The organism is Dysgonomonas sp. GY75, from assembly GCF_015234155.1.
GTDB classification, from domain to species: domain Bacteria; phylum Bacteroidota; class Bacteroidia; order Bacteroidales; family Dysgonomonadaceae; genus Dysgonomonas; species Dysgonomonas gadei.
On the sequence record NZ_JADCLQ010000032.1, the window covers coordinates 1 to 57,671 of the forward strand.

46 protein-coding genes (1 of these 46 running past the window's edge) are annotated in these 57,671 nt (G+C 38.5%); 34 read left to right on the forward strand and 12 right to left on the reverse strand.

Annotation, left to right across the window (positions count from 1 at the left end; all coding sequences use genetic code 11):
• Window positions 1–472: 472 nt before the first annotated feature.
• The 6 genes from IR083_RS11660 to IR083_RS11685 all read left to right on the forward strand — a co-directional run bounded on the left by IR083_RS11660 (window position 473) and on the right by IR083_RS11685 (window position 11,569).
• Window positions 473–2,500, forward strand: coding sequence for a TonB-dependent receptor (locus IR083_RS11660; protein ID WP_194224454.1), 2,028 nt, complete (start codon window positions 473–475; stop codon window positions 2,498–2,500).
• A gap of 25 nt (window positions 2,501–2,525) precedes the next feature.
• Window positions 2,526–3,707: a DUF5074 domain-containing protein gene (locus IR083_RS11665; RefSeq protein WP_194224455.1), complete on the forward strand. Its 1,182-nt coding sequence runs from the start codon at window positions 2,526–2,528 to the stop codon at window positions 3,705–3,707.
• Window positions 3,708–3,726: 19 nt separating this feature from the next.
• Window positions 3,727–5,427 (forward strand): PKD-like domain-containing protein, encoded by a 1,701-nt coding sequence (locus IR083_RS11670; protein ID WP_194224456.1) that lies wholly within the window; start codon window positions 3,727–3,729, stop codon window positions 5,425–5,427.
• Window positions 5,428–5,442: 15 nt separating this feature from the next.
• Entirely contained in the window at window positions 5,443–7,542 is a 2,100-nt protein-coding gene (locus IR083_RS11675; RefSeq protein WP_194224457.1) for a hypothetical protein, read from the forward strand.
• A gap of 680 nt (window positions 7,543–8,222) precedes the next feature.
• Window positions 8,223–10,346, forward strand: a complete 2,124-nt coding sequence (locus tag IR083_RS11680; protein WP_194224458.1) for a hypothetical protein — start codon at window positions 8,223–8,225, stop codon at window positions 10,344–10,346.
• 251 nt (window positions 10,347–10,597) lie between these two features.
• Complete coding sequence (locus IR083_RS11685) at window positions 10,598–11,569, forward strand: arsenic resistance protein (RefSeq protein WP_194224459.1); 972 nt, start codon at window positions 10,598–10,600, stop codon at window positions 11,567–11,569.
• A gap of 114 nt (window positions 11,570–11,683) precedes the next feature.
• Here the strand turns inward: IR083_RS11685 and IR083_RS11690 are convergent, their stop codons facing one another.
• Both IR083_RS11690 and IR083_RS11695 read right to left on the reverse strand, forming a co-directional pair.
• Entirely contained in the window at window positions 11,684–15,100 is a 3,417-nt protein-coding gene (locus IR083_RS11690; protein WP_194224460.1) for a tail fiber domain-containing protein, read from the reverse strand.
• Between the two features lie 716 nt (window positions 15,101–15,816).
• On the reverse strand, window positions 15,817–16,683 hold the full coding sequence (locus tag IR083_RS11695) for a helix-turn-helix domain-containing protein (protein WP_194224461.1): 867 nt from the start codon (window positions 16,681–16,683) through the stop codon (window positions 15,817–15,819).
• Window positions 16,684–17,347: 664 nt separating this feature from the next.
• Between IR083_RS11695 and IR083_RS11700 the strand changes: the two genes are divergently transcribed.
• The 3 genes from IR083_RS11700 to IR083_RS11710 all read left to right on the forward strand — a co-directional run bounded on the left by IR083_RS11700 (window position 17,348) and on the right by IR083_RS11710 (window position 20,458).
• Window positions 17,348–18,232, forward strand: a complete 885-nt coding sequence (locus IR083_RS11700) for a helix-turn-helix domain-containing protein (RefSeq protein WP_006798064.1) — start codon at window positions 17,348–17,350, stop codon at window positions 18,230–18,232.
• An 836-nt stretch (window positions 18,233–19,068) separates the two neighbouring features.
• Window positions 19,069–19,485: a hypothetical protein gene (locus IR083_RS11705; protein WP_194224462.1), complete on the forward strand. Its 417-nt coding sequence runs from the start codon at window positions 19,069–19,071 to the stop codon at window positions 19,483–19,485.
• An 88-nt stretch (window positions 19,486–19,573) separates the two neighbouring features.
• Entirely contained in the window at window positions 19,574–20,458 is an 885-nt protein-coding gene (locus IR083_RS11710) for an NAD(P)-dependent oxidoreductase (RefSeq protein ID WP_194224463.1), read from the forward strand.
• On the opposite strand, the gene IR083_RS11715 is transcribed toward IR083_RS11710, so the two are convergent.
• From IR083_RS11715 to IR083_RS11725, 3 genes are all read right to left on the reverse strand, one after another.
• A complete protein-coding gene (locus tag IR083_RS11715; protein ID WP_194224464.1) occupies window positions 20,441–21,229 on the reverse strand; it encodes an aspartate dehydrogenase domain-containing protein in 789 nt (262 codons plus the stop codon). The genes IR083_RS11710 and IR083_RS11715 overlap by 18 nt on opposite strands.
• 1,284 nt (window positions 21,230–22,513) lie before the next feature.
• Window positions 22,514–23,281, reverse strand: a complete 768-nt coding sequence (locus IR083_RS11720; RefSeq protein WP_194224465.1) for a TPM domain-containing protein — start codon at window positions 23,279–23,281, stop codon at window positions 22,514–22,516.
• A 44-nt stretch (window positions 23,282–23,325) separates the two neighbouring features.
• Complete coding sequence (locus IR083_RS11725) at window positions 23,326–23,925, reverse strand: LemA family protein (protein ID WP_006798070.1); 600 nt, start codon at window positions 23,923–23,925, stop codon at window positions 23,326–23,328.
• Between the two features lie 322 nt (window positions 23,926–24,247).
• On the opposite strand from IR083_RS11725, the gene IR083_RS11730 reads away from it, so the two are divergent.
• From IR083_RS11730 to IR083_RS11740, 3 genes are all read left to right on the forward strand, one after another.
• Complete coding sequence (locus tag IR083_RS11730) at window positions 24,248–25,201, forward strand: alpha/beta hydrolase (protein WP_194224466.1); 954 nt, start codon at window positions 24,248–24,250, stop codon at window positions 25,199–25,201.
• A 403-nt stretch (window positions 25,202–25,604) separates the two neighbouring features.
• Complete coding sequence (locus IR083_RS11735; protein ID WP_194224467.1) at window positions 25,605–25,850, forward strand: hypothetical protein; 246 nt, start codon at window positions 25,605–25,607, stop codon at window positions 25,848–25,850.
• 23 nt (window positions 25,851–25,873) lie between these two features.
• On the forward strand, window positions 25,874–26,167 hold the full coding sequence (locus IR083_RS11740; RefSeq protein WP_194224468.1) for a hypothetical protein: 294 nt from the start codon (window positions 25,874–25,876) through the stop codon (window positions 26,165–26,167).
• Between the two features lie 130 nt (window positions 26,168–26,297).
• Here the strand turns inward: IR083_RS11740 and IR083_RS11745 are convergent, their stop codons facing one another.
• Window positions 26,298–27,191: an AraC family transcriptional regulator gene (locus tag IR083_RS11745; RefSeq protein ID WP_194224469.1), complete on the reverse strand. Its 894-nt coding sequence runs from the start codon at window positions 27,189–27,191 to the stop codon at window positions 26,298–26,300.
• 424 nt (window positions 27,192–27,615) lie between these two features.
• Here IR083_RS11745 and IR083_RS11750 point away from each other — a divergent pair, with 424 nt between their 5' ends.
• Window positions 27,616–28,170 carry a porin family protein gene (locus IR083_RS11750; RefSeq protein WP_194224470.1) on the forward strand — a complete coding sequence of 185 codons (555 nt, stop codon included), beginning with the start codon at window positions 27,616–27,618 and terminating at the stop codon, window positions 28,168–28,170.
• A 109-nt stretch (window positions 28,171–28,279) separates the two neighbouring features.
• Here the strand turns inward: IR083_RS11750 and IR083_RS11755 are convergent, their stop codons facing one another.
• The 6 genes from IR083_RS11755 to IR083_RS11780 form a co-directional block, all read right to left on the reverse strand.
• A complete protein-coding gene (locus IR083_RS11755; protein ID WP_006798076.1) occupies window positions 28,280–28,834 on the reverse strand; it encodes a DUF1697 domain-containing protein in 555 nt (184 codons plus the stop codon).
• Window positions 28,835–28,867: 33 nt separating this feature from the next.
• Complete coding sequence (locus IR083_RS11760; protein WP_194224471.1) at window positions 28,868–29,536, reverse strand: YdeI/OmpD-associated family protein; 669 nt, start codon at window positions 29,534–29,536, stop codon at window positions 28,868–28,870.
• A 168-nt stretch (window positions 29,537–29,704) separates the two neighbouring features.
• Complete coding sequence (locus IR083_RS11765) at window positions 29,705–30,124, reverse strand: VOC family protein (RefSeq protein WP_194224472.1); 420 nt, start codon at window positions 30,122–30,124, stop codon at window positions 29,705–29,707.
• A 199-nt stretch (window positions 30,125–30,323) separates the two neighbouring features.
• Complete coding sequence (locus IR083_RS11770; RefSeq protein ID WP_194224473.1) at window positions 30,324–31,742, reverse strand: DUF5723 family protein; 1,419 nt, start codon at window positions 31,740–31,742, stop codon at window positions 30,324–30,326.
• A gap of 19 nt (window positions 31,743–31,761) precedes the next feature.
• Window positions 31,762–32,367: a hypothetical protein gene (locus tag IR083_RS11775; RefSeq protein ID WP_006798080.1), complete on the reverse strand. Its 606-nt coding sequence runs from the start codon at window positions 32,365–32,367 to the stop codon at window positions 31,762–31,764.
• A gap of 601 nt (window positions 32,368–32,968) precedes the next feature.
• Entirely contained in the window at window positions 32,969–33,466 is a 498-nt protein-coding gene (locus tag IR083_RS11780; protein WP_194224474.1) for a helix-turn-helix domain-containing protein, read from the reverse strand.
• Between the two features lie 879 nt (window positions 33,467–34,345).
• Here IR083_RS11780 and IR083_RS11785 point away from each other — a divergent pair.
• The 21 genes from IR083_RS11785 to IR083_RS11885 all read left to right on the forward strand — a co-directional run.
• On the forward strand, window positions 34,346–34,894 hold the full coding sequence (locus IR083_RS11785; protein WP_006798082.1) for a UpxY family transcription antiterminator: 549 nt from the start codon (window positions 34,346–34,348) through the stop codon (window positions 34,892–34,894).
• Between the two features lie 48 nt (window positions 34,895–34,942).
• Window positions 34,943–36,073 (forward strand): MraY family glycosyltransferase, encoded by a 1,131-nt coding sequence (locus tag IR083_RS11790; protein WP_194224475.1) that lies wholly within the window; start codon window positions 34,943–34,945, stop codon window positions 36,071–36,073.
• A 64-nt stretch (window positions 36,074–36,137) separates the two neighbouring features.
• Window positions 36,138–36,929, forward strand: a complete 792-nt coding sequence (locus IR083_RS11795) for a polysaccharide biosynthesis/export family protein (protein ID WP_194224476.1) — start codon at window positions 36,138–36,140, stop codon at window positions 36,927–36,929.
• Between the two features lie 40 nt (window positions 36,930–36,969).
• Entirely contained in the window at window positions 36,970–39,342 is a 2,373-nt protein-coding gene (locus IR083_RS11800; protein ID WP_194224477.1) for a GumC family protein, read from the forward strand.
• 57 nt (window positions 39,343–39,399) lie between these two features.
• Window positions 39,400–40,929, forward strand: coding sequence for a lipopolysaccharide biosynthesis protein (locus IR083_RS11805; RefSeq protein ID WP_194224478.1), 1,530 nt, complete (start codon window positions 39,400–39,402; stop codon window positions 40,927–40,929).
• Window positions 40,917–41,810, forward strand: a complete 894-nt coding sequence (locus tag IR083_RS11810; RefSeq protein WP_194224479.1) for an alpha-1,2-fucosyltransferase — start codon at window positions 40,917–40,919, stop codon at window positions 41,808–41,810. Before IR083_RS11805 ends, IR083_RS11810 begins: the two co-directional genes overlap by 13 nt.
• An 18-nt stretch (window positions 41,811–41,828) precedes the next feature.
• Window positions 41,829–42,821, forward strand: coding sequence for a glycosyltransferase family 2 protein (locus tag IR083_RS11815; protein ID WP_194224480.1), 993 nt, complete (start codon window positions 41,829–41,831; stop codon window positions 42,819–42,821).
• Between the two features lie 281 nt (window positions 42,822–43,102).
• Window positions 43,103–43,456, forward strand: coding sequence for a serine O-acetyltransferase (locus tag IR083_RS11820; protein ID WP_194224481.1), 354 nt, complete (start codon window positions 43,103–43,105; stop codon window positions 43,454–43,456).
• A complete protein-coding gene (locus IR083_RS11825; RefSeq protein ID WP_194224482.1) occupies window positions 43,456–44,586 on the forward strand; it encodes a glycosyltransferase family 4 protein in 1,131 nt (376 codons plus the stop codon). The genes IR083_RS11820 and IR083_RS11825 overlap by 1 nt, the downstream gene beginning before the upstream one ends.
• Window positions 44,583–45,803: a glycosyltransferase family 4 protein gene (locus IR083_RS11830; RefSeq protein WP_194224483.1), complete on the forward strand. Its 1,221-nt coding sequence runs from the start codon at window positions 44,583–44,585 to the stop codon at window positions 45,801–45,803. Before IR083_RS11825 ends, IR083_RS11830 begins: the two co-directional genes overlap by 4 nt.
• On the forward strand, window positions 45,800–46,951 hold the full coding sequence (locus tag IR083_RS11835; RefSeq protein WP_194224484.1) for an O-antigen ligase family protein: 1,152 nt from the start codon (window positions 45,800–45,802) through the stop codon (window positions 46,949–46,951). Before IR083_RS11830 ends, IR083_RS11835 begins: the two co-directional genes overlap by 4 nt.
• A complete protein-coding gene (locus IR083_RS11840) occupies window positions 46,929–47,777 on the forward strand; it encodes an alpha-1,2-fucosyltransferase (RefSeq protein ID WP_194224485.1) in 849 nt (282 codons plus the stop codon). Before IR083_RS11835 ends, IR083_RS11840 begins: the two co-directional genes overlap by 23 nt.
• Complete coding sequence (locus tag IR083_RS11845) at window positions 47,767–48,810, forward strand: glycosyltransferase (RefSeq protein WP_194224486.1); 1,044 nt, start codon at window positions 47,767–47,769, stop codon at window positions 48,808–48,810. Before IR083_RS11840 ends, IR083_RS11845 begins: the two co-directional genes overlap by 11 nt.
• Window positions 48,807–49,943, forward strand: a complete 1,137-nt coding sequence (locus tag IR083_RS11850; RefSeq protein WP_194224487.1) for a glycosyltransferase — start codon at window positions 48,807–48,809, stop codon at window positions 49,941–49,943. The genes IR083_RS11845 and IR083_RS11850 overlap by 4 nt, the downstream gene beginning before the upstream one ends.
• Window positions 49,936–51,000 (forward strand): acyltransferase family protein, encoded by a 1,065-nt coding sequence (locus IR083_RS11855; protein ID WP_194224488.1) that lies wholly within the window; start codon window positions 49,936–49,938, stop codon window positions 50,998–51,000. Before IR083_RS11850 ends, IR083_RS11855 begins: the two co-directional genes overlap by 8 nt.
• Window positions 50,997–51,551, forward strand: coding sequence for a putative colanic acid biosynthesis acetyltransferase (locus tag IR083_RS11860; RefSeq protein WP_194224489.1), 555 nt, complete (start codon window positions 50,997–50,999; stop codon window positions 51,549–51,551). The genes IR083_RS11855 and IR083_RS11860 overlap by 4 nt, the downstream gene beginning before the upstream one ends.
• Window positions 51,544–52,455, forward strand: coding sequence for a glycosyltransferase family 2 protein (locus tag IR083_RS11865; RefSeq protein ID WP_194224490.1), 912 nt, complete (start codon window positions 51,544–51,546; stop codon window positions 52,453–52,455). Before IR083_RS11860 ends, IR083_RS11865 begins: the two co-directional genes overlap by 8 nt.
• 76 nt (window positions 52,456–52,531) lie before the next feature.
• Window positions 52,532–53,308: a glycosyltransferase family 2 protein gene (locus tag IR083_RS11870; protein WP_194224491.1), complete on the forward strand. Its 777-nt coding sequence runs from the start codon at window positions 52,532–52,534 to the stop codon at window positions 53,306–53,308.
• Between the two features lie 344 nt (window positions 53,309–53,652).
• Window positions 53,653–54,231: a hypothetical protein gene (locus IR083_RS11875; RefSeq protein ID WP_006798100.1), complete on the forward strand. Its 579-nt coding sequence runs from the start codon at window positions 53,653–53,655 to the stop codon at window positions 54,229–54,231.
• A 31-nt stretch (window positions 54,232–54,262) separates the two neighbouring features.
• A complete protein-coding gene (locus IR083_RS11880; protein WP_194224492.1) occupies window positions 54,263–57,406 on the forward strand; it encodes a SusC/RagA family TonB-linked outer membrane protein in 3,144 nt (1,047 codons plus the stop codon).
• 35 nt (window positions 57,407–57,441) lie between these two features.
• Window positions 57,442–57,671, forward strand: partial view of a SusD/RagB family nutrient-binding outer membrane lipoprotein gene (locus IR083_RS11885; protein WP_194224493.1) — the 5' portion only. 1,249 nt of this gene lie beyond the right edge of the window; only the first 230 of its 1,479 coding nucleotides appear in the window; the start codon lies at window positions 57,442–57,444; the stop codon falls past the right edge of the window.

The following is a 57,671-nucleotide window of genomic DNA, read 5'->3' on the forward strand; positions in this document are numbered from 1 at the left end:
ATTTTTAGTTTTATTTTTAGTTTTTATGGTTATAGTTTTTGCTAAACCACATTGTCTAAATCTAAACTCTTAAGCGGGATTACCTTTGAAAAGTATCACCAATTATTTTACCTTCTGTGGTTTAAGCCATGCTGTTCATGGGGTTCGAAACACCATTGTAAACTTCGGCCTGGGCTGCAAAAACTCACGCAAGGTAAGCATCCAGGACGTTTCTTCATTATTTTAATCCGGAGCGCCGGATTGGTATGCTGTTCACTGAATGTTGGGAAGGGCGTTCAAAGATGGAGTAAGTCAGAAGACCTGCCAAGATTGATTAGTTTAAAGCTTTCGGGAAATAAAGCTGAAGAACACTGATAAGGAATCAATCTTTTACGCTGGCGTTGTCTGACTTACTGTACTGATTTCCTGTTCACTCAATCTTCATACGACTTATTTTCAGTAAGCTATTTGATAATATTCTTATTAGCTTGAAATGTCATTTTCCAAGTCAAAGAAAAGGATTTTGATTATTATCCTATTAAACGTATGCTTGATTTCTTTTGCCCAGAACAAGCTGGATAGTATACAGTTGTTGAACGAAGTTGTTGTGTCTGCACGGGCTATTCAAACGGAAATTGTCCCCGTGCAAACCTTGTCCGGGACGCTCCTTGGGAATCTGAGCGCCCATTCCGTAGCCGATGCCATGAGATACTTCTCGGGCGTACAACTCAAAGACTACGGCGGTGTGGGAGGCCTGAAAACTGTAAATATCCGCAGTATGGGCAGCCAGCATGTCGGCGTATTCTACGACGGTATAGAAATAGGAAATCCGCAGAACGGCGTTGTCGATTTAGGCAGGTTTTCGCTGGACAATATGGAGGCTATATCCCTCTATAACGGACAGAAGAGCGCCATATTTCAGCCGGCTAAAGATTATGCGTCCGCGAGTTCCATCTATATGACTACAAAATCTCCGGAGTTCAGACAGGGTAGGAGATACGGCCTCAAGGCGGCATTCAAAACCGGAGCGTTCGACCTTGTTAATCCCTCCGTCCTGTGGCATCAGAAACTATCCGAAAATGTATCCGGTTCCCTCAATGCCGAATATATCCATTCTTCGGGCAGATATAAATTCAAGCGTGCGGTAGTAAATAATATGGATGACCGGGGCGGTTATGATACGACCGAAGTAAGGAAAAACGGAGATATAGATGTTTTCCGTATCGAACATGCCCTGTTTGGCAAGATCAGAGACGGAGAATGGAAAACCCGTTCTTATTTCTATACATCCGAACGCGGCTATCCGGGAGCCGATATAAAAAAGCCCGACGTATACGCCCATGAAGACAGGCAGTGGGATAAGAATTTTTTCTTTCAATCTTCCCTCAAAAAGAACGTATCGGCGACATACAGTACATTGCTGTCCACCAAATATGCATATGACTATATCCACTACATAGCCGGCCCTTATCCCGGTCCCGAATTGAATAATAAATATATGCTCCATGAGGCCTATCTCTCGTCTGCCAATTTGTTCAATATATTACCCTTCTGGAGTGCCAATGTTTCTGCCGATTTTATGTGGAATAAAATGAACTCCGATATGCGGGAATTTATTTACCCACAGCGTTATTCCGGATGGGTAGCTGCTGCAACATCACTCTGTTTCGACCGTTTCAGATTGCAGGCCAGCCTGTTGGCTTCTTACATCCATGACAATACCAAAGAAGAGAAAAAGGAGATACAGCGCGATTGGGATAAATATACCCCGGCTATCATTGTTTCGTGGCAACCGTTCGATGCCCATGATTTTCATCTGAGAGCCTTTTATAAAGACATTTTTCGTATGCCTACCTTCAGTGAAATGCATCTCGCATATATGGGCAGCTTATCTTCTTTTCTTAAGCCCGAATATACAAGGCAATACAATATCGGGATAACCTATTCACATCCCGTTAACCACGCTTTAAATATTGGAGGGCAGGTCGATGCCTATCATAACAGAATAACCGATAAGCTGGTTGCGATTCCCGGCGGAGTCAATTTCAGGTGGACGATGAAAAACATCGGGTTAGTAAAGATCAAAGGCATCGATGCCGCTTTATTCGGAGATATACAACATGGACGAAATCTATCTGTCGATATACGTTTAAATTATACATATCAGCAAGCTCAGGATTATTCCGATCCCGAAGAACCGGCTACCTACAAAGGACAAATAGCATATATACCGTGGCACAGCGGTTCTGCCATTATCGGCACAACATATAAGACTTGGTATTTCAATTACAGCTTTATATATACAGGAAAACGTTACGACGGAAGCGCCAATATCGTGGAGAACCGCATAAAGGAATGGTATACGCACGATCTTTCATTGAGTAAATCACTCAACTGGAAAGGAACGGATTTCCGGTTAACCGCTGAGGTTAACAATCTTTTCAATCAGCAATACGAAGTTGTGTTACGCTATCCCATGCCGGGAACAAATTTCAAATTCATACTAAATGTAATCCTATAGAAACCCAATTATAAACAATGCAAAAATGAGAAACATCAGATTATTTTTCCTGACTCCGATACTGGCGTTAGCTATGCTGGCTGGTATCTCTTCGTGCCGGAGCGATGATGATGACATCAAACCTCCTACCGAAACAGAAGTCACACCCGGTGAAAAAGGACCCGTCGAGGGCTTTTATTTATTGAATGAAGCGAATATGGGGAGCAATAAGTCATCCATTGATTATTTCGACTATGGGTCCGGAACATACTTCAAAAACATTTATCCTACAATAAACCCCACAGTGGTAAAAGAACTGGGAGATGTAGGCAACGATATCCAGATTTACGGTAATAAGTTATATGCTGTTATCAATGTTTCGGGATATGTGGAAGTTATGAACAAAATAACCGGAAGGCACGAAAATGAAATCGTGGTCAAAAACTGCCGGTATATTGTATTTGATAAAGGATACGCATATATCAGTTCCTATGATGCTGAAGTTAAAATAACACCCGATGCGCCGATTGGTTGTGTGGTAAAAGTCGACACCACTACAATGAAAGAGGTAGGGCGGTGTATCGTAGGATATCAGCCCGAGGAAATGGTAATAAGGGATAACAAGCTATATGTGGCCAACTCTGGCGGTTATCGTGTGCCAAACTATGACAACACAGTTTCTGTCGTTGACCTGAATACATTCACGGAAACGAAAAAAATCATTGTAGGCATCAATCTCCACCGGATGGAACTGGACAGTGACGATAACATATACGTCAGTTCGCGTGGAGACTATAAATACATCGGTTCCAATACCTATATCATTGGCAGGAACGACATGGTAATCAAGACACTGAACCTGCCATGCAGCAACATGACGGCGAGCGGAGATTCTATCTATATGTACAGTGTGGAATGGAGCCATATTACACAGAGCAATACTGTATCGTATGCCATTGTGAATACAAAGACACGCAATATCGTTTCGCGCAACTTTATCACGGACGGAACGGAAAAAAGAATAAAAGTGCCGTATGGATTAGCTATCAACCCGGAGACAAAGGAAATATTCGTCACCGATGCCAAGGACTATACAAGCCCCGGGACCCTCTATTGCTTTAGCCCTGATGGTAAGAAGAAATGGGATGTGATAACCGGCGATATACCCGCACATATCGTATTTACCAGAAAGAAATTGGAGAATGAAAATATAAAAAAACAAAACTAATTTATCAAATAATAACACTATGAGAAATTTAAAACATCTGATTTTTCTGTTTCTGTCAGTTTATTTGATTTGTTCGTTATCGTCCTGTTCGAGCGACGATGACAACAATGAACTGACAGGTGATCCCACGATTACATTCGGGATGGAGGAATACAAGGTAAAGATTGGCAGGGATCTTGCCATCCAGGCTAATGTGGAAAATGCTGTAAATCCAATGTATTCGTGGAAGCTGGAAGGCAGGATCATTTCTGTTGATCCGGAATTAATTTTTAATCAAAACGATGCAGGGGAGTATTTTGTAACTCTCAGGATAGACGCCGAAAATGGTACGGCGGAAAAGCAAATTAAAATATCCGTACAGGATAAATTGCCTCCCGAAATCAACGTGTCATCTTCCATTATAGCCTATTCGGGAAAGGATACGGAAATTTCAGCAGAAGTGCTTTATGCGGAAGATGCAACTTATGTATGGAGACTGGATGGTAAAATTGTCTCCGAAAGTAAAACATACGTTTTTAACCAAACAAAACTTGGGGCACAGACACTTTCCCTCAAAGTCAGCAATGAAGACGGAACAGATATGCAGGTGATCACGGTCACCACACTGCCCGAGCCTACTCCTGAACTATTCTTCGATAACGGCCATTACCGTGTCGCTTCAAATATAAATGAATTGCGGAAGATGACTGTCCCATTAGGCAAGTCCCTCGTATTGGCTCCTGTGATTTGCAATATCGAAAATCCTACAACATTCAAGTGGACGGTCGACGGCGCAACACAAAGCTCTACCACCGGATATTTTAAATTCACACCATCGGAAAAGGGTGTCTATCTGATCACTGTGACAGAGCAAAGTTCATCGGCAAAAGCAGAAGTACAGGTGACCTGTACCGAACCGGAAGGGACATATTTCCGCCCTGTGAAAACAGGCAATAAAGCTACTGCTGCTACTGTGTTCGACTATATACCTGCACCCGGTCAGTTTGTAAACTATCAGATCGGTTCCACAAAAGCAAAAGCGTTGCAGGATGCGCAAAACTGGTTGAATACGGGTAATACAAGTGGCTATATCCATATAGGGGCTTATGGCGGATACTGGATTGCAGGGTTTGACCATAGTGTAAAAAATGAAGAAGGAAAAGCCGACCTGCTTATAAAAGGAAACGCTTTTGCCGGATGGAGCGAACCGGGTATAGTCTGGGTGATGCAGGATGAAAACGGCAACGGACTTCCTGATGACACATGGTATGAACTGAAAGGCAGCGAAGCTGATAGTAAAGACACCAAATACCGCTACGCTATAACATACTACAAGCCGAATGCCAGTGGTTCCAATGTTCTTTGGACGGATAATATCGGCAGGTCCAATTCCGTAGATTACAATGGCTATCATTCACAGGCATATTACTTCCCGATGTTTATAGCCGAAAACTATTACACATTGGTGGGAACATGCCTTGCTGCAAACTTTTTTGTAGAAGGGGGTATTGAATATGCAAAAGACCTGCCTTGGGGATATGTGGACAACTATAATAGTGATAAGACCAAACCCATGAATGAATTCTGGATCGAAAATGCCATACAGGCCGATGGTTCACCTGCCAATCTGAAACACATAGATTTTGTGAAAGTACATACCGGAACGATCGGTAAAGGGGCTGCCGTGGGTGAAGTCTCGACCGAAGCCTGTGTCCCTGCTGATATGAATTTCAACAACTAACATATAAAAATGGTTATGAATATATTAAATAAGAGTTTTTACTTGCTGCTGTTAGCCGTTATAGGCTTGCTTTCTTCATGTAGTGATGAAGATGATCCATTTGCAGGAAAAGATAACTACATCGCTTCTTTCTCATTGAAACAAGGAGACAAAGAATTTAACGCGGTGATTTCCGATAATGTAATTACGGTGACAGCTCCCGAAGGAATCTCCCTGAATGGTGCTGCCGCCACGATAAAGTTGAGTGAGAATGCCACTATTTATCCCGATCCTAAGTCTGTGACCGAATGGGATGATGAAATGCAGTTTGCCGTTACAGCCTACAACGGATCACAAATCAGGTATAAATATACTGTGGTACGTTCAGATATTGGAATTGAAGGTTCTGTTGTGCTAGAAACACAAGCTGATGTGGATGCGTTTGGAGAAAAAGGTATTACTGCCATAAAAGGGAATCTGGTAATTGGCCGCACAATAGGCACCGAATCAGACTCTATCTCTACATTGGCTCCTTTACTTCAACTGAAAGAAATCGGTTATTCACTTATTATTCATCCTACCTTTTCGGGGAAAGATCTTACCGGGCTTGACAAACTTGAGAAAATAGGAGGGGAGATAAGAATCGATGGAGCAAGAAATCTTGAAAAAGTAAATTTTCCGGGTTTAAAAACAGCTGGAGGTATGTATATTAAAAATACATTGATAGGTCTTGCGGATTTCCCTGTATTGACATCCGTATCAGAGACTCTGACTCTGGATTGTCCGCTTGCAGGGATAAACTTTCCTAAACTGAAAATTGTAAAAGGGAAACTGTCTCTTAATACGGCCAACGGATCGAACGCGATGATGTCTAAAATTTCATTCCCGTCTTTGGAAGAAACCGCAGACTTGTCCTTTACCTATTTTAAAAGTACTAAAAAGGTTGATCTGCCGGAATTGAAAAAGGTTGGAGCTATGACCTTCAGCCAGCTTACCATGCTGTCTTTTATAAATGCACCTAAACTGGAGGTGGCAACAGGGGTTATAACCATTCCGTCGACTACATATCTGACAGAGGTCAGTTTCCCTGCCATGACTCAGGCAACAACACTGAGCATTGACAGTAAATATATAAAGGTACTTGATTTTCCCAAACTGAAAACCGTGTCGGACAGGCTGGCTATCACATATGCCCAGATTGAGGGAATCCTGGATTTCAAGGCATTGGAGAGGGTCGAAGGTGAATTATATCTGTACGATCTGCCACAGATGACAGCACTTAAACTTCCGGCCGGCATTAAATACATTGGCAGGTTAACTATCGGAACCAGAACCGCGACTCCTATCAAAGAAATCAATGTTAAAGGTTTGAACATAGGCGAACTTAAAGTTTTAGGTAATTCTATTCAGGCCGATAAAATTATCGGGGACGATGTATTCAAAGGAACGTTGACTATCGCTTCAAGCGGAGCCTCGTATAATAACGGATATCCGGGTTTCCCTGCTCTTGAAGGATTCCACGAGGTGGATTCTCTATCTCTCGACGGATATGTGTCTTATATGGATACAGTGCATATACGCGGTATCAGGAAAATAAACAAAGGATTCCGGTTAGAGAACAACAATATCAAACGGTATTCAATGCCTGATATCGAAGAAGTAGGAGGAGATTTTTATTTTGCCCGTCTGGATCAGGGAGTTGATAAAACACTGGAATTTCCGAAACTGAAAAGGGTAGGAGGGTATTTCGACCTTAATGTAGGATCTGTCCAAACCCGTATATTACGTTTCCCATCTTTAGAGTCTGTTGGCGGAGATTTCAGATTAGGCACCGGATATAATGCGGACAGGAGTCTGGAGGATGTACAGTTCCCTGTATTGAAAAGTATCGGTGGAGCGATGATCCTGAACGGATATAGCAGTAGTTATAAAAATCAACTGCTGAAAAATCTGGATGGCTTTGCCAGTCTCGAGAAGGCTCAGTCGATAGAGATAACTAACCAGATGGCAATCGAATCATACAACGGCCTGAAAAAAGTTTTTAGCTCACTAACCAATTCCGGCTGGAAAACATCGGGGAATAACTATAATCCTACTTATGAGGATTTGCAGGCAGGTAAATGGGTAAAACCTTAGAGCTTGTTTAAAATTTAAACAAGCTCTTGAGTAATCAATATAAATGATGCATTTTAATGTTCAATATTTTCTACATTTTTCCTACGCGCAATCAAAGATTGCTTGTGTTCCTTTTGGCCAAATCCCCAAAAGGAACCAAAAACGCTTTAGCGCCCGCTTCAAAGGCCGACCCGTTAACAGAAGAGACGGCTAAACGAAAAAACTCGCTGGAAAGCGTGTATAGTCCGAATCGTTGGATAAGCTCAAACACGTTTTCGTTTCTCAGCCTTTCTCTTCTGACGGGTCCCCGTCTGTGAAGCATACGGCGCTGGGCGGACCCCCGACTAGGCCTAGTCATTGCTTTGCTTACTATGGCGTCAGCGGATGCGCATTAGTTCCGCAGGCGGGGTACCCACACGGTGCAGTCGGCGTAGAAAGGGACGGGGCGATAGCCCGTTCGTCACTTTCAGCCGGCAAACCGATTGTGGGTCGCTGAGGAACGGAGCGCTAGCCTTTTGCTTACTTTTGGGCAATGCCAAAAGTGAGGACAAGCCCGGGAGGGCGCGGAAGTAATAAGCTTAGTCTCCAAAAATAAGCAAAGATGATATTTATGCATAGAAAAAATATAGAAAATAATGGACATTAAAATAGAACAATAAATATTTCACAAAACTTAATTACAATAAGTAAAATCAACAGATATGAATATAAATAAAACAGGAATTATTTTGCTCTCATTGCTGGGAATGCTCTCCTTTTCCGCCTGTAGCAATGATGACAGTGACTTCGATGGAGGAGATAGCTATATAACCGCATTCCGCTTGAAACAGGGAGATGTGACATTGAATGCTTCGATTTCACAAAATACAATTGTGGTTACCGCGCCCGAAAATTTATTGTTGTCAGGTGCTACGGCTAATGTATTATTAAGTGAAAACGCAAAGATGGAACCTGATCCGGCTACCATTACCGATTGGGATACAGACCAGTCTTTTGTGGTTACTGCTTATAACGGTACAAAGAGTACATACAACTACCATGTGGAGCGTAATGTCGTTTCCAGAGAGGGGGATGTTATACTTCTGACACAGGCCGAAGTAGATGAGTTTGCAACGCTCGGGCTTGCCCGTATCAATGGAAGCCTGACTATCGGAGCTGCTACCGGAGCGGATTCGGTATACAGTCTTAAACCTTTAGCCGGATTAAGAACAATTGATTTCAACCTCATTATAAATCCTACATTTGCCGGAAACAGCTTAGAAGGGTTGGAAAATCTGGAAAGGGTAGGATCGCTTCAAATAGGACAGGTAAAAGGTTTGAAAACGGTAGATTTTGCCAAACTGGGATCAATTATGACCAATCTGGCTATAAATGGCGCTAACATCAGATCGGCAAAATTCCCCGAATTGAAAAATATTGACAGAGCGTTACAGATACAGAATACAGACTCTTTGGTTGAGATGTCGTTTCCCAAGTTACAGAATATCGTGGAAAACATGACAATTCAGGGTTCGTGGAATATGAATAAACTGGCAGCGGTTGATTTTCCAAAACTGGAGAAAATCGGCGGCAATTTGAACATAACGCAATGGAAAGAAGCGAAGTCGGTGAACTTCCCTATACTAAAAAATGTGACGACACTCAGTATAACGTCTCTTTCTAAAATGGAATCGTTAGCACTCCCCCAGTTGGGTTCCCTGCCGGGTGACGTAACTATTTCAGCATGTGACCTTCTTGTAAATATGGATATAACATCGTTAAAAACAATATCGGGTAATCTTAGGCTGGAAAATGTCAATATTGAAGACCTGAAGGGACTGAAATCATTAGAATCCGTTGGTAAAGAATTATTTATATCCAATATGCCAAAACTGAAGAGTACCAAAGATATGAAATCTTTAAAATCGGTGGGAGGAAGGATATACATATCAAGCTGGCCTGTACTGGAAGATAATATTGACGGACTGTCGCTGCTGAACAGTGTGGGAGGAGATATTATAATTTCCCAGGTTTCATTTAAGAAGTTTTCCGGATTTTCATTGTCCCGGGCTAATAAAATATCACTGTATGGAAACAACCTGACTTCCATCACAGAAGTAGACCTTCGCAATATAAATATGAACGGTCTGGAGTTATACAATATAACTACCCCTTTCACACTGAAAGGTAAAGATATCTGTGGATATGATGTTACATGGGGTAATTGCAATATTAAGAGTCTGGAAGGATTTAAAGAACTAAAGAGTTTGAATTTTACTACCGATATGAACACAATGGCTGAGGCAACCATAAGCGTGGAAAAGATACAGGGAAATCTGAGTCTCAGTACTTATGGCCTTGATAAAGTAAGTCTGCCGAATCTGAAAGAAGTGGGAGGGATGTTCTATCTGTCTTCGGCTCCTAAGGCTATAGAATTGCCCCTCTTGAAGAAAACAGGTACAGCGAATATCGATGCTTCTTCGATGCAGAAATTTAGTATGCCTGTTTTGGAAACGATAGATGGAGATTGCGCTATAACGAGCGGCGGATATAATTCCGATAATCTGTCGGAAATAGATATGCCAAAACTTACAACGGTAAATGGCTCACTGAATATATCGGGCTATAGTTCCTATTATGGAAATTCGAAACTTACAAATCTGAATGGTTTCCGGGTATTGAAAAATGTAAAAGAGATTACGGTTTCTTACAACTCTTCACTTTCCGATTTTTCGGGATTGAAAGATATACTTTCTTCAGTAACAGCAAGCAGTTGGAATGTATTCAATAATGCTTACAATCCGACTTATCAGGATATGTTGGACGGTAAATATAAAGAGCAATGAAAATCAACAACACTACTTATTCTAGTTGATTAATTAGTTAATTGCACATTTGAGAAGTGGAGATGGGGCTGTTGTGAAACAGTCCCATTTTTTTTATATAATAACTTTATTTTGTTGATAAATATACATTTACTCCATTTTTACGGAAAGCCTGCCTGCCTTTTTCAACTTAAGTATTCACCATTTATAGGTATTGGATGTTTTTACGAATAAATATACTTTTGTAAGTTCTGTACAATGACAAAAATTACATGATAAGTAAACATACACTTGAAAAAAAGCAAATAAGTATTTATATAATAACGCTGTTTATCAGTGTTATTGTAGGATTGACATGGGATCAGTCGAATATACTTGAGCATGCCATTGAGCCGGTAATAGGAGTATTGCTTTACAGTATGTTTTGCCAGATTCCTTTTTTAGAACTGAAACAGGCATTGAAGAAACGCTCATTTTTCGCAGCTCTTTTATTTGGGAATTTTATACTGATCCCAATACTTATATGGCTTTTGATAAACATTTTTTCGATAAGTCCGGTAATCAGTATTGGAGTTCTTCTTGTTTTATTAACGCCGTGTATTGATTATGTGATTGTCTTCTCCCATTTGGGAAAAGGAGATTCCAAATCGGTTTTGGCTTCCACTCCTCTGCTGTTTATTTTTCAAATGGTATTATTGCCTTTATACTTATGGATTTTTCTTGGAAAAGAAACTATCAGTATAATAGAGATTGCACCGTTTATAAAAGCTTTTTTTTATTTAATTATTATTCCGTTTGTACTTTCAATTATAACGCAGCTAATCTCAAAATCGAATAATAAACAGGGAAAAAATATATTGAACTTTTCGGGTTGGCTCCCGGTTCCGTTTATGGCTTTGACATTTTTCGTTGTTATTGCTTCTCAGATTTGGGTGTTACGTGAAAATCCGGTTTCGATATTAACTGTTTTACCTATCTATATAACATTTGCTCTTATCGCTCCTTTAATAGGAAAACTGTCGGCTAAGATATTTAAAGTAGATACGTATGGTTCACGGGCTGTTTCTTTCTCTACCAGTACAAGAAATTCTTTAGTCGTTTTACCTCTTGCATTATCTTTACCTGCACCGGAAAATCAGATAGTCGCCGTAGTCATTGTAACACAAACTATCGTAGAAATCTTATTCGAACTGATTTATATCAAAGTGATTCCAATCATGACGAAATGTAAATCGAAAGAATAAAAAATAATGTGCATAAGAAATACTTATAATATTTCTTATGCACATATATTGTTTATACCTTATTTTTCCACTAAATGGTGCGTATACTTAATATATATACAACACAATGGGAAATTATTCTTTATTTTCTAATGCCTCTACGCGTCTTAGCAGCGCGTCGATAGCTTGCTGTTGTTTATCTATTGTCTGTTTTTGGGTTTCGATAGTGACTTGCTGTTCCTGGATAGCTTTAGTTAATACTGGTATCAGCTCGGTAGAAGTTATCCCCAGTGTATCGCCTTGTGTAGGCACTACCAGGCTATAGCCTGACATGTTTTCTTCAGCCATCACCTGTTGCAGATCCTGTGCAATGAACCCGAGCGATTTCTTACCGTTACCTGTGTTGTAGATATACTCTACCGGTTTCAGTTTCTTAATGAAATCTAAGCCTTGTCCTATTGGTTTGATGTCGTGCTTCATGCGACGGTCGGAAGTAACAGTCCAGCTGCCGCTGCCATTTGATAGCAAATTACCAATCCTGATTGTTGAATGGTTGGAAGCTCCCATGGCTATTTCGTTAGTAGCGGTAGGAGAGGATGCTTTTGTGCCACTTCCTATTATTATATTGCTGTTTCCTGTTGTTATGTTATTACCTGCATTATCACCAATGGCTATATTATCCCTGCCTGAGGTGATAGCTGATAAAGCATAGGTGCCTACAGCTATATTACGATATCCGGTTGTAATGCCTAACATGCTACTCCATCCTAATGCTGTATTGCTGTGACTACTAACGTTATTTGCCATAGAATTGTCTCCAATTGCAGTATTATATGATGATTCGCCGGTTCCTAAAGCATTGTTGCCGACAGCTGTACTACCGTTTCCGCCTATATTTTTGGATAGAGCGCGATAACCTACTGCTGTGTTTTCCTTCGAGCTGTTATTACTCAAGGCATAGGCTCCTATTGCTGTAGTCATACCAAAGGGTTTACCTTCGCCAAGGGCTGAATATCCTATGGCCACATTGCAGGAATCCACAGAATTACGTAATGCAGCCCAACCTACTGCCGTATTTTTATTTGAAGGAACACCATCATTTACACGCCATTGCATTGCACGTGCACCGACAGCAACATTGTAACTTGAAACACTTGTACCGAGTGAAAGCTTTCCTATGGCCACATTTTCACTTCCTAAGCCAGACTGTACAGCTGAGTCTCCTACTATCACATTATCTGATCCTGTTATGTTAACACCTACATAATTTCCTATACCGATATTACTATGTTTGGCATTGTTTCCACCATACAGTGCCTGATGTCCCAGAGCTATATTGTTGTATCCGGTAAGGTTCGAGTATAAAGCAGTGTAGCCGATAGCAAAATTGCGCAGTCCTGTAGTATTGGCTTGCAGGGCACTGGTGCCGAAAGCAAAATTGAAAGTACCTCCAGTATTCGAATCCAGAGCATTGCTTCCCATGGCTATATTATTTCCTCCTGTAGTATTGGCTTGCAGGGCGTAATAACCAACAGCTACATTGTTGGCTCCTGAGGTATTGGTATATAGGGCATTACTTCCCACGGCTGTATTGTAACTGGAGGTGTTATTTACCAGTGCATAATAACCAAGAGCTGTGTTGCCATTCCCGCCGGTACTGGCAGACATCGCGTTACTACCAAGAGCTGTATTCATTGCGCCGGATTGCATGACTGTCATCGCATTAGAGCCGATAGCTGTATTATTGCTATTTGAGCTATTGTTGAACAATGCTTTTGCTCCCATAGCTGTATTACCGGTTCCTGTACCATTGAGAAACAAGGCTGCATAGCCCACAGCTGTATTGCCATTTGTATTGTTATTAAATAAAGCACTGTCTCCGACAGCTGTATTCCTGTTTCCCGTCCTGTTGAAATACATAGCTTCGTTACCCACAGCCGTATTGCTGCCTGCAGTGGTGTGTCTGAGAGCATCGTTACCCATAGCTGTGTTAGCCTTCCCTGCCATGTTCTCTGATAAGGCATTGGTACCGACGGCCGTATTGTATTCTCCGGTAGTATTACTGCGCAGAGCAATAGTACCGATAGCAGTGTTGCTACCTCCTGTTAGATTATTTGCTAAAGCATTGGAACCCACAGCTGTATTGGCAGATGCAGAGGTGTTTGCGGTCAGAGCTTTCTCTCCTACAGCTGTATTGAGATTACCACCACTCGTGCTAGCTAATGCCCGGTTGCCAATAGCTGTATTGCCGCTGGCACCAGAACTGCTTGCCAGAGCATTGTCACCTACAGCTGTATTGCCTATTCCTACTTGGTTTCTTAATAAAGCACTATCACCAATGGCAACATTGCTATGACCTGAGCTTATGGCGAACAGGGCTTTATTACCTATAGCAGTATTGTAACTTGCCGAAGAAGAGTTGTGCAGTGTACTGTCACCTACAGCAATATTGTTATGTCCGGTGGTATTGGTTCGCAAAGCGCGAAAACCTATTACAGTATTGCTATATCCGGTAGTGTTGCCATTCAGGGCTGTAGCACCAATAGCTATATTGTTGGATCCGGTGGTATTGTTTTGCATAGCATTGGCACCAAGGGCAGCATTGTAGGTTCCGGTGGTGGTGTTTGCCATAGCTAAGTTGCCGACAGCAGTATTATTGCTTGCAGTATTTTTATTCAGTGCAGAGTAGCCCACAGCTGTATTGCTTCCTCCGCCAACGTTGTTTTGTAAAGCAATGCTACCGATAGCTACATTGGTACCTCCGGTTGCATTTTCAAGCATAGCGTTGTTACCCATAGCTGTATTGCTATACCCCGCTGTGTTGTAGTACATAGCGGCCGAACCAACGGCAGTATTGGTGTTACCGGTGGTGTTTGTTCTCAGCGTGCTGGCGCCGATAGCTACATTGTTGCTTCCGCTAGTGTTGGATAATAAAGTGCTATTACCGAATGCATCATTATTTATTCCGGTATTGTTGCTTCCCGGATTTAATGCTTCATATCCGATCGAAGTACCTCTGCCGGTAGAGGAAATATAACCCGCACGGGTGTTGTTTACCCTGAAAACTAATGGTTGATTGTCCGTTGTTCCCAGAAAATTCACAGCAGGGTTTGTTCCGGCATTCCCCTCAATACTCCAGTATTCATCTTCTGTACCGCCTCTTGGAGTGGCAGTAAGGTCCCACTGAAGGCCGTCCCATGTGTAAGTTCCGGCAGTAGTAAAGCCTCCCTGATTAACAGTAAGGCTATATACGGTGAGACCTATCAGCTTTAGTTTCAGTGTTGCAAGGTTGGGGTCGTCATCTTTTACAAAAGGGCTGAGTTTGCTTATATCTGTCAGATATACACGTGGCAGCAGCAATCCACCACCAGTACCGTCTGCTGTTCCGGTAGTAGCTCCGCCATTTGTTGAAGCGTCATCACTTTTCAGGTCGAGCAGGGCACCTTGCGTCGGTTCTTTATCTGCACCGATGGTTACTTGCGCATTAATTGTCACAGACAAGCCTACCATGAAGACAAGCATTGTTACTACTTTTTTTAGTCTTAGTTTCATAATTCGTTTGTTAAAGCATTTGTTTTAGTTACATTAATTTTTTGTAACTCTACAAAATGTAATTATTGTACCATACTCCTTTTATATTCGAATATGGATGTAAGTCTGTGATAAGGTTGGAGATCCTGTTAATACATTTTTGTGTACATAATTTATTTCGGTATTGTTGTCATTTACCGAATTTGTAATCTATTGTCTGTCGTTTTGTTAAAAAAAGCTTTATTCGTTGCCTTCATTGTCTTTTAGTCTGTTCAGTGTGCTATCCTAGCTATTCTGATTCCAACCATGTTGCCCTTTTGCAGGATCTTTTGTTTAAAAATTGGATTCTCCTTAGGCCGCCATTGTTGGCTAAATGTTGTGTGACTACATTATATGTCTCTATTGAGGCATATCTGATAATCAGATTTTCAGTCGATAAATTTGGATTGAAAATACTGTATTTCAGTCTTATTTTCATTGCTATAATTTGCATTCTATTTGAGGCCGCAAGTTATTCCTAATATTTTAGATAGATTTTATAGATTTTCGCCATTATCTTTAACATTTTCTCCTCACCACATGAAAAAATGGGGAACATTCCGAGTGTTAAAAAGAAAAACGTCAACAAATCAGAAGAGTGGTCTGCTATTTTGTACATACATATATTTATTATATATATAATGAATTGTGAAAATAAGGGAGAGTGGATATCGTCTTCTTCGACGAAAGGATATTTATTAGTAATTGGTTTGAGAATCTATAAATTTTCCATATTTTCTGATATTTGAAGGAGTGGCTCCCAAATAAGTCTTACAGAAATTAGTAAAATGAGAGATACTGGAAAAGCCGAATTCGTCACAAATCTCTTTGAAGCTTTGTTTATCGAGCTGTATTTCATAGTAGATTTTTTCTGCTTTATTCCGAAGCATCCATTTATACGGGGAAACACCGAATACACGCTTAAAGTGCTTTTCGAAACCGGAGACCGAATAATGGAGAGCCTGAGCAAGCTCGCTTACCGATCTATAGTTATGGCCATAATGAGTAACATAGGAAGAGAAGCCGGAATCGGAATGTAGTGCTCTGCTAAAAAATTGAGCAAGGTTATCCTGAGGATAAAATGCACGCATCAGAAAGAATAATTCTGCGATTTTGTGTTGAAAAAAGCTCCTGCAACATATACCCTGATCAATACAATTCTGTACAAATCCTACAAATAGCTTAATTTGGGGACTTGTTACCAACAAATATAAACATTGCCTGTTTTTACAACATTCGTCCAGGTTCTTCTTTATCAAATCCATAATACGCAAACAATTACAAAATAAAATAGGATCATGTATACGGACAATAAGTAATGTTGAATTTTCGAGGATATGAGTTAAGTAGTGACAATCTAAAGGGAGATATATAATATCATCTGCTTTTATTACCGTATTAACAGATATGTCTATTGACATATCGATTTTGCCTACAATAACAAAGACCATTATATCTTCCGTCGATATGTCTTTAATTATATTTCCCTGATCTAGTTTTAAGATTTCAAAAGTAGGATCCTTTTTTTCAGCCATAGGACAATTAGTATCACAGAAAGTATTCATAATTTATATTCTTAATGATTAAACGCTCTAAGAATCTTCCAGGTAATTATATCTCCTATGCGCCCGGACAAAGATTTTGAGAAAGTCCGGGAGAATTAATCTTAAATAAGATATTTCCTACATGAATATAAATATGATGACTAAATATTCTTGTAATATTTATCTAATCGAAGCCATTAGAAATATATAAACAGTAAACTATGATGATAATATTTGTTGCTTAATGTAATGTGGAGAAAATGATAAGAGTGTATCTCAAATCACTGTTTTTTTGTACTTCATACCGTCTATTAAGAAAACATATATCTGCCTGATTTTGTTCTCGATAATCAAATAAAATATTATTGAGGCTATCCGGGCCGGCTGAAAATGTTTACCACAGGAATATATGTCTCTTTGGCCCAATAATGTCTATGTCGAGGATGATATACATCAAATTGGAAGAAAAATAAAAGAAAATGGAGGAAATATGTAAAAAATAATTTGATTCAAATCTCTACTTTTGTGCCGAATACAAATTCTTACAAGAAATAGCTATTCTTATTTATACCTCTATTTTTCATTTAAACTTATTGATTATTTTTTACAAGAAATCAATAGAACTTAATCCTATATTAATAATATAGTTGTTCTATAGCTTTTTGTTTTTATTATCTAAATTTATATGAGCGAATTATATTGTTCGGATAAATTATCATGTCCTTATAAAGAAAAAGGCCGTCATTCTGCTATTCAGCTACTGGTATTGAACCAGAATGATAAGATAGATAACAATTCACTGAATGATAAGATGGTTTTTCTTATAAAAGGAAAAATTTCTTTATCATTCGCGAGTCATACAGAGTCTATTATTGAAGAAAATAAAGCTGTGTACCTGCCGGTAAATCAACATTACTCATTAAATGCATTAGAATACTCTACCTTGTTGATCATACGGCTTCAGGAGCAAATTACATTTTGCAACTGTATGAGTATCGAAGACCTTGCGCGTTATTTCGAAAACGAAAGCCATCAAAGCCTGGACGATTTATATCTTTTAGATCTGAATATAGAAATAAAGCAATATGTTGAGTTTGTACTTGCGTGTTTCGATCAGGGCATATATTGCGGCATATTTTACCGGAATAAAGTAAAGGAATTGTTCTTTCTGCTACGTGCCTTTTATTCTCAGAAAGATTTATCTCTGTTTTTCCGTCAGGCACTTAGTGCCGATTCCTTATTCTCTTCTTATGTTATGCGTAACAGTCATAATTATAAATCGGTAAGCGAACTCGCTCAGGCTCTTAATTATTCGGTCTCCGGTTTCGAAAAGCATTTCAAGCGCGTATTCGGCGTTTCCCCGTATAAATGGATGCTCCACAGCAAAGCGGATAAAATTTATTATGAAATACGACACGAAAGACGTAGTTTCAAAGAGATTTGTGACGAATTCGGCTTCTCCAGTATCTCCCATTTTACTAATTTCTGTAAGACTTATTTGGGTGGTACTCCTTCCAATATCAGAAAATACGGGAAAATGTGGGAAAGCGGATGTGAATCGAATCTCTAGAGTAATTAGCAGATAAAATCATTGATTACCTATATCTTACCTATGTACGATTATTTGTTATATTATGGTGGATATATGTAAAGGTAGTTTTATATCATACATATAACTTTGCAGTTGAAATAATTTAGAGGTACAGGCTAAGAATTGACTTTTTGTCTGAGAGTAATTAACAACAGAAATATATAGGAGATAATAAAATAAAGAAACAGTAAATCATAGTCTGTCTACAGGCCGCTGACGATATATGAATCGATCATATTTTTCGAAAATGCTGTTTTCTCATTATTGTGTTCTGATATTTCGTTTATCTATACAAATAATATTAAACAGTTCTGTACCCCAACATACACAATACATTACAAAAGTGAATAAAACCGGAAACAAACGACAAAACGGGATTAATTAAATAATATCTATACAGAACTGAATATATGAGAACAAAAATATATATTGAGGAAATACTATCTCGTAACAATAGAACATTAGGATCATCATATTCTTTATCGCTGGAAGTCAGAGACGGATATCTTTTGAATAACAAGTTTTGTAAGTATCCGGATATTCTTAAAGAATACGATATCCCCGATAATATTATTCCTTTTTCCGCATCTCAATTGTCTTTTTCTTACATTACGTCTTTTATAAATATTTATATGCGGAAATTTTTTGTCTTTTATGGGTTGCTTTGTCTGCGACAGCTAGGGTAGCCCAATTTTTTTTTATAGACAACAAACAGAATGATAAAATATACATTAATACAAATGTCGTTCAAATCCCTAAACCGGGTAAACAACAAGTCTATATAAGTTGATATTATTAATATCTCAAACTAAAAAATGGAAACAAGAAAATATTGCAGAACAATGTTGAGCCTTATTACAGGTTTGTTACTGACCGTAATGGCATATTCCCAATCAGGTTCTCCGGCTGTTGAAGAAAAGAATAAAACAGTAAACGAAGAAACTGTAAATACAATATCACGGTCAAAAGAAAAACCGAAACCTATGTCGATTTACGGAGGGTTGATCTTATATAAGGTAGAACTGGAATCCCGCACCAGCTTGTCTCCTTATGCACAAGAAAATACACCAGATTATAAAGATAAGAAAGAAAATCTGGTAGGACTCATGGTCTTTAACAAAGATAAAAACAAACAGGATGGAGTAAACGCTGCAATGCCTGATGGAGTTTATGTATGGGACGGAGAACAGTGGTTGAGTATAAGCCTGCCTCTGGTAGCTAAAGCTAAATAGAATAGAGGATAAGTCTGTAACATTGGATTTATAGAGTTTGACCTCACAAGTTCTTTTACTATCTTTATTGTTTTTAATTTTTAAAGATATGTTCAAGAAACTTGTAGCCATAGAGCCGGTGAGCCTGATCCCGTTAGCAGAGACAGCATTGCATTCTTTTGCGAGGGAAGTTGTTTTGCATCAGGATATACCCGTCGACGATAATGAGATAATTGCGCGTATAGGCAGTGCGGATGCCGTGCTGCTGAGCTATACCTCCCGGATTAACCGCTATGTATTAGAAAGATGCCCCGGTATTAAATATATAGGAATGTGCTGTTCCCTGTATTCTCCCGAAAGTGCCAATGTAGATATCCGTTATGCTAACGAACGGGGTATAACCGTAACAGGGATACGGGATTATGGCGATGAAGGCGTCGTAGAATATGTAATCAGTGAACTTGTGCGCTGCTTGCACGGATTTGGTCAGGAGCCTTGGGAGGAAATGCCCCGCGAAATTACCGGACTAAAGGCGGGGATTATAGGACTTGGTAAATCCGGTGGTATGATAGCCGATGCTTTGAGTTTCTTTGGAGCGGACATAGCTTATTTCGCCCGTAAGGAAAAAGACGATGCAAAAGCCAAAGGTTATCAATTCTTGCCTTTGCAAGAACTTCTTTCGCACAGTGAAGTCGTATGCTGCTGTCTCAATAAAAACACAGTTTTATTACACGAAGCAGAATTTAAACAATTAGGGAATAAGAAGATACTTTTCAATACAGGCTTATCTCCGGCTTGGGACGAAACTGCATTTACCGGATGGCTGGAAGGAGACAACCTCTGCTTTTGTGATACAGTAGGGGCATTGGGAGGAAAACATTTGATTGGCCATCCCCATATCCGTTGTATGCAAGTCTCTACCGGCCGCACACGTCAGGCTTTTGACCGCCTGAGCGAAAAAGTCTTGAAGAATTTATCAGAATACAATAGGTGAAACGATATTGATCAGAGTACTCACTACCGACCAACCTGCAATTTCGGAGGTAGCACTATATACATCTATTACGGCATGTACCTGATCATTTTTTATTTCAACCCGTTGGGTATCACCTCTAAATCCCGGAGTAGATTGCATGGTTACATGCATTTTTTCAGGACCTACAGATGCCAGTGAAGCCGCAACTGATACATTTAGCCCGGTTGGGAATACGCCGATAGCTTCTCTTGCCGTTCCGGAAAAGACAACACGCTGTTCGGTTTCCAAAGACGGATCGTAGACAGGTGACCGTCTCAGGGCATTAACGCCTTTCTCATTGAAGAACCGGGCGGATGCATTTCCCATCAGGGTAGCAGTTCGCAAAACATCGAAACCTCCTGTAGCTCCGGAAGCAATGTATATACGTGTGCCATTTGCTTTTGCTGTTTCCATCACCTCCTTATAAAAAGCGGTATCGGCAAAAGCTCCTATAGACAAAGTGATAATAGATGTGCCGTTTTTTAATGTAGGCAGGGCCAATTCTTTCATGGCAGCAGGGGATGCTGCTTCCACCAGATAATCGGGTTTCAGAGCCAGCAAATCTTCCAGTGTCGTGCATGCAGAGCATGGTTTACCATGTTTATGCATTTTTTTTGCAATCCGTCCTGCTTTTGACGCAGTACGCGAATAAACTCCAGTTAAATCATATTCAGGCAGTAAGCCGTTAATAAGTGCATCTGTTACAATTTCGGCAAGATATCCACACCCCACAATCGCTAATTTTTTCATGTGGGCAAAGATACCTCTTAAAAATATGATTTCCTAAATGTTTCTGCCCGATTGGCTGTCTTGTGTATCATTCAATGAGACAAACACTCTGAAAGGAGAGAATAACGAATAGAATTACTATATTATGCCAATCAGTAGTTCAAGTAATTATTGTAGTATAAAATTGTTGGATTTCTCTAACGCGCCGTCCGGCTTGTTTTTCATTTTGCCTTGATGCAAAACGAAACAAAAAATCAAGGCTGCATCCCTCCGGCGACCCAAAACCGCAGCTCCGGTGGGGCAAAATAATACGGAGTCATCTTTTACCGGATTATCAGCCGTGTACAGCAGCTACCCTATTTTGCCCTACACCTCCGCTTTACGGATTGGGTACCCCGCCTGCGGAATGAGGCCGTTATCGCGATGCGGCGACAAGACTGTGTCTTTTCAGGCTTTAGCTCCGCGTGCGTCAGCCCTTGCGCATTAGTGACGCAGGCGGGGTACCCAATCCGTTGCAGGCGGCGTAGAATCAAACGGGGCGATAGCCCGTGTGTTTGATTCAGACGGCAAAACGGTTTTGGGTCGCCGAGGAACGAAGCGCTAGCCTTTTGGTTCGTTTTGGGCAATGCCAAAATGAACGTTTAAGCGAAACGAAGTGGAGCATAAAAAATCCAACATTAAATCTCAACTACTGATTCGCATATATTATAGACTTGTGGAAAACGATATATAAAATTACCTATTCGCCCCTTATTTATGTTTTTTTATTTTGTATTGTGAGTTTTGGTGTATATAAGAGTTTTTTTTCCAAATATTATATATATTTGCAACCAGTAAAATCACAAGGTACGCGCTAAGTCACATGAAAAATCAATGCTCAAAATCTTTAGTTAAAAAAGAATCTTATTGAGAGGTAATATACTGGCATGTCATACCCGTAAAAGCGTATGACAAAAATCCTGTGATGTATTAAAATGACCTGAATAACCTGATAAATAACTGCAACATTTAGGTAAAGGAGCGGGCTACAGATGGAGTACAAGGTGGGTGGTGCTACTTGTAATCATATAAACTGTAGCCTAAGTTTCTTTTGTTTTTATCCTATTTCTGTGTTTCACCTATCGCCGGTATTCATAAATGCTTTATGGAAAGTAATAGTTATATCGTGATTTACAATAATCTGTGTATCACTCCACTTATGCCTACGGAATACAGAGTAAGCCCTTTTCCAATCTAACAAAAAAACAGGTATAAATCTAGTCTTTATACCTGCCTCTATATTTATTACTGATTGTGATCTTTTGTTCAGAAACTACGTCCGGCACCACCTCCGCCGAAGCTTCCACCACCTCCGCCACCAAAGCTGCCTCCTCCGCTACTCCAGCCACCACCGGAGGAACTACCTCCCCCCCAGCCGCCGAAGCCGCCACCAAAACCTCCGTCACGCCAGCGTCCCCCCGAAGAAGGACCTCCTTTGTTGTTTTTGAAAGCGATATAGAGAATAAGCAATATAACAACCACAAGCACTATATTTGCAATGAGCGAACTGCCGGAATAATTTTCTTCATCCGCCTGGAATTCTCCTGCCAAATATTTAATTATGGCAAGAACGGCCGCTTTGGATGCATTGTAATAATCCCCGGTTTGCAGATATGGGATCATATACTGGTCTATAATACGGCCGCAACGGGCATCGGTAAGTATATGCTCTACTCCGTAGCCTGTGGCAATAAATACCTGCCCACGCTCGTTACCTATACGTGGTTTTATGAGTATAAGCACGCCGTTATTCTTGTCTTTTTGGCCGATACCCCATTTTTCACCCAGACGGGCAGCATAGTCCGATACGGCATAACCCTGCAAATCGGCAACTGTTACTACATATATCTGTGTAGATGTACTATCGTTGTAGGCTTTCAGTATCTGTTCCAGGTCGTCACGCTGCGAGGCATCGAATGTCTGTGCAAAGTCATTGACGAGTCTCGGGGGTGACATGGGAGAGGGCAGATCGTCCTGTGCCTGTAGCAAAACAGCTACAAGCAATAACAAGAATATATTTAATATCCGTTTCATTTTATGAAGCTGACAACCAATAGTTTTAGCCAATGGCTTATTTATTAAAATTCTACTTTTGGTGCACTCTGAGCTGATGCATCGGCTTCGAAATATCCTTTCTTATCGAAATCGCCAGCAAAGAAGCTGTTTGGGAATTTTCGAATATATGTATTATAGTCTCTCACCCGTTCATTAAACTTGTTACGTTCTGTGGAGATACGGTTTTCTGTTCCGGTAAGTTCATCCTGCAGGGCAAGAAAGTTAGTATTGGCTTTCAGGTCGGGGTAATTCTCCTGCACCATCAGCAAACGACCGAGTGCAGCACCCAGTTGCCCCTGCGCTTCCTGATATTTTTTGATATTCTCTTCTGTAAGCTGGTCTGCATTTACATTCATCTGTGTTGCTTTTGCACGGGCATCCACTACTGCCTGAAGAGTTTCCTGTTCGTGAGTAGCATAGCCTTTCACAGTGGCTACCAGATTAGGCACAAGATCGGCACGGCGCTGGTATGCATTCTGTACCTGAGCCCACTGAGAAGACACAGCTTCTTCTTTTGTTATCATATTATTTTGAAGCGATTTGCCCCACAAAAAGAAAATAAGCCCTATACCGATTATTGCAACTACAACAATAATAGCAATTATACCTTTCGTTAATTTCATTGTTTCTATTTTTTTGAGTTAATATCAAATACATTTATGTCTAAAACAACAAGAGAGAATGTTTTGTTGCTGTGATGCATATTTAAGCCGTAAAAGTATTAAATTATGTGGATATTTTTGTTAAGTAAAGCAAGTAATTCATGTAGAAAGGAAGAGAACCTTACTGCAACAGGTATACCTGCAAATAATTATTTGTAACTTTAAGAATTCAAATACAAAAGATTATAAAGAAAATTATACTGAATCTGACACCGGCTATATCTCAGGCCGTGAACAAATACTAAGTGATAGCGTTAATCCTGAAAAATAAGAAATAAAATCTATGAGTAATTCTCCATACAAAGAAGATATACTAAAAGACCGGTTCGAAGCTCAAACTCTCAAATTGAGGGACGATTACGAAGGTATGGTTACAGCGACACTTATACGTCACCTGACAGAAAGAAAATCCGACAAAGCGGTATTATACATACATGGATTTAATGATTATTTTTTTCAGACGGAAATGGCGTGCCGTTTTAACGATCATGGATTTAATTTCTATGCCATCGACCTACGAAAATATGGTCGTTCGTTTCTGCCACACCAGAAATTCAATGATATACGCAATCTGAAAGATTATTACGAAGAAATACTCCAATCGCTGGATATTATCCGCAGCGAAGGTAATAAAGAGACTCTTTTGTTTGGGCATTCCACAGGCGGGCTTATTGTTACCTTATTTGCCAAAGATCACACAGACAGCAAATTATTTGACGGGTTGATACTCAACAGCCCTTTTTATGAATTCAATCTGGCAAAACGGGTTAAAAAGCTTTTACCTATTGTATCCTTTGCAGGGCGGTTTATACCTAAAGTTACCATTCCGGGAGGATTCAGTGAAGAATATGGTAAAAGTATTCATAAATCGTACAGAGGAGAATGGGATTACATACAGGACTGGAAGCCCAACCTTGCACCTAAAATAAATCTGGGATGGTTGCGTGCAATTCATAAAGCACAAAATGAATTGAGGAAAGCATTTTATATATCCAAGCCCATATTGCTGCTGCATTCAGCTGAGTCGGTGGCAGATATTAAAGATATGGAACAAGTCTCGAGCCGCGATGCTATTTTGAATATAAATGATATTGAACGTATAGCCCATAACATAAAGGGCGATGTGGAAATCCTGTCTGTAAAGGGAGGGTTGCACGACCTTATTCTATCGGGGGCGGAAGTGCGAAACAACGTCTATAATATGATATTTGACTGGATAAAACGAAATAAGCTATAATATCGCCAATTGCGAATGCTGATATATTTTACATTAAAATATATCATTCTCGAATGTTTTTATAGCAATTTATACATATTATTTTGGTTGTTAAAATATAAATATACTCCTATTAAATAACGATCTTAAAAGATAAATTGTTTATAAAAAGACTGACAAAATATATGTGAATGCAATATATTTGATATTTTTTACCCGATATTCTCAGTTTGTTATTAACTTAAGTATACACTCCGAAAAAAGTTTTACATACCCTTTATTCAATGAACGGTTAAATCGTGAAAGGTCTTACTTTCATATTCCATTTTCTTCCATATGTTTATTTCTTAATTCTGCAATCTTCAAATCCGACTATCGGAACATTTATTCCTCACAATAGGGCTTTTCTAAACCGCTTTCATTGATGAACTTTACAAAACAATTAGAAAACAGATCAAATATGGAAATGGTACGGCTCTCAAAATATAAAAAAATAGATAATATGCAGGAAAATAGAATATCTGCTATATTGCTCTCCGTAAGGCCTAAACTGACGAGAGAATATGAAATTAAAGTGTCGGGAAAAGGGTTTATCAATCATCAGTCAATTGTGATGTTAACCGACCATATAAAAAAGGCAAGGCAATCAGGTATATTATTAGAACGGTAGTTCCGGAATAAAAAGATCAGAATATGAAAATAGCACTATTCCTCAAAAACGAAATAATGGACGAATCCTACCCGGATACAATACCTATTATTGTATTGCATGTAGACAGTAAATCGGTAATGGAAGTAGAAAAAGACATTATAGTGAAGAAAGATGTCAATTATGTAGCACTTTGGCTATTGACCAATCGCATCAAAGAAGTATATGTAGCGGAAATTGATCCTCTGGTGAAAAGACTGTTCGAGAAATTAGGTGTTGCAGTCAAACGATTTGACGACATTGAAAAGAATCCGCTTTTGAAACAGTTTCTATCCTGATAGAATATCTAATCCGATCAACGATTTTCTCTTTATCTGTAAAGAATTTTACTTTCCCATATTTCATGGCAAATTCTACACAAATTGCCCCTATATTTCTTAATATAACAATAATATATCTCTATAAAGTTCAGCTTTCCCTGTACTGTACAGGCGTCATTCCTGTGTGCTTCTTAAAGAAGCGTCCGAAAAAAGACGGATTGGGGAAATTCAACTCTTCCGAAATTTGTAATATGGTCATATCCGTAGTTTTGAGCATATATTTTGTGGATGAGATAAGCACCTCATTTATCCAAGAGAAGGCTGTACGGCCTGTACGCTCTTTTATGATAGTGGACAGGTATTTAGGAGTCAGGCACATCTTATTGGCATAAAACTGAAGCGTTTTTTCCTTCTTATGATTATGTAGCAATAACTTGAAAAAGGTAAAAACCTGCTCTTTCTGATATGAATTAGCATCTGACATCGTATCCGTCCCGGGATTACTTTCCGATTCTTTTATTTTGTTATAATAAATAGCCCCCACTTCTATTAATAATGTATAAAGGAGTCCCTTTGCCATTTGCTCCCTGAAAGGATGATCCTTGCGTTTATATTGAGTGACAATAAACGAGTGGAACTCAAGTAGTTTTTCAGCTTGTGCCTCTGATATCTGAAGACAGGGAGACTGTATTATGCTCATCGAAATGTCGAAATTGCTTGATACAGGCATGTCTGTCAGAAAATCGGGAGAAAAGATAAGGAACTCGGTCATCATATCGTCACTCTGCTCAACTACTTCGAGTACATAATTGGGTAAAATGGTTAAAATGGTTCCTTTTCTGGTCTCATATTCCTTGAAGTTTATCTTTATCCTCCCCGTACCACTGATGCAAATGGCAAATACCGCTCCATCGATAATGATAGGAAAGTTTGATGACATAGACGGGAAGTGCACCGCCTTATCGGATACGATAAAGTTTTTGATGGCGGACGGATCTATCTGCTCCGAAATATCTTTGATCTGTACTTTGGATAAGTTCATATAGTTTGTTTTTATCTCTTTACACTATCTATTGACATAAAAGGTATAAATAATCATTGACTCCCATTGAAGAACTTTATGTGATTTTTCACTCGTTCGGGATAACAAAGAGGCTTATCGCATTATAATGTCTCTAAATCTTAAAGGGCGGAATAACCTCACTTTTACAAACGTACTATTTTTATTTGAAAGCATTATTTTTCATCATAAGAATTTTAGAACATACCATACGAATATCAGAACATTAGCCGGAAGTCCTTTTTCTCCTTTTTTTTCGAAATAAGAATAATAGGACATTATTACCTCCATACGGGGCTTTTTTTACCTTTAGTTTTGCACGACCTTTGTCATGTATTCGAAAACGATATACAATGAATACAAAATAAAGATTAGTTAGGTTATCAATTTTTTAAAATGAAAGATTATGAAAAAGTTATTTTTTACACTCGCAGTTATGTTTGGTTTGACTTCGGTAGTTAACGCTCAGACAGGCAAGGTATGGATAGGAGGTAGCACAGGCTTTAATACAAGTAAAGTTACAGATGGTGAAAGGTTGACAAATTTCAATATCACACCGGAAGTAGGCTATATGATGTCAGACAACTGGGGAGTAGGTATGAAACTGGGATATGCACATAAAGAATATAATGTACTGGATGGTAAGGCTAAGTCTGACGGGTTCACTGTAAGTCCGTTTGCACGTTACTCATTCCTCAGAGGAAATATAGGCGGTTTATTTGTTGATGGTGGCGCCGGATATACTTACAGTAAGGTAAAATCTACTGATACTAAGGTACATGAATTGGAAGTCGGCTTCAGACCCGGCGTTGCCATCAATGTGTCGGACAATCTGACCCTTACCGGAAAATTCGGATTCTTAGGTTATCAGTATGAGAAATTCGGCAGCAAGAAGACCAATACATTCGGCTTCGACTTCGACCTTAGCCAGATACAATTAGGTTTAAATTTCGTGTTCTGAATACTACATTAAACAATTACTCTAAATTACTCAAAAATCTCTTCAAAACATTGAGAGGCCGCTCCCGGGATGGAAGTGGCCTCTCGCTTTATTAATCACTTATCTTATTTTATCGCATGGCCTTTCCCAGTTCCGCGAGCTTGCTTATCGTTTTAAAATTGCGTGATGTGGATGGAATATCCGTTTTTTGTAAACTGCCAGCCAGTTTGGAATTGCGGATACTATTATAAAACAGAAAATAAACATTTCGCCCTGCTATTTTATATTTATCTTGCTGTGTATTATATTTTGCGAGGCGCTCGATATCTTTGGATGATGGATTCCGCGTAAACATAGACACATATAATACTTCACTATCCGATACAGCAATGGCTTCGGTTATTTCTTCACCGGTGAACGGACAATCTGCGATGATTGCTTCCAATTCTTCTAGCGTTCTTAATATTACAACAACGGGAAACCCAAAAGTATCTTCTATAATAGCCTCTATTTCTATCCGGAGTTGTTCTTCGCCCTTATCGGAAATAAACAATACATTACCGCTCTGAATATATGACTGTACGCTATGGAAGCTCATATTTTCAAATACTTTTTTCAGTTCAGCCATTTTTATTATATTCTTTCCGCCGACATTGATGCCACGTAATAGTGCTATGTAGATCATATATGAGTGATAAATATATAAGGATTCTTAATTTTATTTTCTCTTATCGGCCCTGTACAGATCAACGGATTTATAGCCTTTACGAATAATGTCCGCCATCTCGTCAAGCCGTTTCTTTATGGTTTCTTCCGACCGGGTATTATACACGAAACGTGCCCAACCGCGCTGATAGCCGGGGGTGAGATTATTGAAGAAAGAAAGTATCTCTTTATCTTTGGTGAAGTGTTTTTGCAGATCGGGAATACGGTCTATATAATCGGCAACACACTGGCTAAGCTGATTAGCCCGGCTTTTGCGGACTTCCTCATGTTTCAGTCCGATAAGTGTAAATGTATCGTCGAAAGCCAGCATCTTATAAAATTTCAGTAAGCTGCCCTTTACATAACCATCGTCATCGACATCTACACGTTCGAAAAAATCGTCACGGCCGATATATTCTTTATACTTCTTGTTTCCTTTTTTTGGATAGACAAAAAACAGGCTCCCGCCTTTGTACAGCATATCTTTATCTATGACCATCTGCAATCTTTTCATAAATTCGTCCAGAGTGAAAACAAATGCAAAAATGGTATTATACTTTTCCTTTTTTACACTATTATCCGGAATCAAACTGTCCAGGTCATGTATCTCTTCGGGTTTATCCAGTGCCAGCACACTGCCGAAAGTATTAATTCTCAGTTTATCTATTATCAGTCCGCTCATAATTTTATTGTATATTCTATTATATGTTTCAGGTATGCAATTTAATATAAAAAACAGAACTCCGTATCCTCGCCTGAAAAATCATTCTGAGGATACGGAGTAAAAAATTTTGTTCAATTTATCTAAAGGTTGAAAAGTCTGTTCTCTCTCTTGTTTCTCCGTTATATTTTAATACTCGTAATTTACCATCCACAAAACCCCGAATCGGTCCGTAAAATGTCCGAATAATGAGCCCCAAAACATCTTTTCCAGAGGCATTATCACTTTTCCCCCAAGCGAAAGCTCATTAAATATACGCTGAGTTTCGGCTTCACTATCCATATTTACTGATAAAGATATATTGTCTCCAAACTTAGTCCTGACACCAAATACCTCGGATGTATCGGAACCCATAAGAATAGTTCCGCTTCCTATAGGCAATGACATATGCAGTATTTTCTCTTTCTCAGTATCAGGGAGCGGCTGTTCCGAAGGCATATCTTTGAAACGACTCAGGTACGTAAACTCACCACCGAATACGGACTTATAGAAATTGAAAGCAGCCTCACAATTGCCATTGAAAGATAGGTAGGGATTAACTGCTGCCATTTATTTAAGTATTAAATTGTTTGCTATTTGCACATTTAGGATATGACAGTATCGATTCACGATTAATTGCATTATTTATCTTATCTGTCTCAAAGTAATAAACATTTTTGGGGTTAAGAAAGTTTTCAAAACTTAATAATTATTTTATAAAATAATCAAAGTGTTTATAATGAATATCTTAATCCTCTTATTTGATAGGCTATTTTCGCCTTTCCCCCAAAGGAATACTTATTCCAAACTGAAAGTTAAGCGCCCGGCTGGTGGTAGGGACAAAATCGGATGAAATATGAGGCGTTGCGTAGTCACTTGCAAGAAACAGATTTAAACCTTTAGATGGTACAATATGAAGCGCCAGGCCAAATGTATCGAACTGGCTGTGATTGACCGAATAAGTCAAACTGGTTGCAAACCATGTACAAGGGCGATAGTTAGCCGAAAGGGTAAACTCCGAAATATTGGAATAGCTGCCAAAGCGTATGGAGTATAATGCCCCTGCCGTAAGTTTATCCCTGACCAATTCATACTCAGCGCCCAGATTCATATTCATGCGGAGCATGGACGCGCGCCCCCTTTTTGTCTCACCTTTCAGGTTTACGGCCTTTTTAATATCGTCCAGTGCATCTTCGAAAACGTCGAAGACCGACGAGCCGTCTCTTTCATATATCGAGTAATCGTTGGGAGATACAATTACTTCCGTTTCGGGCGACTGCAGATTTATAGTATTAGCCTTGGACCAGGATATAAAACCGATGTCGTTTATTGCTGCTGAAATTTTCAATCCTTCTAAAACAGGAAATAATTCCTTTACATCATACACTGCGCCTAAATCTATACCTAAACCTAGACCGGGCAGATTAAAATTTCCGAAAGTAAAGCCATCCAGATTCCCCTTTTCGTCATACCTTGGTGCAACTCCCGGTGCGGAACCGATCAATGAGGCCTTCGATTTTGCTTTCCAATAATCGGGCCCTGCATCTATATTCAGGCTTTTGGTGTCGAATTTGAAATCGGCCAGTCCACCCAGAAATTTAACCCTTGCTCCGAGTGTAAGGTTATTATCCATAAACATACGCGAATGTGCAACACCGATTTCGATAAAGGAATAGCCTGTGGCATGCAAGTCGGAAAGATCATATGTGGATTGTTCTTCCTGTCCGAATCCTCTTTTGAGTAATTCAAAAAAAGGTTTCGGTATATTGACATCGGCATGGGTTCTGACTCCCATATCTATATTCCAAAAATGGTCGCCTTTATAAAATCCCAATCCGAAAAATTTTATATTTATATCTGCATTTGCATAATTGTCATAGGATAGTTTCGATAAAAACTGTTCCACTCCCACACTCTGATGCATAAAGGTAACCCGCTTCCCATCAGGACCTTTGAATGTAAAGTTGTGTAAATTGATTTTGTTCGTCTGCCCGTTTGCTCCTATGGTAGGTAAGATTGGCACTACAAGATAACCCTGTTCGGGGCGTAAAGCCGGATTGAGGCTATTGCGGAGATATGATGTCTCCATAAAATAGTCTGATTGAGTAACCTGCGCATATCCTCCATTTATAGAGAAAAGGCTCAGAATGGCTATCGATACGGCATGTAATTTTGTTATAAATCTCATTTTCCCTATCAACCTGTATTTAGAGTTCATAGTAGAATCCACCTGTTTTCACTATAGCTCCCCATATGTACAAATAATCCTTATCGCCCAGCCAGAGAACAGCATCTTTGGAGCTAAGGACAATGACAAGTTGCAAATCGGATGCCGACTCCATATATTGCATATATTCAGACGTAATTTTAACGGAGAACTCCTGCTGCCTGCCGGTAGTAAGCGTTTGTTTCGGTATTACTACTTTGGTTATTCTTTGCTTACCGGTATCTATGATATTAAAGTAAACGTCGAGGGATATCCCTTTAATGGCCACATAAATATCAATCTTAGCTGAGATTTCAACAGTTTCATTCCCTTCATAAAAGAATTTCCGGATCGCATTGTCATCAAACAGGCCACGTATTGTATCGCTCAAAGCTATAGATCCATCAGGAATCGGGATACCCCACGATTCGTTCAATTGCGGTAATCCTTTTATATATATTGTATCAATATCGCCTAGCGGAATGGGCGGAATACTTATTACCCCGCTTTTATCCATATTACCCCAGTCATAATCTTTATCGACACAGGCTTGCAAGCTAAACAGAAGTATGCAAGCCAGTAATATATAGCTGTTCTGAAATTTCATATTGGCCGATTGTTTATGATTTTACTGTATGATACCCGAATGTTATAACAAATTTAAAATTTATAAATCGGTAATCCTATTTTTTAATAATATACCCCCGGGGATATTTTTAAATTAATCTATATTTACAATATATAGTTAAAAGGTAACAAAAGTAACGCGGAAAACAATTAATAATTAAGAATGAAAATTAAGAACCAACGGTCAGCGGAGCTAATTAGCTTGTCGTGCTGAGCTAAGCGAAGCATCTTGTCAGGTATCAGTATACTCCTGCAGAGACGCTAAGACTCAAAACCTGAACTTATTGCCATATTTACATCATTTAACTATATTTGGTTAAAACCTGACAAACTTGACAACTTTCTTTCTATTTTTTCATTGCCATTTTTGTATTTGTTAACTATTTTTAGTTAAAAGGTTACAGATCAGTAAACCAACTTGTAACTCGTAACTGTTCGCAAAGCTACCAGCTTACTATATAGATAAAGTATTTTCCAAAAACAAACAGTCTTTTATATGGTAATATCCACTCTTGATTCGTATGAATTAAAAATAAAAATACCCCTGATTTTTCACCGGATAGAGCATCTATTCTCATTATTTATTTACTACTCTTCAAAAATTCTAATTCCTGTTTTAACAAAGTTTTTTCCTTATCTATTTCATGCTTTTCTTCCAATAACCGCATTTCTTTCTCATAATGCTCTTTTTGCATATTAAGCAGCTTGGTTGTCATTTCCATCACCTGTTCCAGTGGATAGTAATTAAAAATTTGAGATTGGTCTCCTTGATTTACTACATCTTGTGATTTTCCGGCCGAATGTATAGTCGCATCGTTGTAGAAGTTCTTTGTGGCGCTTCGGAAGTCAAAATTTCTCAAAAAATCTGCACTTATATCTAAGACATGCGCGATCCGCTCCAATATTTCATTTTCAATTACTTCTTGATTTTCTATTTTGGATATTTCACTTTGTTGTTTATTTATTTTATCACCTAAGTCCTGTTGGGATAGGCCTTTAAATTCTCTGGCAAACCTAATATTTCTACCCTGATGTGTAGAGTTTTTCTTTTCAACCACTTCATTCATAAATTCTTTCATTATAGATAATGTTCAAAATTAACATATTCTATCAAGAAAACATGATTATTTATCGTTTTTTTTGAGATTTCATTTAATGAGACTAAAAGTCAGATTGATAGAATATTATATTTTGATAATTGTGTATATAAAACATTGAGTCTACCTTTGCCAGCATAAAATTATGTTTATGGAAATAATAACCGAATTTACAAAAATTCAATATTGTCAATTAACCGCACCTAAACTTTGGCATACTCTGATCAATGAATATAACGGACTGCGCTTTACCGGCTTTTATAATAAAAACAGGAGGTTTAATGTAAAACATCTATATAAAAATGATCAGAAGAGTAATTTTCAATAGAATTCCGGGAATACGGCTGAAGGCATACAAAATAGCAGATAATACCTGTGTCGTGCATATATTATTAAGAACGATCAATAAAGCAGATTTTTCTTTGTCGTGTAACAGTATTTTAATAAAAGTAAGGGCTAAAAACTAAATGCTTATTTATATAAATATTTTTAATTAAATATGTATATAAATAAAGAATTATCTATTATTTTTGTAAACTAAATGCGGTATTTATTGATATTTTTCAATAAAAGAATTTTATCTACCTAACAAAAATTGTTTGTATAATAAAATGTCTCTTAGATTTATATAAGAGTTTCAAGTCATGAACTAAATGATTATTTTTTAACGGCTAAATATTCTTATTTATTAAGAAGGGATAAGAATTAGCAAAAGAATCTTTTTTATTATACTCGTAGAGAAAATTTGCTACTGGATAGTGCAGGTTTTCTATATATTCAATTTTTTTAATTTACTCAAAATCAAATCGATCCGGTAATATCTATATCGGGGTGCCCCCAAGGTATGTTATTTTGTTAAGTATGTCAGTCAAAAAAAAAGAGTCATACAAATGGTTCGCCATTAGAGTTACTTATGGTAGAGAAATCAAATTGAAAGCATATTTGGACACCATAAAAACAGAAAGCTTCGTCCCTTTAAAACTGACAGAAATTATCCGGAAGGGAAAAACTAAAAAAGAACTATTACCTGCAATCCGGAACCTTATATTCATTCATACCAATCGTTCCACTCTTGATATTTTAAAGAAGGAATTAGAAAGTAGTATCCCCATCCGGTATATGATCGATAAAGCAAGAAAAATGCCAATTATTGTTCCTGATGACCAAATGAAACATTTTATTGCCATATCCGGTGCTCAGGACGAACAAACACTCTTTTTAACACATATTGCTCCGGTATTGAGAAACGGTACCAGGGTGAGAGTTGTCAGTGGTATTTTTAAAGGAGTGGAAGGGACTATCGTCAGAATAAAAAGAGACAGGCGGATTATGGTTAATATCGATGGTGTGATCGCTGTTGTAAGCGCGCATATTCATCCATCGCTTTTAGAAAAGATAGATACCCTATAATCAGGGTCAACGTTCTACCCGGATACCTTCAAAAAAGTGTAAAAAAATATGGAATTATGTATTTATTGTTTTTTGCCCTTTATCATCAGTTTGTTTTCCTCGTGGTTTCTTATACCTCAGATTCGATTTATAGCGCTAAAGAAAAAGCTGTTTGATATTGTAGATGAAAGGAAAGTACATATAGGTATTATTCCCCGACTGGGCGGTGTTGCTTTTTTTCCAACATTTATGCTTGTGTCGGCTCTGTTTTTATGTGCTTATATCATTTTTAGAGATACCATGGATATCTCTATCGGCATGGAATCTGTAAAAGAATGGATACTGACATTATGTTGTACCATGATATTGTACCTGACCGGTATTGGTGACGATTTGGTTGGACTAAAATATCGGCAAAAGCTTGTTATTCAGGTTTTTGTTGCCTCTATTTTTGTCGCTTCCGGTTTGTGGATAAACAATTTATATGGTATTCTGGGTATTTATGATATTTCATTATCGTTTGGTATACCCCTTACCATATTTATCATAATTTTTATCCTCAATGCTATAAATCTTATTGATGGCATTGATGGCCTGGCTTCAGGATTAAGCATGATTGCTTTCCTTTTTTATGGCTGCATATTTATGTATCTCCACTCATGGTTTTATTGTATACAGGCTTTTATCGCATTTGGAATGCTGGTTCCATTTTTTTATTATAATGTATTTGGAAATGTAAAAAGAGGCCGGAAAATATTCATGGGAGATGGCGGCTCTCTTACTATAGCGATGTTGCTCTCTGTGTTTACGATAAAATTATGCTACTTTGAGCCGGAAGTGATGCAAGTGCAGATTCCGCACGCTATTGTAATCGTGTTTTCATTGCTTATCGTTCCTATGTTCGATGTCGTACGGGTGGTTATACACCGTCTGCGTACCGGATGTAATCCCTTCAAACCGGATAGGAACCACATCCATCATAAATTTCTGGATTTAGGCTTATCTCACAAATCTACAATGATAACAATATTATTAATCTCTATATTTTTTGGGGCAAGTAATATCCTGTTGGCTCCTTATGTGAATATCAATTTTTTGCTGATTTTTGATATTGTATTGTGGACTGTCATGCATGTGGTGATAACAATCAAAATACGCAAAAAACACTTTACAGAAACAGTTGAAACGTGTGATCTTTAAGATAAAACATATAACAGTTATTTTCATTAAATAGTAACCGGACATTTATTAAGTATAGAATTTTATGAGATCTTTATTTAGATTTTTACCTATTTGTATTTTATTCCTTTCATCGTGTAACTCGTCAAAAAATGTTACATATTTTCAGGATATTCCTTTAGAACAAAACATTTCAATTGTTAAATCTTCTGATATAAAAGTCATGCCCAAAGATTTGATTTCGATAGTAGTATCAAGTAAGAACCCGGAACTCGCCGCTCTGTTCAATTTGCCAAAAGTATCCTATCAGGCAGGAAGTGCAACCTCAAATGAAAGTACGGCCAATCAGATTCTGGGTTATACGGTCGACTCGGGCGGTAACATAGATTTTCCTGTATTGGGGAGTATTCATGTGGCAGGATTAAGCAAGGAACAACTGGCATCTATGATAAAAGAAAGACTTGTGAAAGAGAGTCTGGTAAATGATGCGGTTGTAACAGTCGATTTACTGAACCTGAAAATATCCGTGTTAGGTGAAGTGAAAAATCCCGGTAAATATAGTATAGACAGGGATCAAATCACTCTGCTCGAAGCCATAAGTATGGCCGGCGATCTGACTATCTATGGTAAACGGAATGGTATCATGATTATCAGGGAGGCGGGTGGAAACCGTATTACATATAAAATGGACTTACGCTCATCCGAAACATTTTCATCTCCGGCATATTATCTCCGGCAGAATGATGTAATATATGTAGAGCCCAATAACACCCGCGCAGGGCAATCCTCAATAAACGAAAATAATGTGAAATCCGTTTCCCTGTGGATGTCAATAGCATCTTTTGCTACCACTTTAGCCGTTTTGATATTTAAATAATATAAAGAACAGATTACCTGTCATAATAAGCTTTTTGAAGATGAAAAAAAATACAGAAGAAGATTTTATACGGATACAGGACTTATGGAAAATGTCGGTGGAAAAATGGCATTGGTTTGTTATTTCTTTAGCGATATGTCTGATTTCCGCATCCGTATATATTGCAATTACCCCTCCGGTATACACACGCATGGCAGCGGTGTTAATTAAAGATAATTCGGCCAAAGGGGGAATGCTGTCCGATAATATAAATACATTTTCTGATATGGGATTATTCAAATCCAATACGAATATCAATAATGAGATATTGACTTTCAAATCCCCTCTATTGATGCTGGAAGTCGTACAGCGTATAAAACTGGATGAGGACTATAGTATAAAAGGATTTTTCAGAAACAGGTCTTTATATAAAAACTCCCCGGTAATAGTTTCTACCGATCCGGCAAGTGTAAACGAATCCTTTTCTTTCCAAATCGAATTACTCTCTCAGAATAAGATAAGGTTATCCGATCTTATCCTTAATGGTGAAGAACTGGATTTTACGGACAAAGAAATTAACTTATCGGAACCAGTAAATACCCCTTTGGGCCATATTACGATACACCCTACCGCCTTTTATTCCAAAGGATATTATGATCAGAAGATATTATTTACAAAATTCAATCTCCGAGGCATCGTAAATAATTATACAAATGCATTGAATGTAGGATTGAGCAATGAGAATGCCACCATCATAAATATTTCCTTAAACGATGTTTCTGCACAACGGGCCGAAGACGTTCTGGATACCCTGATTACAGTATATAATAAAAATTGGATTCAGGATAGAACTCAGATCGCAGTCAATACATCATCTTTCATCGAAGAACGCTTAAATGTTATCGAAAAAGAATTGGGTGGGGTAGAAGACAGTATCTCGAGATTTAAAAGCCAAAACCTTATACCGGATATTCAGGCGGCATCCAATTTGTATATGGTAAAGTCTAATGAAAACGACACGAAAATACAGGCGCTTAATACCCAATACACTATAGCTAAGTATATTCTTTCCCACTTGAAAAATCCACGGACAAAAGATATATTATTACCAGCAAACTTGGGGATCGAGGGTGCAAATATAGAAGGGCAAATAAATGAATATAATACTCTGTTACTCAAACGAAATACTTTACAGGCAAACAGTAGTGACAATAACCCGTTAGTGCTGGACATGAAACAATCACTTCTTTTTATGCGTGAAGCCATTATATCGTCTGTTGATAATCTGCTCGTTACTTTAGACACACAAATAAAACACACGCAAAAGTCTGAAACAAAAATCAATGAGCGCATAGCTTCCAGCCCCGAACAGGCAAAGTATCTTCTTTCGGTAGAAAGGCAACAGGCGGTAAAAGAAGCATTATACCTTTTTTTATTACAAAAACAGGAAGAAAATCAGTTGTCACAGGCTTTTGCTGTTTACAACACAAAAATAATAACACCACCATCCGGTAATATGTCTCCGGCAACTCCCCGGAAAACATCGATATTACTGGTGGCTGTTGCGATCGGATTCCTGCTACCGGTTATCATTATAATCATCATGGAAAATATGACCATAACCCTCAGGGGGCGAAATGATTTATCCTCACTATCCTTGCCATTTGTAGGCGAAATTCCTCAGATAATGAATGGGAAAAAGGCATTATTATTAAAAAGTAAATCGACGAAGGACAGAGATGACATAATTGTACGGGAAGGGAAAAAAGATTACATGAATGAAGCATTCAGGGTTATACGGACTAATCTAGACTTTATATTGAGTACAAACGGAGAGAAGCATCAAAAGGTGATCATGTTCACATCTTTCAATATTGGTTCAGGAAAAACGTTTACAACAATAAATCTGGCTATAAGTATGGCCATAAAAGGGAAAAAAGTGGTTGTTATAGACCTCGACATGAGAAAAGCATCTTTAAGTTCTTATATAGATTCTCCTTCAGCCGGAATATCTAACTATCTGGGAAAAATGATAGACAATACGGATCAAATAATACGGAAAGGTGCAATCCATCCCAACCTGGATATTATTCCGGCTGGGACGATTCCACCTAATCCGGCAGAACTTTTGTTAGATGACAGATTACAAGGGTTGCTTGATGAGTTAAGGGAAAAATACGATTACATTTTCCTTGATTGTACCCCCGTCGAAATCGTCACAGACGCTTCTATTGTGGGTAAAGTGACGGATATTACGATATTCGTGGTCAGGGCAGGTTTGTTGGATCGAAGGATATTGCCGGAAATAGAAGAAATCTACCAAAAAGGTCAATATAATAATATGACAATGCTTCTCAACGGGACACAGTACATGCAAGGGCAATACGGATATAACCGATACGGATATACTCACGCAGACAATTATCTTGCTTGATAATAGCGCTATAACTGAATTCTGTAAAATATAGACCTGCCTCAAATAATTCCTTCTATGAGATCCGATACAAGACGAATAGCCAAAAACTCAATTTATCTGTTTACACGGATGGCTCTCATGATGGGAGTTTCTGTATATACCAGCCGGGTTGTACTCGAAAACCTTGGAATAGAGGATTTTGGTATATTTAGTGTAGTAGGAGGGTTGGCTGTATTGTTTAGCTTCTTCAATAATGCCCTTAATACTTCCACCCAACGGTTCCTTACAGTTTCTATTGGTAAGAATAATGTAATGGAAACAAAGAGGGTATTTTCGATGAGTATGAATTGTCATATGATCATTTCATTTGTGATTCTAATACTTGCCGAAACTGTGGGACTATGGCTCTTAAATACTCAACTGAATATACCTGAGGCGAAAATGCATGCCGCCAACTGGGTTTATCAGCTGACATTACTTTCATGTCTTTTGGGTATATTAAATGTACCCTATACCGGTTCTATTATCGCTTATGAGAAGATGTCGTATTTTGCATGGTCCAGTGTTATCAGCGCAATGCTCAAGCTCGGTGTGGCATGGCTTATTGCAATAAGCACTTCAGAGCGATTGATTTTTTACACAGCATTACTTGTAGTTGCCAGTATCATTAAATTCGTAATAGACCATATCTACTGTCGTATCCGGTTTTCGGTATGTCGCTATAGTTATCAGTGGGATAGGAATCTATTTAAAGAGATGATATCTTTTACAGGTTGGAACATTCTGAAAATGGGGGCGGTAATGGGTGTCTCGCAGGGAAATAATATTCTTATAAATATTTATGGAGGTACTGTCGCAAGTGCAGCCATGGGTATTGCCAACCAAGTCAATGGAAATGTATACGGATTTATGCAAAATGTACAAACTGCATTCAATCCGCAGATCACAAAAACAATATCATGCAACCAAACAGAGGATTATCAATCATTAATCAGGATGTGTGCAAAAGTCTCTTCCTATCTCCTTTTTTTTCTTGCAGTTCCTCTTGTGCTGGAAATGGATATTATTCTGAAATTATGGTTGAAAGATGTTCCTCTCAATACAGGAATTTTATGTGTATTCTCTATTGCGTCTGTTTACATCGATTCATTAACCGGTCCTCTCTCGGCTGCTGTGATGGCACATGGTTCTGTTCAACGGTATCAGATCGTGACTTCCGTCTTATGGCTAATATCTATCCCAGCAGCCTGGTTGTATTTCCAAATAGGAATGCCCTTCGAGTATATTTTGATATCAAAGATTATCGCTCAAGTCATAATATTAGGTTATTCTCTATATTTTCTTAAAAAAAATATCGTTTTTGACGTATCGTCATTTATCAGAAATGAATGCCTTACGACCTTGGTCGTTTTGATAAGTAGTTTATGGATCAGTTATCTTATAATAAGCAATTTTCATTATTCCGTTTTAGGTAACTTATTATTGTCTGTCATATCATCATGGGCAATTTTAATAATTATAATATTAGCGATTGGACTCACACATAGAGAAAGAATCGCAGTCAAAAACCTGTTGTTAAAAAAAGCAATTGCATGGAAAAAGTAATAAGATTTATATACAGGGGAGGCTTAGGCAATCAATTATTTGAATATGCAGCAATGCTCTATATAAAGAAGAATTTTCCTGAAGTGAAAATCATACCCGATTTTGGAGAATATTACTATGATTGTTTTCATAACGGGATCGGGATTCAGAAAATTTTCCACACAGATTTTGCAGGGGAAATTAATAAGATTGAATATTTCCGGAAGTCTTATAATAAAAAAGAGTCTAAGGTACATCGGATAGCAAGAATTGCTTGGTATAAATTGTCAGGGTATAAGACTTTTTATAATTCAGCTATAATTACCCCCAATAAAATGGCAAAAGTTATTGATAGCAATCAAAAAATGATATTTGCCGGATTTTTTCAGAATGACACATTTGCTTCTGCCATAAAAAAAGATTTACAGAGGGACTTGATACAATATGCCTCCCTGGGTGCGGATAATGACGGACTACTTGCCCGAATAAAAGAACGTTACAGTATCAGTTTACATATTCGCAGGGGGGATTACATCGGTCTTCCCCTTTATGATGTCTTTAATGGTACAGAATATTATCAGCGTGCAATCTCTTATTTTAAAATAAAATATCATAATCCTGTGTTTGTAATATTCTCTGATGATATTCCTTGGGTTAAGGAAAATCTCATTATTGGATGCGATTGTGAATATGTGGATTGGAATAATGGAGTAGATTCCTTCAAAGACTTGATTGTGATGTCCCATTGCGCTCATAATATTATTGCTAACAGTAGCTTTAGCTGGTGGGGTGCATGGCTTAATCAGAATCCCGCTAAAATAGTTATATCTCCCCAAAATTGGTTTATAGGAAAAACGAGCGATGAGGTGGTGCCTTGCGATTGGTTGAGGTTTGATAATTAAACAGAATACTATAATCCTATGATTTCTATTATAGTACCGGTATATAATGTAGAAAAATATATTGTCGAATGTATAGAATCTATACTGGCACAAACATATACAAACTGGGAATTATTTCTCATTAATGACGGCAGCACTGACTCTTCCGGTGATATATGTCGGGGCTATGCCCATAAAGATAACCGCATTGCGTATATCAGGACGGAAAACCAGGGTGCATGTCATGCGAGAAATACAGGTTTGGAGAAGGCTAAGGGAGAATACATATTTTTTATGGATTCGGATGATATGCTAATGCCCGATGCATTACAGATATTACTTGACAAATTTGCTGTCGCTCAGGTAGAACTCGTTTGCGGCGAATGTCAAGCTATGTATAAGAATGGAAAAGATTATAACTATAAACGGCCGGTTTTCCCTGATAAAATAACATCAGGCAATCAAATGCTAAAAGATATATTGACCTATAATACATTATGTTCGATATGGGGAAAACTATACAAGAGGGACCTTATCGGATCGATTAGGTTTGAGGAAAACTTAAAATTGGGGCAAGATATCCATTTCCTTACTACTTTATTTAGCGAAAGATCATGCTCTGTTTTGAGATGTCCGGAAAAGATTTATCGTTACCGTATATTGCAAAATTCAATTTCACATTCAAAACAAGCCATTCTCATTGATAAAATTCAGAACTATATCGAAAACATGATACAACTTCGTATTAAATGTAACAAATATATTTCTAAAAACTGTGCCGAAGAGTACTCTTATAACGTTTGTCATAATATATTGTATTGTATATACTTAACGGGTCTGGTAAAACGGACTGAACGCTGGCAGCTCGACATGTTAAAATCTGAAGTACTACATATTAAGACTATTAACGATGGGCATACACGGGATATAAAGTCGTTACTGAGATCAGACAAACCCGGTATTTCATGGACATTGACGTTTCGCCACCTTACTGGTTCTGTTAAAAATGTAGTGCGTAAGTATATGAAGTAATTTAATATTCGGTGTAGAATTTGCCCCGATTCAATAAACATCAATCCCCGTATTTATTAATGAAACTATTATTTTTGAACAGTATATTCAAAGCCATCTTATATTCTCCTATAATCTTTACATACTGCTGGAAACGAAAAAATCATTTTATAGAAAAAGATTTAGATGCAGCAGAGAAATTATGTAAATGGCATCGGCGTGATTCGCGATTTTTATCTTATCTGAATTTTATATGTTTTTTGCCGGAATACAGGGCAGTCTATCTATACAGGTTAGGTAGAATGGGAAATATTCTATCAATCATTTATTCTAATAAATTATTGTTATTTATACATACGTCAAATATTGGCGGAGGGCTGTTTATACAGCATGGACACTCTACAAGGATAGAAGCCGAATCAATAGGAGAAAATTGTCAGATATGGCAGAATGTTACAATAGGAAAGAAGTTTTCGGGTGGCATGCGCCCCCGCATTGGAAATAATGTGAAAATATGTACAGGGGCGTGTGTATTAGGAGATATTCATATTGGAGATAATGTTACTGTGGGAGCAAATGCGGTTGTACTCTCTCATATACCGGATAACTGCATTGCGGTGGGTATTCCTGCCAGAATTATAAATAACAAAGAATAATGCGCGTTCTTTTTATCTCTCATTATCCGGGGCTTGGCGGCGCTAATCATTCGATGATCCATTTAATAGAACATCTGAGAGTATATGACGTCGTACCCTTAGTCTTTATACCTGCTCATGGGCCGGTAGAATTAGAACTTCAAAAAAGAGGAATAGCATATGAAATACACCGGTATGCCTCATTACGTACTGTGGACAAAGGCATCGTATACAATGCATTAGAAGCCGTTTTGAGAGTGGGTGTCAACATCGGGCAGTCTATCAGATTATCCATCAAACTGCGAAACAAAATAGATCTGATCCATTCAAATTCCAGTTTAGTATTCTTAGGTTGGTTTTTTAAAAAAATAATGAGAAAGCCATTAATTTGGCATCTACGGGAATTTGGGCGTGGCGACTACGACCTATGTTTTCCATTGGGAAGAAAAATCTCTGCTAAATGTTATGAAGACGCTGATGTCATGGTCGCAATTTCTCAATCGGTTGCAGGCTATTATATGCAGTCAATATGTCCCGGAGCCAATATGAGGACGATATATAATGGTATAGATGAGAGTAGTATTCTACCCCGTTTTATCCGGAAGGAAGATAAGGTAGCAATATGTATGGCTGGAGGCATAAGCGAACAGAAAAATCAGATAGAACTAATCCGTGCTGTCCGGTTAATAAAAAGTAATAATTTCAGAATTGACATAATTGGAGATGGTGATAAAAAATATATCGACGAACTGAGATCAATTATCAAAGAATACGGATTAGATAACACTATAAAATTTATAGGCCCAAAGGATAATATCGGTGCTATTCTCAAAAATTACAGTATTGGCATTATTACATCGAAAAATGAAGCATTTGGCCGGGTAATTATCGAATATATGCTGGCAAAACTTGCTGTGATAGCGCCTAATGCCGGAGCATGTACAGAATTGGTGTGTAACGGACAAACCGGATTTGTGTACGAGCTTGGCAACACATCAGACTTGGCGAACAAACTCCAATTACTCATTCAAAATGGCGCTGAACGTAACCGTGTAGCTTTATCGGGCTATGATATGGCTATTAATCACTATACGGCCCGGATAAATGCGCAAAAAGTTTATATGCTGTATAAAGAAGTTATGAAAGTATGATTTATTTGGTAATAACGCCGTTTTTCCCACTTCCCGGTCACTATTGGGGCGGTTATGTATATGATCAGGTGAAAGCTATTATCAATACCAACAAGTATGAGCGTGTAATAGTACTGCGTAGTCTGAACCTGAACAAAACATTCAATTACCAATTTGAAGGGATAGATGTTATTGGTTTGCCAATGTTTCAAATGCCTTCTATGGTGATGAACGGCTTACAAGGTTTATGGAACGTTCGGATGCTGAAACAAACCCTGGAAAAACACTCAATTAATATATCCGATATTGCTGTTGCCCATATCCATACAGCAGGTTTTGCATATTATGCAACATCTTTGAAGCAGTGGAACAGGCAAATCATTACTCTGCTCCAGCATCACGACCTGGATCCGATAGGAATAAATAGTGGTAAATTATCGGATAAGAAATGGAATATCCGGATAAAAGCACGAATTGCTTACCATCATTTTAAAGATGTTGATTGTCATGTATGTATCAGTGAGTCGTGTGAAACGAATCTTCGCATGTTTCCTAAGATAAGAAAAGAAGAGAAATACGCTCCATACATCAATAAACTTCTTAAAATGCAGGGATTAACACATCCTCCGGTTAATAATGTTTATGTATTGTATAACGGGGTCGATTGCAGTAAGTTCTTCCCTATGGCAGCAGACAGAGCAACTGAAGATTTTGTTATTGGCTGCATCGGCCGCTTTAATGATCTTAAAAATCAGATGACACTAATAAAAGCGGTTGAGTATCTTTATTGTAATGGTGAACGGGATATTCGATTGAAACTTATTGGAACCGGACCGCTAAGAAATAATTGTGAACAATATATAAAGGATAAAAATCTACAGGAAATAATCAATTTCGAACCGGAATGTGCACATAATCAATTGTTCCGTTTCTATAACTCCATAGATTTATTTTGCCTGCCCTCTTATTTTGAAGGCTTCGGCTGCATTTTCACTGAAGCCTATGCCTGTGGAAAGCCATTTATGACTTGCAGACATCAGGGAACGGAAGCCTTATTAGATGAGGAGACGAAAAAGCATTTTATGCTTAGCTACCCCACCGATTACATAGCATTGGCAAATCTTATTAGTGATTATAAGGAAAAGCGCTATCCGTTTGTATTAACAAAACCCCACGATATAAACAGACTCATGGATACTTTCTGTAAATGGTTGGAAAATTATAAACAAACGCTATGAGTGCAATCGGTAAATACGCTTTATTATTACTTTTGATAGGAAATCTGGCCAGTCAATATGTCCCTTTCAATCCCATAGCCGGCATAATTTTTTATGGTACTCTTGTATTAGGTGCTATGTATTGTATATATAACTGTAAAGGACTTTTTATAAAAGATAATATTAAAGCTGCTTCTTTTATTTTTGTCTTTGTCGCTATGTACCTTTTATACCAATTCACTTTCGGACTATTTTACATTGAAAAAATAAGCCTGATGTATCTTGCTGCTAAGATAACGGTTCTACTCATTATCTTTTGGGGTATTACGCTCCATTATGAGTTCTATTATCGTAAGATAATACCTTATTTATCTATTACAATAGCTATTCTTATAGTCTATGGACTTTTTTTCCATAATTATATTATTCATGGCCGTTTTACTCTGGGCTTTGGTAACCCAAACAGTACGAGTGCCATAGCAGCCATTGGGTTTGCAGCTTTTTTATTAATAAAAATGCCAAGTAAATACATAAGCATTGCAGGTGTAATAATATGCCTGTTTGGAGTTCTCGCCGGAGGAAGCCGTGCTTCAATAATGGTGTGTATGATTGCTTTATTTTTCAAGTATAGATTTTCGGTAAAAACAGTTGTTTTGATTATCGGATGCCTGCTTGTCGCTCTTTATATAATCCCTATGACGGGATACAAAGTAATCGGACTGGATAGAATCATGGATGTTTTTGCAAACGGAAACTTTGTCGGGTCACGTCAGGATGTGCGGAAAGCCACAATGATGATGATTAACGAGCACCCGGTTATAGGCTGGGGCTTAAGAACGGGTATTCAGGGAGAGGCAGCTAAACTTACCACAATGGGGGCGCATAATGGCTATTTGGATACGATAAAAGCTATAGGATATCCATATGCGGCTATTTTATTTGGAGCATGCATATACATCTTTTATCGTATGCGGTTATTGTTCAAAGAAAAATCACCATACGTGAAGTTTCATCTGTTTGTAATAATATCCGTTTTGTTGGCTGCCATGTATGAGTCATATATAATAGGTGTAAATCAGATCATTACAAATCTGCTGTTCGTGTCAGTCGCTGTTTTGGAATATCGTTGTTATTATAATATTCAAGATGAAGACACAGAAGAACATTAATTTGTACGATTATCCTCGACTTTCAGATAAAGATTTCGGCTGGATAAGGCTTTCCGGGCCGGGGCTGGCTAATTGTATGTTTGTTGCGGCCCGCGCATATATCAATTCCCAAATATACGGAACAACGTTTATTGCGCCCACCTGGTGTAAAATAAGTATTGGGCCATGGCTTCGCAACGAAAAAGACAAACGGATATATAACCGTTTGTTTGAGAATATAGGTATTTCCGGAACTAAAAAGTTGGTATTGATAATAAAAAGCCGCTTGTTCAAAACTTCCAATATAAGAATTGTTTCGGGGCTGGCTGATTATTTCGTTGATTTGAACGGGCACTATCCGCTGGTTAAAGATTATTTTGAAAAAATAGTAAGAGAAGAAACTATCTCTAATGTATCGGAAGCTGAACTGTCCAATACAATAGCAGTTCATGTCCGTTTAGGCGATTACACCCCTGAATACCGCATTGATATAGATTGGTATAAAGGAATAATTGAAAATATTCTGATCGAAAATAAAAACCAGCAATTCCTCGTGTTTTCGGACGGAACAGACAACGAACTGGCGCCCCTTCTAACGATATCTAATGTGAAGCGGGTATTCTTCGGAAATGCTTTCGCCGATATGTATGCCATCAGTAAATGCAAGTTTACAATAGCATCAGATTCTACCTTCTCGGCATGGGGTGCCTTTCTGGGGCAAAAACCGATTATTTTCAGCCGAAGGCATTTCCCTCCGGTATACCGGGGCGATATTCCCGAGTCGGTTTTAGGACAATCCACTGAAATCCCCAATAAATTTAAAATTTTGCTGAATTATGAAACGTAAATATGACTTTGTGTACCTAACGAATACACCTTCGTTTTACAAACTTAATCTTTGCAACGAAATAGCCGGAAGTCACACTCTGCTGTTAGTGCTTTATGGTTACGATACGGAAGCTGTGAACGCAGAACTTAATGATAAAAGCGACAGGAAGTTCGACTTCGAATTTATATACAATGGAAATGCCCGGCGGCGTAATATGGTTCTGTCATTCTTCCGTCTCTTGAAGTTGATGAAATCGATTGATGCAAAAAAAATATTGTTTGCCGGTTGGTTAGCACCCGAATATAATTTATATAGTTTCATATCGCCGAGACGAAAGAATGTTATGGTCTGCGAGTCCTCCGTTTTCGATGTGTCATTTGCCGGACTTGCCGGATGGGCAAAGCATAGAATTATTAACCGTATGAATGCCACATTACCATCGGGACAACCTCATGCCGAACTATTCAAGTCCGTTGGATTCAATGGAACACAACATATTACCGGAAGTGTAGGCATATTCCATAAACCCGGAAAGAAGACGAAACTATATCACAATACATTACGATATATTTACGTAGGACGATTGATAGATGTAAAAAATATAGATTTACTTATAGATGTCTTCAACCGGAACGGGAAGTTTTTAACCATCGTAGGACAAGGTATATTAGAGAAAGAGCTGAAAGCTAAAGCAAAAGGCAATATTACATTTTCCGGCTTTATCAATAACCATAAACTAGGTGGGGTATATCAAACTCACGATGTATTTATTCTTCCATCCAAATACGAGCCGTGGGGATTGGTCGTCGAAGAAGCGATCTATTGGGGATTGCCTGTCATTGTCAGCGATAAAGTTGGCAGTTCGGTCGATCTGGTGAAAAATTTGGGAACCGGTTGTATTTTCCAGTCGGGAAATAGTGATGGATTGATAGATGCTATAGCTGATATGGAAATTAATTATCAAAAATACAAACATTCGACTGATAGTGTATGTTTTGCAGAGCGTGACAGGTTGCAGGTTCTCACTTATTTAAAACTTCTTGAAGAATGAAAGTTCTGCAAACAATTGCGGGGTTCAGTGCGAAATCGGGTGGAATCTCAACGAGTGTTTATGACCTTATCTCAGCCATTCAATACCAAGCCGGAGATGTCGACCTCCTCACTCCGCAAGTCACCGCTTCTATGGACCTGCTAATGGGTAACGAGCCATGGATAAAAGTGCTGCCATATGATTATATATCGCCTTATGGCTTTTCGCATAATCTTACACGATTCCTGCACCAGAGCAAATACGATATTTACCATACTAACGGACTTTGGATGCACATCAACCACACCACGTGTAGTACCGCCAGAAAGAAAGGAAAACCGTATATTATCACACCTCATGGCATGCTCTATCCACAGGCTTTAGCACGGTCGGCGTGGAAAAAGAGACTGCTGTTAAACCTTGGATTCAGAAAAGATATTGCAGAAGCTACGGTTATTCAGGCAACATGTATGGATGAATTTCTTTATTATCGTGATTTGGGATTTACCAATCCGGTAGCCATAATTCCTAATCCGGTACCTCACCTGACTCGTTTGTCCAAAATAGAAACTGTACGGGACAAACGAAGAATTGGTTATCTTGGCCGTTTGCATCCCCGAAAAAGAGTGAAGGAACTGATAGAGGCCTGGATATTACTTGGCTACAACGTCAACGATGCGGAGTTAATAATAATGGGGGTAGGAGAGGAGTCTTATGAGCGGGAGTTACACAATCTGGTTCGAAAAAAGGGGCTTAAGAATGTGATTTTTACAGGATTTATTCAAGGGGAGACGAAGTTTGAAAAATTAGCGTCTCTTACTGCTCTATGTGTTCCAAGCGACTTTGAGAATTTTGGGATGATTATACCTGAGGCTCTCTCTGCCGGGACACCAGTTATTACAAGCAAAGGTACTCCATGGCAGATTCTTAATGAACGAAAATGTGGTTGGTGGATAAACAATGATATAACTACGCTTTCCTCTACAATTCAACTGGCATTCTCTAAAACCGATATAGAAATAGCTGAAATGGGGCAATATGGCAAAATACTTGTTGAAGAAAATTTCAGTGATGAAAGAGTGGCCAAAAAAATGCTCCGCCTTTACGACTATATATCTGATGGAGGGGAAAAGCCTGAATTTATATATGAATAATAAAATATCACCCTATCTGAGTCAGAAACTCCGTATATTGTCTTTGGTGGCAATACTTATGGTAATATATGTGCACATGTATTATACCGAAGGGGCAGCCTATGACATTCTTCGTTTCTTCGAAACCTTTATCGGAGATGGCCTGTGCCTTGTTGCAGTCCCTTTGTTCTATGCGATTTCCGGCTATTTGTTTTTTGTGAAAATACCTGACGGTATCCGGTCAATTTTCCCGAAAATGCGTAAGCGTGTACGGACATTGCTTACACCTTACTTTTTAGCCAATACGCTGACACTCCTTTTCTATATCACGCTGAATTTCATTGCACTGAAAATTCCGGCAATTGATTCTGTTTTGAACTTCAGAGTATTGGATACTATCAATAAAGGATTAATTGAAACACTGACCCTCACATATATCAGTCCGCCTATTGCATTTCAGTTATGGTTCGTCCGTAATTTAATGGTAATAATATTATTTTCACCTTTTATCTACCTGTGGCTGCATTATACAGTAAAGGCAAAAACTAAGTACGGTCTCACCTCTTACATTATTATATGGATATTTTTATTTTTGTTTGGTGCCGGAAATGGTTATACCGTAGCTTTGATGTGGTTTTCATTAGGTGGATTCATGGCCTTATCCACAATAGAATTTCATTGGACAATAAGAAAACCGGATGTTGTTTTCTTATCTGTTTATCTTTGTCTATCGGTGTTTCATGCCTTAAATCTGTTCTCCCCAATAATAACTCCGTGGATTCCTCTTTTTGGTATTCCGGCTATTTGGTTTATCTATGACCGGCTGACGCGTGGAAAATTGATAAAGAACCTGATTCCGGGTGAACTGTGTAATTATACATTCTTTGTCTACCTGATCCACGAGCCATTTCTCAATGTATTCAAGAAGCTACCACTACTGATTTCCAAAAACGAATATTGGATGACAGCCTGCTATCTGCTGATCCCGATAATATTCGTTATTGTGGCCTGCATAATCGGGCATTATTTTAAGAAATATATTCCAAAATTCTATACTATTTATACAGGTGGAAGATGAATGAAATTGACTTATCCAAATATGTAAACCCATTTGGGGCGAACCATCAGGCTATACGTTTTATCTGGTCAATTGTTTGGGCACTTTTTGCCAGTTGGCTACCACGTAGCCTTGGTAGCAAATGGAAGCGTTTTTTGCTCCGGATTTTTGGAGCGAAGATAGATGCGACCGCCGTGATTTATTCATCTGCAAGGATATACTATCCGGCAAATTTGATAATGGAACATTATTCTTGTCTGGCTTCGGAGGTAAATTGCTACAATGTCGCCCTTGTTAAAATCGGAGCAAACTCAACAATATCGCAAGGAGCTTATCTCTGTACGGCAAGCCATGATATAAATAATCCGCTCCACCCATTGGTTACAGCTCCTATCGTCATAGAAGATCAGGCATGGGTTGCTTCCGGCGCTTTTGTCGGCATGGGAGTTACGATTAGGCAGGGCGCAGTAGTGGGTGCCTGTGCCGCCGTATTCAGGGATGTAGAACCATGGACTGTAGTCGGTGGTAATCCTGCTAAGTTCATAAAAAGAAGAGTTATACAAGATGCTTGACCTGACAGTTATTATTCTTACCAAAGACGAACAATTACACATCAAACGGTGCTTGGAGTGTGTAAATCAATTAGCCCGAAAGATATATGTAGTGGACTGTTTTTCCACAGATAGAACGCAAGAAATAGCCCGTTCGCTTGGAGCTGAAGTAGTAGAAAAGCAATGGCCGGGTAATCAGGCTGCCCAATTTAACTGGGCATTGGAACATCTTTATATTGACACAGAGTGGGTTCTACGGTTAGATGCCGACGAATATCTTTTACCTGAACTAATTGAAGAACTGCAAAATAAAATTCCTCTTTTAACACAGGATGTTACCGGTATTGTGTTCTATCGCCGGCATATTTTCATGGGGCGATGGATGAAAAGAGGTATTTATCCGGTAAAAATGCTCAGAATGTTTCGCAAAGGGAAGGCGGTATGTGAGCAGCGACTGATGGATGAACACCTCAGGATTACAGAAGGACGAACGGAGGAATACGAGAATGATTTCTGCGATCATAACCTCAATGATATATCGTGGTTTTGCCGCAAGCATGTAAATTATGCAATACGTGAGGCTGCCGAAATGCTCGATCTGGAATATAATTTGTCTGATTTTTCCAGTGAAGGCACAACAAATGGACTTAGTGAGCAAACCTTGGAAAAACGACAAAAAAAACTCAAATATGCTAGTCAACCCCTTTTTTTGCGATCCTTCGCTTACTTTTTGTACCGCTATATTATCAGGGGAGCATGGCGAGAGGGCAAGGAGGGATTTATCTTCACTTTTATTCAGGGATGGTGGTACCGGACATTAGTTGATGCCAATATATATGAAATAAAGAAGGAATGTGGAATGGACAAAGAGAAAATTTGCAATTTATTAGCTGACAAATATCAGATTTCCATAAGAAAGCGCTGAATATTATAGAACTCCATATAGTAAAGGTCCCTCTATATCTTATATTTACTATTGATCTTATAGATATAAATCAAATATGTTAATATCAGTCATAACAGCCACTTATAATAGTGAAGCAACAATAAGGGATACTATTGAAAGTGTCTTGTGTCAGACCTACCGGAACATTCAATACATTATTGTTGACGGGGCATCAAAGGACAACACAATGAGTATCGTCAAAGAATATGAGCCTCGCTTTGCTGGCAGAATGCAGTGGATTAGTGAATCCGATAATGGCATATATGATGCGATGAACAAAGGCATAGCAATGGCTACGGGCGATGTGGTAGGCATCCTTAATAGTGATGATTTCTACACCTCTGACGAGGTTCTCGAAATTCTTGTCAGAGAACTCAGGTTATCAAATGTGGATGCAGTGTATGGAGATATTCATTATGTGAAGCATAATCGTCTGGATAAATGCGTGCGCTACTATTCATCTGCAAATTTCCGGAGATGGAAGATGCGGATGGGATGGATGCCAGCTCACCCTTCATTCTATTGTAGAAAATCGGTGTATAATAGGTATGGTACTTTTGACTGTGACTTCAAAATCGGCTCAGATTTTGAAAATCTCCTGCGATTGATCTTTGTGAATAGGATTCAGATAAAATATGTACCGTTAGATTGTGTGACAATGCGTACCGGAGGAGCCTCCACATTAGGTATATCAAGCCATATGCAGATATTGAGGGATCATATGCTGGCATACAAAAAGAATGGAATCTATTCAAATCACATATTGGAAAGTTCACGTTACATAGAGAAAGTTTTACAAATATCATTTAATAAACTGAAAAGAGATTTTTGAATACTTCTGTATTATTAAAGACTACCAGACAGTACATTTTTCACAGAAATTATGCGGGACTGCCCATACTTGCATCTTTATACATTCCCTCTCCCTGACAATTTTTTCCACAATTCACATCTATTACAAAACAGTATTTTACTTCTCCTTTTTTGAAGCGTCCGCTTCATTAATATTAACACCCCTAAATTTACGAATAATTCAGTGTGTTTATTATCAAGCATATGTATTTTTATTTTTCAACTTACTCAATAGTTAATTAACCGCAATGTCACATCGTATTAATTAGTGCGAAATATTGACACTCTACATTTGTGCAATAAATTTAAAATAGCATAAAATGTATGAAAACAATTAATCGGTTATCTCTATTTATTATAATGCTCGGAATAATACTTAATATTTCGGCTCAGAACTATTATGCAAGCAATCATCGTGGCATTGAAAATAAAACGGATATAATTACTGTAAAAACAGCAAACGAAGATGATGCGAGAAATAAGACATATGTGTGGGAGTTCGATTCCTCGGTGCCATCGACATTTGATAACAATACTATCCAGAAAGCAGAAGATCATGAATTCGGTTCTAAAGTCGCATGCCTCAAAGTCCTGATGGAAGAGTATTATGTGACTCAGGAAGAGGTTGTACCCGGAGACCCGATGAGACGGACAATAATTAAGAAACCGAACATTTATAATGTGACACGCAAAATAGAAAAGCATTTAAAAAAAGAAGTGAAGAAAGGAAATATTGCTTTGGAGAAGGCGACTAACGACTTCACTCACATTTTAGAAGTCAGCCTTACTATCGTAAACGAAGTTGACACAGAGGCTTTTGAGGGTGCCCTGGACCAAAATAAGAAAAACATAGAAGACCAAATCAGTATATTCAATCAGGTGAAAATAAACAACATCTACTAAGTATCAAATAATTTGACTTAAAAACCAATAAATGAAAACATTACTAGCACTATTTGGGGTAGTATTCTTACTACTCCCGGGGATGGTACATGCCCAAACGGTTAAAGGATCTGTAAAAGATAAGAAAGGAGAAACACTCATTGGAGTTAATATTAGTATTAAAAATACTGCAAGAGGTGTCATTACCGATTTTGACGGTAATTATGAAATAAAAGCTGCCGGCGACGAAATCCTGGTTTTCTCTTACATGGGGTTTGTTTCTCAGGAAGTGAAAGTCGATAACAGGACTATCATAGACATTATAATGTCCGAAGAGTCGCAAAATCTTGATGAAGTTGTTGTGACGGCTATCGGGATTAAACAACAGAAGAAAAAGCTGGGATACACGACTCAGCAGATAGATAATGAGTCTCTTGGTGAGTCTCAGACTATGAATGTGGGTAGTGCCCTGTCGGGGCAAATTGCCGGACTTACGGTAACTAACCCGACCGGACTGTTTCAGGCACCGTCATTCTCACTCAGAGGAAAAAATCCCTTGATCGTATTGGATGGCATTCCTATTGAAACAGATTTTTTTGATCTTGGAAGCGAGAATATAGAAAGTGTAAACGTATTGAAAGGGCCGACGGCTTCCGCTTTGTACGGTTCACGGGGTAAAAACGGAGCTATACTTATCACGAGTAAATCTGCAAAAAAAGATGGGCTGGAAATTACTGTCAGCACAAGCAATATGATAACTGCCGGTTTTACAGTATATCCCGAATCTCAGAAAACATATGGTAGCGGTTCTAATGGTAAATACGAATTTTGGGACGGAGCCGATGGTGGTATTTCGGACGGAGATATGACCTGGGGACCAAAATTGAATACAGGACAGAAGATCGCCCAGTGGAACAGTCCGATCCGGAATAAACAAACGGGAGAAGTCATTGAATGGTACGGGAATGTTTCGGGTACAATTTACGATGATAAATCATTGTATGAACGTGTCCCGATCGACTGGGTATCACACGATAATCTTGAAGATTTTTTAGGTACCGGTGTCGTTACAAATAATAACTTCTCCGTATCATACAAAGGGGCTAAAGCCCGTTATTATGCATCGGGGAAATACGCTTATCAAAAAGGACAGGTGCCTAACACTTCACTTCAAACAACCGGATTGAATTTTAACTCGTCATTTGATATTACCAATAATATCCAACTCGATGCGTCATTAGCCTATAATAAGGTATATTCTCCTAATTATCCGAGATATGGATATGGACCCAAAAATCATATGTACACAATATTGCTCTGGATGGGTAACGATGTGAATGGGAAAGAACTTCAGAAACACCAATGGGTTCCCGGACTGGAAGGTTATAGACAAGCCAATTACAACTATGCCTGGTATAATAATCCATACTTTGCAACAGAAGAGTTGCAGCAAAAGAGAGACCAGGACATACTGGATGGTAAATTGAGACTCAACTGGCAGATACTTCCTAATTTAGGAATACAGGGACGTGCCGCGATGCACCAAATAGGAACATATGAAGACCTTCAGACTCCGAAGTCTTATATGAACTATGGAGATTCACGTGTTGGTGATTTAAAGATATGGAACCGAAATCAACGGAATATCGACGCTGATGTCTTAGCTTCTTATTTTCAACCTGTAACAAGTAAAATTAATTTGACCGCAAATGTCGGAGCTTCAATATTAAATACCAATTACCGGGAAGAATATCAATCCACAGACGGACTTATTGTTCCCGGATTATACAACATGGGTAATTCGCAAGGGCCGACAAATGCAACAAATGTTATTCGCAAAAGGGAAGTTCATAGTATATACGGTTCTGCCAATATCGACTTTTATGATGCTGTATTCTTAAACTTTACAGCCCGCAACGACTGGTCTTCGACCTTACCATCTTCGGAAAATTCATATTTTTATCCTTCAGTTTCGCTAAGTACCCTTGTATCGCAATATGTGAAAATGCCTAAAGCAATAGATTACTTAAAGCTTTACGGATCATGGGCACAGGTATCCAGCGACCTCGATCCGTACAGTATATATGCGACATACCAAAAAGGTGTGACTTATGGTTCGACGCCATCTGTAACTTATCCCGCCAGTCTGGTCAATCCAAATATTAAACCGGAAAAGTCGACTTCCTATGAGTTCGGTTTGTCAACAGCTTTTATAAAAAACAGGATAACATTGGATGCTACTTATTATCATATTAAAGATGAAAATCAGATCATCAATCTGAATGTATCAGAGGCATCCGGATTTACCTCAAGAAAGGTAAACGGGAATGTGTATAATACAAATGGAGTGGAGATAATCCTTGGAGCAAAACCGATTGTCACAAAAGATTTCTCTTGGGATGTAGCCGTAAACTGGAGCCGGTATGTCAGACGCCTCACCGATATTTATGGCGGACAAAGTAAGTATAATGCATTAAGTAAAGGTGACAGGGCAGATGCATATTATGCTACTGTATGGCAAACTTCTGCCGACGGACAATTAATCATTGACCCAAATAGCGGGCTACCGATAAAAGATGCATATCAGAAAAAACTTGGACACCTAGATCCTTCTTGGCGTTTAGGTTTCCAGAATAAGTTTAATATAAAAGATTTCAAAGTTGAGATCGATATAGATGGAGCATGGGGCGGTCTGATAAGATCCGTTACTACCGAAAAGATGTGGTGGGGAGGAAAACATCCAAAATCAACCACATACAGAGATGCAGAATATGAAGCCGGACATGCTATATATGTACCTAAGGGAGTCAATGTTACGGGAGGTGAGCTTACACGGGATGTAAATGGTGCGGTTGTGTCAGATACGCGTACTTATGCGCCTAATACTACGGTTGTGAGTTGGCAGACATGGAGTCAGATTTATCCTTATCAGGCTCAGGTACTGGATTCTGATGATAAAACATTCGCGAATGTATTTGATCGCTCTTATTTCAAATTGAGAAGACTGTCTATTGGTTACGATCTGAAGAAAATAGTTGATCTGGGACAAATAAAATCACTGGATGTCACCTTGTATGGTTACAATCTGTTGATGTGGAAAAAGATACCATACGTAGATCCTGATTATGGTAATGATGACAATCTGCAAGATCCTTCGTCAAGATATATCGGATTTTCTGCAACAATGAAATTTTAATCGAAGTATTTATCCTGTAAATAAGAACGTATTTTATGAAAAAGATTATATTTTTTATTTTTACCATTCTGGTTTGTATGACTTCATGCAATGATCTGGAAGAACTAAACAAGGACCCGAACAATCCAACAGAAACCCATCCTCAGCTTTTGCTTACCCAGATACAATGGACTGCTTTCAGAGAGTTTCAGGGAACATCGCCTCTTTATGCAAATAAAATGCTCGTACAAACAGATGGCGAGAATAGCTATCAATACTATAAATG

Excerpts from the sequence above, each read along its gene's own strand:
- IR083_RS11660 (WP_194224454.1), top strand. The coding sequence starts at position 473 with ATGTCATTTTCCAAGTCAAAGAAAAGGATTTTGATTATTATCCTATTA.
- IR083_RS11665 (WP_194224455.1), top strand. The coding sequence starts at position 2,526 with ATGAGAAACATCAGATTATTTTTCCTGACTCCGATACTGGCGTTAGCT.
- IR083_RS11670 (WP_194224456.1), top strand. The coding sequence starts at position 3,727 with ATGAGAAATTTAAAACATCTGATTTTTCTGTTTCTGTCAGTTTATTTG.
- IR083_RS11675 (WP_194224457.1), top strand. The coding sequence starts at position 5,443 with ATGAATATATTAAATAAGAGTTTTTACTTGCTGCTGTTAGCCGTTATA.
- IR083_RS11680 (WP_194224458.1), top strand. The coding sequence starts at position 8,223 with ATGAATATAAATAAAACAGGAATTATTTTGCTCTCATTGCTGGGAATG.
- IR083_RS11685 (WP_194224459.1), top strand. The coding sequence starts at position 10,598 with ATGATAAGTAAACATACACTTGAAAAAAAGCAAATAAGTATTTATATA.
- IR083_RS11690 (WP_194224460.1), bottom strand. The coding sequence starts at position 15,100 with ATGAAACTAAGACTAAAAAAAGTAGTAACAATGCTTGTCTTCATGGTA.
- IR083_RS11695 (WP_194224461.1), bottom strand. The coding sequence starts at position 16,683 with ATGAATACTTTCTGTGATACTAATTGTCCTATGGCTGAAAAAAAGGAT.
- IR083_RS11700 (WP_006798064.1), top strand. The coding sequence starts at position 17,348 with ATGAGCGAATTATATTGTTCGGATAAATTATCATGTCCTTATAAAGAA.
- IR083_RS11705 (WP_194224462.1), top strand. The coding sequence starts at position 19,069 with ATGGAAACAAGAAAATATTGCAGAACAATGTTGAGCCTTATTACAGGT.
- IR083_RS11710 (WP_194224463.1), top strand. The coding sequence starts at position 19,574 with ATGTTCAAGAAACTTGTAGCCATAGAGCCGGTGAGCCTGATCCCGTTA.
- IR083_RS11715 (WP_194224464.1), bottom strand. The coding sequence starts at position 21,229 with ATGAAAAAATTAGCGATTGTGGGGTGTGGATATCTTGCCGAAATTGTA.
- IR083_RS11720 (WP_194224465.1), bottom strand. The coding sequence starts at position 23,281 with ATGAAACGGATATTAAATATATTCTTGTTATTGCTTGTAGCTGTTTTG.
- IR083_RS11725 (WP_006798070.1), bottom strand. The coding sequence starts at position 23,925 with ATGAAATTAACGAAAGGTATAATTGCTATTATTGTTGTAGTTGCAATA.
- IR083_RS11730 (WP_194224466.1), top strand. The coding sequence starts at position 24,248 with ATGAGTAATTCTCCATACAAAGAAGATATACTAAAAGACCGGTTCGAA.
- IR083_RS11735 (WP_194224467.1), top strand. The coding sequence starts at position 25,605 with ATGAACTTTACAAAACAATTAGAAAACAGATCAAATATGGAAATGGTA.
- IR083_RS11740 (WP_194224468.1), top strand. The coding sequence starts at position 25,874 with ATGAAAATAGCACTATTCCTCAAAAACGAAATAATGGACGAATCCTAC.
- IR083_RS11745 (WP_194224469.1), bottom strand. The coding sequence starts at position 27,191 with ATGAACTTATCCAAAGTACAGATCAAAGATATTTCGGAGCAGATAGAT.
- IR083_RS11750 (WP_194224470.1), top strand. The coding sequence starts at position 27,616 with ATGAAAAAGTTATTTTTTACACTCGCAGTTATGTTTGGTTTGACTTCG.
- IR083_RS11755 (WP_006798076.1), bottom strand. The coding sequence starts at position 28,834 with ATGATCTACATAGCACTATTACGTGGCATCAATGTCGGCGGAAAGAAT.
- IR083_RS11760 (WP_194224471.1), bottom strand. The coding sequence starts at position 29,536 with ATGAGCGGACTGATAATAGATAAACTGAGAATTAATACTTTCGGCAGT.
- IR083_RS11765 (WP_194224472.1), bottom strand. The coding sequence starts at position 30,124 with ATGGCAGCAGTTAATCCCTACCTATCTTTCAATGGCAATTGTGAGGCT.
- IR083_RS11770 (WP_194224473.1), bottom strand. The coding sequence starts at position 31,742 with ATGAGATTTATAACAAAATTACATGCCGTATCGATAGCCATTCTGAGC.
- IR083_RS11775 (WP_006798080.1), bottom strand. The coding sequence starts at position 32,367 with ATGAAATTTCAGAACAGCTATATATTACTGGCTTGCATACTTCTGTTT.
- IR083_RS11780 (WP_194224474.1), bottom strand. The coding sequence starts at position 33,466 with ATGAAAGAATTTATGAATGAAGTGGTTGAAAAGAAAAACTCTACACAT.
- IR083_RS11785 (WP_006798082.1), top strand. The coding sequence starts at position 34,346 with ATGTCAGTCAAAAAAAAAGAGTCATACAAATGGTTCGCCATTAGAGTT.
- IR083_RS11790 (WP_194224475.1), top strand. The coding sequence starts at position 34,943 with ATGGAATTATGTATTTATTGTTTTTTGCCCTTTATCATCAGTTTGTTT.
- IR083_RS11795 (WP_194224476.1), top strand. The coding sequence starts at position 36,138 with ATGAGATCTTTATTTAGATTTTTACCTATTTGTATTTTATTCCTTTCA.
- IR083_RS11800 (WP_194224477.1), top strand. The coding sequence starts at position 36,970 with ATGAAAAAAAATACAGAAGAAGATTTTATACGGATACAGGACTTATGG.
- IR083_RS11805 (WP_194224478.1), top strand. The coding sequence starts at position 39,400 with ATGAGATCCGATACAAGACGAATAGCCAAAAACTCAATTTATCTGTTT.
- IR083_RS11810 (WP_194224479.1), top strand. The coding sequence starts at position 40,917 with ATGGAAAAAGTAATAAGATTTATATACAGGGGAGGCTTAGGCAATCAA.
- IR083_RS11815 (WP_194224480.1), top strand. The coding sequence starts at position 41,829 with ATGATTTCTATTATAGTACCGGTATATAATGTAGAAAAATATATTGTC.
- IR083_RS11820 (WP_194224481.1), top strand. The coding sequence starts at position 43,103 with ATGGGAAATATTCTATCAATCATTTATTCTAATAAATTATTGTTATTT.
- IR083_RS11825 (WP_194224482.1), top strand. The coding sequence starts at position 43,456 with ATGCGCGTTCTTTTTATCTCTCATTATCCGGGGCTTGGCGGCGCTAAT.
- IR083_RS11830 (WP_194224483.1), top strand. The coding sequence starts at position 44,583 with ATGATTTATTTGGTAATAACGCCGTTTTTCCCACTTCCCGGTCACTAT.
- IR083_RS11835 (WP_194224484.1), top strand. The coding sequence starts at position 45,800 with ATGAGTGCAATCGGTAAATACGCTTTATTATTACTTTTGATAGGAAAT.
- IR083_RS11840 (WP_194224485.1), top strand. The coding sequence starts at position 46,929 with ATGAAGACACAGAAGAACATTAATTTGTACGATTATCCTCGACTTTCA.
- IR083_RS11845 (WP_194224486.1), top strand. The coding sequence starts at position 47,767 with ATGAAACGTAAATATGACTTTGTGTACCTAACGAATACACCTTCGTTT.
- IR083_RS11850 (WP_194224487.1), top strand. The coding sequence starts at position 48,807 with ATGAAAGTTCTGCAAACAATTGCGGGGTTCAGTGCGAAATCGGGTGGA.
- IR083_RS11855 (WP_194224488.1), top strand. The coding sequence starts at position 49,936 with ATGAATAATAAAATATCACCCTATCTGAGTCAGAAACTCCGTATATTG.
- IR083_RS11860 (WP_194224489.1), top strand. The coding sequence starts at position 50,997 with ATGAATGAAATTGACTTATCCAAATATGTAAACCCATTTGGGGCGAAC.
- IR083_RS11865 (WP_194224490.1), top strand. The coding sequence starts at position 51,544 with ATGCTTGACCTGACAGTTATTATTCTTACCAAAGACGAACAATTACAC.
- IR083_RS11870 (WP_194224491.1), top strand. The coding sequence starts at position 52,532 with ATGTTAATATCAGTCATAACAGCCACTTATAATAGTGAAGCAACAATA.
- IR083_RS11875 (WP_006798100.1), top strand. The coding sequence starts at position 53,653 with ATGAAAACAATTAATCGGTTATCTCTATTTATTATAATGCTCGGAATA.
- IR083_RS11880 (WP_194224492.1), top strand. The coding sequence starts at position 54,263 with ATGAAAACATTACTAGCACTATTTGGGGTAGTATTCTTACTACTCCCG.